We start from the raw sequence: 55,753 nt of genomic DNA, 5'->3' as shown, positions 1-55,753 counted from the left end.
GCACATTATATTTTCAATGACAATTTCCGCTTCTTCTTTTGTTTTACAGATTATTACCCCTTTTCCCGCGGCCAGCCCGTCTGCCTTAATAACACAAGGGAGTTCAATTTTATTAAAAAACTTCTTTGCTTCTATGGGGTTTGTAAATGCTAGGAAGTCGGCGGTAGGGATTTTGTATTTTTTCATAAGGTTTTTAGAAAAGACTTTACTCCCTTCTAGCTGGGCTGCGGATTTGGAGGGTCCAAATATTTTTAATCCTGATTTTTTAAATTCATCAGTTATTCCAAGTACCAGCGGGACTTCAGGGCCTACTATTGTAAAGTCTATTTTATTTTTTAGTGCGAAGTTTTTTAGTCCTTCTATATTATTTGCGCTTATATCTATGTTTGTTGCTATTTGAGCTGTGCCTGCGTTTCCCGGCGCGCAGAAAATTTCTGTGACTTTTGAACTTTGGGCGATTTTCCATGCCAGCGCATGCTCTCTCCCACCCGAACCTATTATTAAAATTTTCATGGTTATATGAATATTACTATAATATTTGTTGGTTTTGAAGAGACAATTCTAACAATTCTTTTTTGTCAGAAGAATAATCGGGGGACTGTTGCGTAATGACAGTTTTTGCGATTTGTCATCCCCGCGAAAGCGGAGATCCATCTTGTTTTCTGAAAAATAGATTCCCGTTTTCACGGGAATGACCATTTCGCAACAGTCCCATCGGGGTAAATTTAGTGATTAGGTTGATTGTTGCGCTAATATCTTCCGTTCTAAATTATATAATTCTTGGTTTTGTGAATATCTTTCTCTCAATGCGGCAATTAATTCTATTAATTTGCACTCTTTGATAGCTCCTTTAACAATATTTGATGTGATAGTTTCTCCGCTACCGGAATAAACATTTATTGATGCTATATTTATACCTACTCCCGCTGCTTCCAGTCTTAAATCTTCCACAGAAAACATTCCAGATATAATGGCTACTGTTTCTCTTTGAAGTTGAGGAGAAAGGCTAATTGGTCTTCTTCTATTAACATCATTTGAGCTTCTATCTGTTGAGTTTAATTCTGATTCAATGACAGGGGCTCTTTCTATTGCATTGGCTAAAAGAGCCTCAAGTCTTTCTTCTTTTATTGCGGCCTTTATTATGTTTAATGCATATAGTTCTTCATTTCCGCTTTGGGCAATTCCTGGTGTGTATAGACCGGCATCAGAGGCTATTAATTCAAGATCTGATGGAGATAAATATTTAGCTAAAAGATTTGCCATTGTTGGTATTGGTGAGGTTCTCGTATTTTCTTCCCTTTGCGGCGGTGGCTGAACAATTTGTGGGGCTGGGATAAGTTCTTTTGCAAGCTTTGTTATTTTGGCACGATCATCTTTATCTGCTAGGCTGACAAGTATGGCCATAAATTGATCTGTTTTCATGATCGCCTTTAATCGAGTAAGGGGAACAGGAAATCCAAATGCCTGTAGCTTTTTTGCTGTTTCGTCATCGTTTGCCCCCCGATTTTCTAGGCAAGCAAGTAGTAATTGAGCGGCGGTATAAGGCCTATTAACTACAGTTGTTAAATTAAAAGATATTACTTTACTATTAATCATTCTCACTATTTATTTTTCGAAGATAAAATTGAATAATTTCAGGTTGTTTGACCAATCGAAAAAGATGGATATCATCTCCCCTGAAATTTCAATAACCTTTATTCGAACATCTTATGAAATGATATATAAAAAGGTAGTATCTTTTGATTTGGATAAGACAATAGAAAGAAGACCGATAAAAGAGTTATATCTAAGCTTTGAAAAGATAAAATCTTCCGGAGATACGACGTTAACAGAGGAATTTATCGTAGATGTTATAGCCTATGGATTTCCTTTTACAAAGAATATGCTGCACAGAGCAATGGTTGATCCTGGTAAGCTTGCCGCTTTTGGTTGTTTTTTGAAAGATTTATCGAGTTTAGCAAAACAAATTGGAATTAAAATGGTTAGATTGGCGCCTGGAAAATTTATTTATCAGCGATTAAATGATACTGACTTTGCAGGATGCGAGTTAGCTGAAACGCCGTTTACTAATGGACAATTTAAAAAATTGCTTGAATTAGAGCCTGAAAAAGTAGCAAAAATTATTAATAATCCTCAAGATCGATTGGCCAAATCGCTTGCAATTTCTATTGAAAAGACTGATGAGGGCAAGGCCAATTCTCCTATGGTATTTCTTAGTCATACAGAGGCAACAGCATTAGCTTCCCTGTTAGGATTAAGACTTCCAACAGAGAAAGAGTGGGAGAGAGCTGCTGCTGGTACGGATGGGAAAAAATATCCAGATAATATAATGCCCATTGATGATAACGACAACAGAATTGTCGCGGTCATAGGTTCGGGCGGTGGAACAAGCGATGTGACTAAATTACGAAAGACAGGAGAAGGATTCTTAGGGTTAATAGGAACTGTTTGGCAATGGATGAGCGACTATCATAGCCAAACATATCAACTATTTAAATTTTATCAGCGAGGCGGTTCATGGCACGACGACAATGAAGGTTACTTGCGGAGTAATTATCATTGCTTCGATAATGCCGATGGTCGGAGCAATAGTGTCGGCGTTCGCTTTGCCAAGGACTTGCCCACTTAAACCTTGCATTTTTTACCCTTTTACCCTTTTACCCTTTTGTCAAATTACCCCTTGACAAAATTTTATGATGTTGTAAAATTATTACACGTATTAAGTTTGATTAAGGTCCAAGCTTATTCGTAGTTTGTAACATTAAAAATCTCTACGCCAAATTTTTGTAGCAGATGATTTTGGTGAGGGGGTTTTTTCGTGCTTTTTGACCTTGAAAAATTTTTAAAAAATGAGAGAAATAATTACTTTAGAGTGCAAAGAGTGTAAAAATAGAAATTATACGACGACTAAAAATAAGCGTAATGATAGTGGTCGTATAGAAATGATGAAGTTTTGTAAATTTTGCCGTAAACATACGGACCATAAAGAGACTAAATAATATTTATTCTCTTTTTGGAGGCGAGTAGCTCAATTGGTAGAGCACCGGTCTCCAAAACCGGCGGTTGCAGGTTCAAGTCCTGTCTCGCCTGTGTAGCTGATGGCTGATAGCTTGTAGCTTATGGCTGGTGGTAATGGTAAAAGATTTGTAAAAATGAGTGAGAATAATAAAAAAAAGAATGTTGTTGATGTTGTTAAGTCTTATATAAAAGAGACTCAGGCGGAGGCAAAAAAGGTTTCTTGGCCCAGTAGGCAGTATGTGTTTACTGCTACATTAATAATAATAGTAATGGTTTTAGTTTTGTCTTTTGTGCTTTCTTTTTTGGATTATGGGTTGACGAATGCTATTTTATTTTTAACGAGGATACGTTTATAAAGATGGAATTTGATAACTTAGAGAATAAAGAGATGAAAGATCAGATGGCTGAGAGTACTTCAGAAAATGATATAAGTGGGGAGCACAAGGAAGTTGTTGGAGAGGAGCTTACGGCTGAGTCTATGACTGATGAAGGTGAGGGGGTTAAGGATGTTATTGTTGGGGAGGAAGCGGCTGCCAATAAAAGGTGGTATGTTGTTCAAACTTATTCAGGGCAAGAAGACAAGGTAAAGCAAGCTATTGAAAAAAATATAGATCGTTTGGGATTAAGAGAGAGAGTTTTTCAGATTTTGATTCCGGAAGAAGATATTGTCGAGTTAAGAGGAAAGAAGAGGATAGAAAAGAAGAAAAAGATGTTTCCCGGTTATATTTTCCTCGAGATGATTTTAACTGACGAAACCTGGCATGAGATAAGGCAGACCCCCGGAGTTGCTAGATTCATTGGGACCAAAATAAAGCCCACGCCTGTTATAGACAGGGAGATGCAAAGAGTTTTAAAGCAGATTGGGGTTAAGGCAGAAAGACTTGAGGTTGCTTTTGAGAAGGGTGAGGTTATAAGAATTGTTAGCGGACCGTTTAGAGGATATACCGGATCTATCGACGAGATAAATGTTGACCGTGAAAAATTGAAAGTTTTAATTAATATTTTTGGTAGAGACACACCTGTTGAGGTTAATTTTGAACATGCGGAAAAGGTTGTATGACAAAAATATTAATTAAAAGAATAGAAAAAAGTATATATATAATAAAGAAGGGTTTAAAAGTAAATGGCTGAGCAGTCTAAAAAAGGTAAAAAGAAAAAAGAGGTATTAACGAAAATAAAATTACAGATACCTGCAGGAAAAGCCAATCCCGCCCCTCCTATTGGTCCTGCTCTTGGACAACATGGTATTAACATTATGGAGTTTTGTAAGGCTTATAATGCCAAGACCTCTGATAAGGGCGATACTGTTATTCCTGTAGAGATAACAGTATATAAAGATCGTTCTTTTGATTTTATTTTAAAGACTCCACCAGCAGCAACTCTTATTAAAAAGGCTGCCGGCATTGACAAAGCTTCTGCCGAGCCTAATAGAAATAAAATCGGGAAAATATCTAAAGAAGATCTTAAGAAAATTGCGGAAATTAAAATGGAAGACTTAAATGCCAGTAAACTTGATGCTGCTATGAAGATAATTGAGGGGACAGCGCGTTCCATGGGAGTAACAGTTGAGTAAAAAGTATAACGAAAAAAAGAAAATAATAGACCCGTTAAAAAAATATGAGATAGATGAAGGGCTCAGCTTGGTCAAAGAGACAGCTTGGGCTAAATTTCCTGAATCTGTTGATTTGGCTGTTAAGTTAAATCTATCTTCGAAGAAGCCTGAGTCAGTGAGAGGGTTGGTCTCCTTGCCTCACGGAAGTGGAAAAACTAAGCGAATTGCTGTTATTACTTCTTCAGACAGAGTGGAAGAAGCTAAAAACAACGGAGCAGATGTTGCTGGTTCTCAAGACTTGGTAGATCAAATACAAAAAGGTTTTCTTGATTTTGATGTTTTATTGGCAACTCCAGATATGATGCCATCAGTTGGAAAACTGGGTAAAATTCTTGGGACAAAGGGTTTAATGCCTAATCCAAAATCCGGCACTGTCAGTCAAGATCTAAAGGCAATAAAAGCTTTTAAAACTGGCAATATGGAGTTTAGAATGGATAAAACCGGAGTAATTCATTTGTCTATAGGTAAGGTTGATTTTAGCGCGGAAAAAATAAAAGATAATTTATTGGTTGCTATTGAGGCCATAAAAAAAAGCAAGCCTTCTTCAGTGAAAGGTGAATATTTTGGTTCTGTTTCTATTTCTTCAACAATGGGGCCAGGAATAAAGCTTAATATTAGAGCTATGGAGACAACGTAATGACAGTTAGGACAAAACATTTAAAACAACAAAAAGTTGAAAAAGTTAGTGATATAAAAGAAAGAATAGCGTCTTCAAATGTAATTATCTTGACTGACTATCAGGGGATGACAGTTAAACAGCTTACAGAACTCAGAAAAAAATTGTATCAGAACGACGCAGAATTTACAGTGGTAAAGAACCGTTATTTTATAAAAGCTTTGCCTGAAAAATTAAGTTCTTTGGAGGCGAAACTTAAAGGGACTATTGCCACTTTGTTTGGCTCAAAAGATCTTATTTCTCCGGTAAAGACCTTAATGGATTTTATAGGTGAAAACGAAAAGCCTAAAATTATTGCTGGTGTTGTTGAGGATGAAATTTGCGATGACAATAAAATCAAAACCCTTTCAAAATTACCTGGGAAAAAGGAACTTCTATCAAAAGTTGTTGGAGGCTTAAAATCCCCGCTTTATAATGTTGTTTCTGTTATGCAAGGCCCGATTCGCAAACTAGTTTATGCTATGGATGATTTAAGAAAGAAAAAATCTGAAGGAGGTGAGAAATAATGTCAAAGGTAGAGGAAGTTATAAGCCTGGTGGAAGGTTTGACTGTTTTGGAATTGTCGGATTTAGTTAAGCAGATGGAAGATAAATTTGGGGTTACTGCTGCTGCTCCTGTTGCTGTTGCTGCCGCTCAGGGCGCTGGCGCAGCTTACGAAGCTGAGGTAAAAGATGAATTCGATGTGATTTTAACTTCAGCTGGAGATAAAAAAATTCAAGTTTTAAAGGTTGTCCGTGAGGTTACAGGACTTGGATTAAAAGAAGCGAAGGAATTGGTTGATTCTGCGCCAAAGCCCGTAAAGGAAGCTCTTAAAAAGGAAGAAGCCGAGGAAATTAAGAAAAAGCTCGAAGCAGAAGGAGCAAAGGTAGAGATTAAGTGAAAAGGGAAAGCTTATTTAAAGATATAAAAGTAAAAATTCCACAGCCTCCAGATCTTTTGGAAGTGCAAAAGAATTCTTTTGCATGGTTTATGAATGAAGGATTGAGTGATGAATTGCGTACCATATCACCGATTAAAAGTTATGATGGGACTTTGGAATTATACTTTACGGGTAAAGTAATTGTTGAAAAGCCAAAATATACTGAGCAGGAATGTTTAGTCCGTGAAGTTACTTTTTGTGCTCCTTTAAAGGTGGAGGTAAAGCTTGTAAATCGCCAGACCAAAGAGGTAAAAGTTCAAGAAGTTTTTATTGGCGACCTTCCGCTGATGACCGAAAGAGCTACTTTTATCATTAATGGCGCTGAGCGAGTTATAATTTCTCAGCTTACCAGATCTCCAGGAGTTTATTTTAAATCAAGCAAACGGATTGAGAAAGTGGGTCGTCATTTGTATTACGCTACAATCATTCCGGATAGAGGATCTTGGCTTGAAATTGAAACCGATGCACACCTTGCTGTTTTTGCTAGAATAAATAAAACGAGAAAAATAGGAGTTATTACGCTTCTTTGTGCTATCGGCGCTTCTGAAAAAGAAATTTTAACTGCTTTGGCTGAAGGTGAATTTAGAAATCGAACTTTAAAAGAGAGTCCGATTATTTCCGAAGAAGAAGCGCTCATAGAAATTTATAAAAAACTTCGTCCAGGCGACCCTGTTACATTTGATGGCGCTAAAAATTACTTGCACAATCTTTTCTTTAATCCTAAACGTTATGATTTGAGTGTTGTTGGAAGGCATAAGATGAACATAAAACTTGATCTTAACGTAGAAGAGGAAATAACAGTATTAACTAAAAAAGATATTCTTGGAATAATAAAATATCTTGTTCAGCTTCATATGGGCGAGGGTTTGACTGATGATATCGATCACCTTGGAAATCGTCGTGTTCGTAGCGTAGGAGAGTTATTGCAGAGACAGTTTAGGATAGGTTTTACTAGGGTAGAGCGTTTAATTAAAGAGCAAATGACTATAAAAGGACCGTCTGCGACTCCTCAAGCGTTGATAAATGTAAGACCTTTATCTGCAGTAATAAAAGAATTTTTTGGTTCTTCTCAGTTATCACAATTTATGGATCAAACAAATCCATTGGCAGAACTTACGCATAAAAGAAGGTTGTCGGCATTGGGTCCAGGAGGATTAACTCGTGAACGAGCTGGTTTTGAAGTTCGTGATATTCATCCTAGCCATTATGGCAGGGTTTGTCCTATAGAAACACCTGAAGGACCAAATGCAGGTCTTATTGGTTCTCTTTCTACTCATGCGAAAGTGAACAAATATGGCTTTATAGAAACACCTTACTTTAAAGTTACAGATGGCGTTGTTTCCGGTAGGATAGAATATTTAACCGCAGATGTCGAAGATTTATATCATATTGCTTCGTGTGATGTTAGACTTGATTCTTCTAAAAAGATAAAAGAGAGTCAGGTCCCTGTAAGATATAAAAGAGAATTTATTTTTGCTGCTTCGAAAGAGGTTGATTATGTTGGGGTTGCTCCTTCGCAAATAGTTGGCGTATCAACCGCAATGATCCCTTTTGTTGAGCATGATGATGCAAACCGAGCTATGATGGGTGCTAACATGCAACGTCAATCAGTCCCTTTGCTTTGTCCCGAATCTCCGGTTGTGGGGACTGGGCTTGAAAAGAAAGTTGCAGATGACTCTTGTTCTGTTGTTAAGGCCAAGCATGCCGGCCGTGTAACAAGTGTTACGGCGGAAAAAATTGTATTAACTACCACTACTGACAAAAAAGAGGTTTACGACCTTATTAAATTTGCCAGAAGCAACCAAAATACTTTAATTCATCAAAGGCCGACTGTAAAACTTGGAGACATTGTATCGGTAGGGGACTTACTTGCTGACGGTTCAGCAACCCAGGGAGGGGAATTAGCTTTAGGTAAAAATATCTTAGTGGCGTTTATGCCTTGGGAAGGCTATAACTACGAAGATGCTATTTTGATTTCTGAAAAACTTGTTCGTGAGGATGTTTTTACTACTATTCATATTGAGAGATTGGAAGTTGAAGTTCGTTCTACTAAGCTTGGAATGGAGGAAGTAACCAGAGAAATTCCAAACGTTGGGGAAGAAGCGCTTAAAAATCTTGACGATAGAGGGATTATTAAAGTTGGCACAGAAGTTTTGTCGGGTCATATCTTGGTAGGAAAAGTGACGCCTAAGGGTGAAACCGAGCTTCCAGCCGAAGAAAAATTATTAAGGGCTATTTTTGGAGATAAGGCTCGTGATATGAGAGATACTTCTCTTCGAGTTCCTCCTGGCGAAGGCGGAAAAGTTATTAATGTACGCGTGTTTTCGAGAGAAAGTGGGGATGAGTTAAGCCCAGGGGTTCATGAATTAATAAGAGTATATGTTGCTCAAATAAGAAAGGTTTCTATTGGAGACAAACTGGCCGGAAGGCATGGGAATAAAGGTGTTGTGGCAAAGATTCTTAAAGAAGAAGATATGCCATATTTGCCGAATGGGCTTCCTGTGGATATAGTATTAAATCCTTTAGGGGTTCCTTCTCGTATGAATATTGGTCAGATTTTTGAACTTTTGTTGGGCTTTGCTGCTGATCATTTTAAAAAGAAATATGAAGTTACACCTTTTGATGAAATATATGAGGAATCAGCATCAAAAAAGAAGATAGAAGAACTTTTGCAGGAAGTTAAAAATGATCTTCCTTGGTATGATACTACCGGAAAAGTGGAATTAAGAGATGGCAGGAGTGGAGAGCCTTTCGAAAGAAAAGTTGCAGTTGGAAAGATGTATCTTATGAAACTTATACATCTTGTGGATGACAAAATGCATGCAAGGTCTACGGGTCCTTATTCTTTGATTACACAACAGCCATTGGGAGGAAAAGCCCAATTTGGAGGACAAAGATTTGGAGAGATGGAGGTTTGGGCGTTAGAAGCATATGGGGCAGCTCATACCCTTCAAGAACTTTTGACTGTTAAATCAGATGATGTTGTCGGGCGTTCCAGAATTTATGAATCTATAATTAAGGGGAAACCTATGGGGAAACCTGGAACTCCAGAATCTTTTAAAGTTTTAATAAAGGAATTAAGAAGTCTTGGTTTGGATGTAAAGACTTTGGATAAAGATTTAAAAGAGGTAAACATTGAAGAGGATAGCAAAGCTAAAAAGCAAGTTCCTCGAAGGAAAAAAAGGTGATTTAATGGCGCTTTTGTCAAATAACACTAAAGAAGGGGTTGAATTTGAGGCTATTCAAATAGGTTTGGCATCGCCTGAACGTATTCTTGAATGGTCTTTTGGTGAAGTAGAAAAACCAGAGACAATTAACTACCGTACTTTTAAACCTGAACGTAAAGGATTGTTCTGTGAAATGATTTTTGGTCCTGTTAAAGACTGGGAATGTCATTGCGGAAAATATAAAAGAGTTCGTTATCGTGGTATATTTTGTGAACGTTGTGGCGTTGAAGTTACAACGTCTCGAGTTCGTCGTGAGCGAATGGGGCATATTAAACTTGCTGTTCCCGTTGCCCATATTTGGTTTTTGAGATCTGTTCCAGGGTATATGGGGCTTCTTTTGGATATAACAGGAAGAGAGTTGGAAGAAGTTATTTATTATGATTCCTATATAGTTATAGAAGTTTCAGGAAGTTGTAAGTTTAAAGTTGGAAAAATTTTGCGCGAAGCTGAATACATCGAAGCATGCGAAAAACATGAAGATGATTTTAAGGCGGAGACCGGAGCAAAAGCAATACGTGAACTGTTATCTAGAATAGATCTTAGCGCATTGGCGTCTAGGTTAAATAAAGAATTTAAAAATTCAGAAGGTCAGAGGAGATTAAAAGCAATAAAAAGATTGAGGGTGGTTGAGGCTTTTTTAAATTCAAAAAATCGCCCTGAGTGGATGATAATGGAGTATTTGCCTGTTATTCCTCCTGATTTAAGGCCGATGGTTCAACTTGAAGGGGGAAGATTTGCAACTTCTGATCTTAATGATCTTTATCGTAGGGTTTTAAATCGTAATAATCGTTTAAAGAAAATGATTAACATGGGCGCTCCGGATATGATCATTCGTAATGAAAAAAGAATGTTGCAGGAGGCTGTCGATGTTTTAATTGATAACGGGAGAAGGAAACGTTCTGTTGTTGGTTCTACTGGCAGACCGCTTCGTTCTTTGACTGATATTATTGAAGGAAAGCAAGGAAGATTTCGTCAAAATCTTTTAGGAAAAAGGGCCGATTATTCAGGCCGGTCTGTTATTGTTGTTGGGCCGCATCTTAAAATACATCAATGTGGTCTTCCAAAAAGAATGGCTTTGGAATTGTTTAAACCTTTTGTTATTCGTAAGCTTGTGGAAAGAAGTTTTGCTCAAAATGTTAAATCTGCGAAACGAATGATAGAAAAAGAAGATGTTATAGTGTGGGATATTCTTGAAGAGGTAATTAAGGGACATCCTGTTTTATTGAATCGCGCCCCAACTCTTCACCGTTTAGGCATTCAAGCTTTTGAGCCGATTTTGGTTGAAGGAAAAGCCATTCAGCTCCATCCTTTAGTATGTCCTGCATTTAATGCGGATTTTGACGGAGACCAGATGGCTGTTCACGTCCCTCTTCTTACTGAGGCTCAGGTTGAGTCTAGGTTGCTTATGCTTTCTTCTAACAATGTTTTATCTCCTGCTTCAGGCAGACCAATAATTACTCCTACCCAGGATATGGTGCTAGGAACTTATTATATGACCTATTTGGATGAAAAACAAAAGTTTGGAGCTGGGCGTATTTTCTCTAATGAATGGGAAGCTATGATTGCGCATGATCTTGATCAGCTACACCTTCACAGCAAAGTTAAGGTTCGCCTTGAAGGACAAATTATTGAAACTACAGTCGGCCGTATTAAGTTTAATTTCACAATTAAAAAGGCTATAACCCAAAGAGTTTCTCCTGATGAAAAGATAAAATATCTCAATTTTGTAGTAAATAAAAAAGAGCTGGAAAAACTTATATTGGAGTGTTATACCCGGTTTGGAGCTGTGGTTGCATCTCATGTTGCAGATGAAATAAAGCGTTTAGGGTTTAAATATGCAACAATTGCCGGAGTTTCTATTTCCATTGCGGATCTTAAAGTTCCGGAAGAGAAAAAGAAGATAATAGAAAAAGCTAAAGCTGAGGTGGCGGAGCTTGAGCGTTTAGTTAAAGAAGAGACATTATCTCAAAATGAAAAATTTATTCGTTCTCTTGACATATGGAGCAATGTTACGGAAGAAGTGACAAATGCAATGTTAAAAGGTTTGGATGAGTTGAATTCTGTTTATATGATGGCTTTTTCTGGCGCTCGTGGAAACGTCCAACAGGTAAGGCAGCTTGCAGGAATACGCGGTCTTATGGCAGATCCTTCAGGAAATATTATTCCCATACCTATTCTTACAAACTTTGAAGAGGGTTTGAGTGTTACAGAATATTTTATCTCTTCTTACGGTGCAAGAAAAGGTATAGTGGATACAGCTCTACGTACAGCTGATTCTGGTTATCTTACTCGCAGGCTTGTTGATGTAAGCCAAGATGTAATGATTACAGAGGAGGATTGTGGCACTGATGAAGGGCTTGTTTTGTCTTCTGTCCGTGAAGGGTTTGAGGAAATACTACCTTTATCTCAACGTCTTATTGGGCGTTATCCTATCAAAAATGTTGTTGATCCTATAAGTGGTAAAGTTTTGGTTAAGGCTGGCGTTGAAATTGGTGAAGATCTGGCTGACGTTTTGCGGGAAGCTGGAATTGAAAAAGTTGCGGTGAGATCTTCATTGACATGTAAGGCAAGCAGGGGCTTGTGTCGTGTCTGTTATGGTAAAGATCTTTCAACCGGTAATGTTGTAAATATTGGGGAAGCTGTAGGCACTATAGCGGCTCAAAGTATTGGAGAGCCTGGAACTCAGCTTACCATGAGAACCTTTCATATTGGTGGAGTTGCTTTGCATAAAGCCAGTAAAACTTTAATAAAATGTAAGCATGGAGGGATTGTTACTTTTGGTGAAGGGATTGAAATGAAGGAAGTTGAAGATGATCTGGGGAATAGGGTGAAGATGATTACGCGTAGCGGTCATATTATCCTTAAAATAGGAGACAAGAAAGAATCCTACTTACTGCCGGGTGGAGCATATTTAAAAGTTAAACTAAAAGATCATGTTAGTGCGGGCGAAGTCTTGGCTGAATATGATCCTACTTATGAATTTGTTATCTCTTCTGCGCCGGGCAAAGTTAAATATATAGGAATAGATGTTTTATCGAGAAAAAAACGGGTTGGCGCCAGAGTAATCTCTGAAATAATTTCAAAAAAAGATGGAGAAATTTTTGTTTATAATCCTAAAATTGAAAAAGATTATAGTGTTCCTTCTGATTCAAAAATCTTGGTTAAAGTTGGGGACAATGTTATGGCAGGGGATGAAATAGCATCCTCTATTACTTCTAAAACTTCCGGAAAAGTTATTAAAGTAGATGCGAAAACAATTTCTGTAGCATCAGGAGAGAGTTATATTCTTATTGCTTCTTCAAAACTTATGGTAGAAGATGGCGCTTCTGTCGAAGCTTATGACGTTTTAGCAAAAATTGAAGCTATTCGTAGGGATCCTTCTAAAACTAAAGATATTATTCAAGGACTTCCAAAAGTCGAAGAGTTGTTTGAATCTCGTAGGCCTAAAGATGCTGCATTGCTTTCTGAAATTGATGGCACGGTTTTAATTTCTGAAAAAGAAGGTTTACGCTTATTGACTGTTTCTGGTAAGGATGAAGGGAAAGAATACTCTGTCCCTTATGAGGTTCGCTTGAAAGTTACCCAGGGAGATAGAGTCCATAAGGGTGCTCAAATGACAGAAGGGACAGTTAATCCTCATGACCTTCTTAGGATTTTGGGAGTTACAGCTGTACAGAGGCATTTGGTGGATGAGGTTCAGAAAATTTATAGAGCTCAGGGCGTGACTATAAATGATAAGCATATTGAGGTTATCGTAAGGCAAATGACTAGACGCATGAGAATTTTGAAACCTGGAGATTCGACTCTTTTGCCTGGAGAACTTATTGACAAACTTACGCTTGATGCTGTTAATAAAGAAATTACAAAAGAAAAAGCTGAAGGAGAGGAAGTTCTTTTAGGAATAACAAAAGCTTCCTTGACCACTGAAAGTTTTATTTCGGCAGCCTCATTCCAAGAGACGGCAAGAGTTTTGACCGATGCGGCAATTCGTGGAAAAATAGATAAAATGTATGGTTTAAAAGAGAATGTAATCATCGGCAGATTAATACCTGCTGGAACGGGATTTGAAAAATATAGAGACTTAGATTTAACGCCAGTAACAGGAGATATACTTTAATGCCAACGATAAATCAGTTATTAAGAAGAGACAGAAAAAATAAAAAATGGAAAACAAAATCACCTGCTTTGAAAGGAAATCCATTAAAACGAGGAGTATGCACGCGTGTTTATACCACTACTCCCAAAAAACCCAACTCTGCATTGAGGAAGGTTGCAAAAGTTCGTTTAGCGGGTGGGATGGAGATAATAGCATATATCCCGGGAGTGGGTCATAATTTACAGGAACACTCAGTCGTTTTAGTTAGAGGTGGGAGAGTTAAGGATTTGCCAGGAGTCCGTTATCATATAGTAAGAGGGTCATTAGATACTTTGGGGGTTCAAAATCGTCATAAGAGTCGCTCAAAATATGGAGCGAAACGCCCAAAGGGAGGAGCTAAGGTTTAGTATGCCAAGAAGTGGAAAAATATCAAAAAGAAAATTTGTTGGGGATGCAGTGTATGGAAACGTTGACATTCAGAGGTTTATAAACAAAGTGATGTATGATGGAAAGAAGAGTTTGGCCGAAAAGTTAGTTTATTCTTCGCTTAAGGCTGTGGAAGATAAGCTTAAGAAAGACGGCATTGAAATTTTTAAAACTGTTTTACATAATTTGTCTCCTTTGATGGAAGTGAAATCTCGTCGTGTAGGAGGGGCAACATATCAAGTCCCGATTGAGGTAACTTCTGAAAGAGGCAAAGCCTTGGCGATGCAATGGTTAAGAGATGCCGCTCGTGAGAGGGCAGGAAAAGGGATGGTTGAAAAGTTGACTTTAGAATTATTAGATTCTTTTAATGGGGTGGGGGTTGCAATGAAGAAAAAAGAAGATATGCATAAGACTGCTGAATCTAATAAAGCTTTTGCACATTTTAGATGGTAGGAGAGAAAAATGGCGGAGAGAGAAAAAAACTTATCTAAATATAGAAACATAGGATTTGCGGCACATATTGACGCAGGAAAGACAACTACTACCGAAAGAGTGTTATTTTATTCAGGTAAAATACATAAAATAGGAAACGTTGATGAGGGGAATACTACGACTGACTGGATGGAACAAGAAAAAGAGCGTGGTATAACAATTACATCTGCGGCTATTACTACTTTTTGGAAAGATTATAGAATAAATATTATTGATACTCCCGGTCACGTTGATTTTACCGTTGAGGTTGAACGGTCAATGAGAGTTTTGGATGGAGTTGTTGTTGTTTTTTGTGCTGTTGGAGGTGTTCAGCCTCAATCTGAGACAGTTTGGAGGCAGGCGACTAAATATAAAGTTCCTAGGATCGCTTTTATAAACAAGATGGATCGTACGGGTGCCGATTTTTATAGGGTTTATCAACAAATTAATGATCGTTTGTTAGTTAAAGGAGTACCTATTCAAATTCCTATTGGCGCAGAAGATAACTTTCAGGGAGTGATAGACTTAGTAACGATGAAGGCTATTATTTATGAAGATGATATAGGAATTAAATTTAGAGAGACGGATATCCCTACAGATCTTGCTGATAAGGCAAAGAAATTTAGGGAGAAAATGCTTGAAAGTGTTGCAGAGACAGATGATTCTCTTCTTGAAAAATATCTGAATGGAACTGAATTATCTGTAGAGGAAATTAAGTCAGCTTTAAGAAAAGCTACAATTTCAGCTTCAATCGTTCCAATAACTTGTGGAAGTGCTTTTAAAAATAGAGGAGTTCAACCTTTATTGGATGTTATAATTGATTGTCTTCCGGCTCCTTCGGATGTTCTTCCAGTTAAGGGGATAAATCCTAAAACAGGGGAAGAAGAAGAACGTGCTCCTAATGATGAAGAGCCGTTTGCTGGACTTGCTTTTAAAATTATGGCTGATCCTTTTGTAGGAAGACTTACTTTTTTCCGTGTTTATTCTGGAGTTTTAAAGTCCGGATCATATATTTTAAATGCATCTAAAGGGAGAAGAGAAAGAATTGGACGTATACTTCAGATGCATTCAAATAAAAGAGAAGACATAGAGGAAGTGGGGGCTGGAGATATTGCTGCTGCGGTTGGGTTAAAAGATACAGGGACAGGCGATACTCTTTGCGATGAGGATAAGCAGATAATTTTAGAATCTATAGTATTCCCGGAACCGGTTATATTTGTTGCAATTGAGCCTAAAACAAAAGCTGATCAAGAAAAACTTAGTCTTTCTCTTGCAAGGTTGGCAGAAGAAGATCCAACTTTTAGGATTAGAACAGACCAGGAGACTGGACAAACTATTATTTCTGGTATGGGAGAATTGCATTTAGAAATTATTGTTGACAGACTTCTTAGGGAATTTAAAGTTGAGGCAAATGTTGGAAAACCTCAAGTTGCTTACAAAGAGACAATAAGAGGTAATGCAGAAGTGGAAGGCAAATTTATTCGTCAGACTGGTGGACGTGGTCAATATGGACACGTTTGGATAAAAGTTGAGCCTATGGAGGCTGGAAAAGGGTTTGAATTTGTTAATGATATTGTGGGTGGATCTATTCCCAGAGAGTATGTTCCTGCGGTAGAGAATGGGATAAGAGAGGCCATGACTACTGGGGTTATTGCGGGATATCCCGTAATTGATCTTAGAGCTATTCTTTTTGATGGATCATATCATGATGTAGATTCTTCGGAAATTGCATTTAAAATAGCAGGATCAATGGCTTTAAAAGATGCGGTGAGAAAGAGTAAGCCTGTTATTTTGGAACCAACGATGAAAATTGAAGTGACTGTTCCAGAACAGTATATGGGAGATGTTATTGGCGATTTAAGTAGTAGGAGAGGAAAAGTTGAAGGGATGGAAATGAATGCTGGGCTGCAAATTATTAAGGCAAAAGCTCCTCTGGCAAACATGTTTGGTTATGCAACTGATTTGCGAAGTCGTACGCAAGGCAGGGGTACTTATAGTATGGAATTCTCTCATTACGAGGAAGTTCCTAAAAATATAGCAGAGGGGATAATTGCTCAAGTTTCTGGAGCAACAAAGGCATAGGGAAGGTAAATTTATGGCAAAAAGACAAAGAATTAGAATAAAATTAAAGAGTTATGATCACAGGCTACTGGATGAATCGGCCAAAAAGATTGTTGAAACTGCTAAGAGGGCAAAAGCTGCTGTATCAGGCCCTATACCTTTGCCGACAAAAAAGGAAATCTATTGTGTGTTAAGGTCTCCTCACGTAGATAAAAAATCTCGTGAGCATTTTGAAATCCGCACTCATAAAAGATTAATAGATATTTTAGACCCTCCAAAAGATACAGTTGATGCTTTAATGCAACTTGATCTTCCTTCGGGGGTAGATGTGGAGATAAAATTGAAATGAGTACAAAAGGACTATTGGCTAAAAAAATAGGAATGACACAAATTTTTAATGACAGAGGTGATGTTGTTGGTGTTACTGTCCTTGAAGCTGCGAATTGTCGTGTTGTTGGTATTAGAACAAAAGTCAAAGATGGGTATAATGCAATTCAATTAGGTTTTATGCTTGCTAAAAAGCTTAATAAGCCGCTTACTGGATTTTTAAAAGAAAATAAGCTTAAACATATAGTGGAATTTTCTATTGAAAATGTTGATGAATATAAGATAGGGCAAGAGATAAAAGTAGATGTTTTTAATATTGGAGATATGGTTAACATAGCTGGAATTGGTATAGGGAAGGGTTTTGCTGGAACGACAAAAAGATGGCATCATCATCGAGGGCCTATGACCCATGGCAGTAAATCTCACAGGCTGACAGGGTCTATTGGCGCAGGGACTACACCTGGCAGAGTGTATAAAGGACTTAATATGCCTGGACATATGGGAGCAAAAAGAGTTACGAACAGAAAAGTTAAAATAGTTAGCGTTGATACGGAGAAGAATCTTTTATTGGTTAAAGGGTCTGTTCCTGGTCCCAAAGGAAATATTGTGGAGATTGTAAAAATATGAAATTAAAGATTTTTGATTTAAAAGGAAAAAGTCTCGGAGATATGGAAGCTGATTCTAATCTTTTTGGCGTTAAAGAAAATGTAGAGGTTGTCCATTCTACTTTAAGATGGCTTCTAAACTCAAAACGTTCAGGAACACATTCTACTTTAACAAGGGCTGAAGTTCGAGGTGGAGGGGTTAAACCTTGGAAACAAAAAGGGACAGGTAGAGCAAGGGCAGGATCAATTAGATCTCCTCTTTGGCGGCATGGTGGGGTAATTTTTGGGCCAAAGCCTAGAGATTATAGTTTTCATCTTCCTAGAAAGATTAGAAAACTTGCTTTAAGAGTTGTTCTTTCTGATAAGGCCAGAGGAGATAAGCTTAAAATTGTTAAAGATTTTAACATAGATCAGCCAAAGACAAAATTAGTTAAAGATATTTTGGATAGTTTTAATTTGTCAGAAAAGAAAGTTGTTGTTGTTGTTGATAAAATTTCAAAAGAATTAAGCTTAGGATCGAGGAATTTAAGAAATATTAAAGTTTTAAGTTGTGAAAATTTAAATGTTTTTGATTTATTAAATGCGGATATTTTGCTTATGACAGAATCTGCAGTTAATAAACTTAGGGAGATGTTTTAGATGAATCCACATCAAATAATACTTGAGCCGATTATAACGGAAAAAGCTTTGAATGCTAGAACGAACAATGTTTATGTTTTTAAAATTCATCCTAAAGCAACCAAGGTTGATGTGAAATCTGCAATTAGTAAGTTGTTCAGAGTGTTGCCGTTATCTGTTAAGACTGTTAAGATTGGAGGAAAAAGAAGGATTGTAGGTTCTAAGGTGGGCCGTACTGCATCTTATAAAAAGGCTTATGTTCTTCTTCCTGAAGGCAAAAAAATAGAGGAGCTTGAAGTGGCATGACATTACAACAGAAAAGACCAACATCTCCAGGCACAAGATTTCAAATAGTTGATAACTATGATGATATTACAAAGTTTTCGCCGGAAAAATCGCTTTGTGTAAAATTAGCAAAGAAATCAGGAAGGGGTTTTAAAGGACGAATTTCATCTCGCCATCGTGGGGGTGGAGCAAAGAGGATTTATCGTTTAATAGATTTTAAGCGCAATAAAGAGAATATTTCGGCTGTTGTTATGGGGATAGAATATGATCCAAACAGAAATGTGAGAATAGCGTTGGTAGAATACAAAGACAAAGAAAAAAGATATATTCTTGCACCCTTAGGCTTAAAAGTTGGAGACAATGTTGAATCGGGAAGTGAAGCTGAGGTTAAAGTTGGGAACTCTTTGCCTCTTAAAAATATTCCTGTTGGTTCAGTTATACATAATGTTGAGTTAAAACCTGGCAGAGGTGGGCAATTTGCTCGCTCGGCTGGGGCTCAAATTAACCTTCTTGCAAAAGAGGGCGATTATGCAATTTTAAGATTGCCATCTGGGGAACAACGGATGGTGCATATTACTTGCAAAGCGACTATAGGCCAGCTTGGTAATATTGATCATAAAAATATATCTAGGGGTAAAGCAGGGAAAACCAGACATATGGGTCGCCGTCCTTATGTTAGAGGCGCAGCCATGAATCCCTGTGACCATCCTCACGGAGGAGGAGAGGGTCGGGCTGGTATCGGACGTAGTGGGCCACTTAGTAAATGGGGTAAAAAGACTTTAGGTTATAAGACTAGACGTGGAAAAAGAGTTTCCGATAGGTTTATTTTACGAAGGAGGAAAGGATGAGTCGTTCACGTAAAAAAGGGCCTTTTGTAGATGATCATTTAATGAGAAAGGTTCAAAAATCGATTGATTCTGGAGATAAAAAAGTTATAAAGACTTGGTCCAGGCGTTCTACGGTTATTCCTGAAATGATAGGGCTTACTATTGCCGTGCATAATGGAATTAAACACATACCGGTTTATATAACTGAGTCTATGATCGGGCATAAATTAGGCGAATTTGCTCATACAAGGGTGTTTAGGGGACATACAGCGCCTACTAAACAGACGGCGGCATTAACATGATGGCTAAAGCACAATTTAAATGGATTAGGGTTTCACCTTTAAAATTCAGGCGTATTATGAAACTTTTGCGCGGAAAAAATATTACTGAAGCTCTTGCCGCCTTGAAATTTATGCCTCATAAGTCTGCAAAGATTATTTATAAGCTTATTGAGTCTGCAGCTGCAAATGCTGTTAATAATTATAAAATGCAGAAAGATAATCTTATTATAGAAAAAATAGTTGCTGATGGTGCGGGGATGTTAAAAAGATTTCGTCCTCGTGCGAGAGGCAGGGCGTTTCCTATTAAGAAGCGTCTTAGTCATATTACAGTTTATGTGTCCAATAAGGAGGAAGAATAGTGGGACAGAAGACACATCCAAAAGGTTTTAGATTAGGTGTTATTGAAGAATGGGATTCTATCTGGTATGCAAACAAGGCAGACTATGCTAAGTTGTTTACAGAAGATAGGGTCATAAGAAAGTTTTTGAAAAACCATCTTTATAAGGCTGGGATATCAAAAATAAAAATATCTCGCAGGGCAAACCAGGTTGGGATTGATGTATATTCTGCGAAACCGGGACTTATTATTGGAAGAGGGGGAAAAGGTGTTTCCCTTATAAGAGATGAAGTTGTAAAATTGATAGGAAAGCCCGTGCAACTTAATATTCATGAAGATCCAAATCCGGAGACATCATCTCAACTTGTTTCTGAAAATATAGCTGCTCAACTTGAGAAACGCGTTGCTTATAGACGTGCTATGAAACAAGCTGTGACTCGTGTACTTAGGGCAAAAGCTAAAGGAATTAAAGTTAAATTGGGTGGGCGTTTGGGGGGATCTGAAATTGCCAGAAAGGAATGGTATAGGGTGGGAAGAGTTCCTCTACATACTTTAAGGGCAAGAATTGATTATGGGTTTTGTGAAGCTATGACAATATACGGGAAAATAGGGGTAAAAGTCTGGATTTATAAGGGAGATGTTTTACCTCAAAAGAAAGAAGTAAAAGAGGAGTTAAAAGCAAACGATGTTACAGCCAGGGAAAACTAAATTTAGAAAAAGTCAGAGAGGAAGATTGCGGGGAGAGGCTGCAAAAGGAAATACTTTGAAATTTGGAGAGTTTGGAATACAGGCTTCAGAGACAGGGTATTTGACTGTTAATCAGATTGAATCTGCAAGAAAAGCTTTATCGCATTTTTTGCAAAGAAATGGAAAAATATGGGTCAGAGTATTGGCTGATAAGCCTTTTTGTTCCAGGCCTGCTGAGACTCGTATGGGGGGAGGAAAAGGCGCGCCTGAAAAATTTATTGCGGGAATAAAGAAAGGTCATGTTTTATTTGAAATGGCTGGAATTGGAGAGGTTGATGCAATGGAGGGAGTTAGACTTGCCGCGTTTAAACTTCCTTTAAAAGTTAGGATGGTGAAGGTCAGATGAATATAGCCGAACTCAGAGAAAAAACAAAAGAAGAATTAATAAAAGAGTATCAGACTTTGGCGATTGAATTTAAAAACTTTCGTTTTGCTAAAGCCAAAGGAGAGGATAAAAATCCTCTTCAGCGCAGATTTGTTAGAAGGGATATAGCAAGGGTTTTAACTATTATGAGAGAAAAAGGTTGGAAATAATATATGGATAGAAAAATGCGTAAGATAAAAGAGGGAGTAGTTATAAAAGAGGGGGCAGAGAAGACTGTTGTTGTGCAGGTTGAGAGTGTTTTTTCCCACAAAAAATATGGGAAAGTCGTAAAAACATATAAAAAATTTCTTGTTCATGATGATAAAAAAGAGGCGACTATTGGTGATTTGGTTGAAATTATGGAGACTAGGCCGATATCAAAACGTAAATTTTATAGAATTGTGAGAATTTTGGGAAAAGTAAAATTAAAGATTAGAGAATTGCCAAAGAAAAAAGAAAAAACGAAGGAAAAGGAAGAGAAAGAAAATGATTCAATCAGGGACTAGATTAAAAGTTGCTGACAATAGTGGGGCCCGTAAAATCTTGTGTATTAGGGTTGTTGGATCTAGTGGACGCAGATATGCCGGATTGGGAGATATTATTGTTGGTGTTGTTAAAGATGCCACTCCCAATATGCAGGTTAAGGATGCGCAGATTGTTTATGCCGTTATTATTAGACTGAGGAAAAAGGTTAGACGTAAGGATGGCTCTTGGATCTCTTTTGATGATAATGCTGTTGTTATAATTAACAAGGCGGACAGTAATCCTATAGGCTCACGTGTCTTTGGCCCTGTTTCTAGAGAATTAAGAGAAAAGAATTTTATGAAAATAATTTCTTTAGCTCCGGAGGTTGTTTAATAATGTATCGAGTAAAAGTTAAAAATAAAAAATTAAAAATCAAGAAAGATGACAAAGTGTTGATTCTTGCCGGCAAAGATAAAGGAAAAAAAGGAAAAGTTTTAAGGCTACTTACAAAATCAAACAGGGCTATTGTTGAAGGTATAAATATTGTTAAGAAACACCAAAAGCCTACACGTAATTTTCAGGGAGGAATTATAGAAAAACCTGGTTCGATTGATATGAGTAATCTTATGGTTGTATGTTCAAAGTGTAATGAACCATCTCGTCTTGGAAAAGACAAAGAGGGCTTACGAATCTGTAAAAAATGTGAAGCAATAATTGATAAAAGTTAAGGAATAATAAATATATGAAGAATTTAAAAGAAAAATATTCAACTGAAGTAGTAAAGAAATTGAAAGATGAGTTTGGCTATAAAAATATATTAGAAATTCCCCATGTGGTGAAGGTTGTTTTGTCTGAGGGAGTGAAAGAAGGGCCACAAAATCCAAAGTCTGTTGACATTGCTGCTGCTGAAATGTCGGAAATTGGGGGACAGCACGCGGTTATTAAAAAAGCAAAAAAAAGCATTGCCAATTTTAAGCTTAAGGCTCGTGATCCTATAGGATGTATGTTGACCCTTCGCGGAGAGAAGATGTATCTGTTTTTGAATAAACTCATAAATATAAGTTTGCCAAAGGTTAGAGATTTTAAAGGATTGCCTGAAGATTCTTTTGACGGGAGAGGGAATTATTCTTTTGGTATTAGAGAGCAATTGATTTTTCCGGAAGTGGATTATGATAAGGTTGATAAAGTTCGAGGAATGAATATAGTTATTGTAACTTCTGCCAAGACCGATAAAGAGGCTAAATCTTTATTAAAAGGGCTTGGTATTCCTTTTAAGGAGAAATAATATGGCGAAAAAATGTTGGCTGGAAAGAGCAAAGCGGGGGCCTAAATTTGCTGTGCGTATTCGCAACCGATGTTCTGTTTGCGGTAGAGCGAGAGCCTATATACGTAAATTTGGAATTTGTAGGATTTGTTTTAGAGCTGCGGCACATAAGGGTGAGTTACCGGGTGTAGTAAAATCAAGTTGGTGAGGAGAAAAAAATGAGAGAACCTGTTTCTGAATTTATAACAAGTGTAAAGAATGCTATCTTAAGAAAGAAGAATATAATTGATATTCCTTTTTCAAAATTTAAAGATAAGATTTGTAAGGTGTTGATTGATGAGGGGTTTTTGGGCGGAAGTGAAGTATTAAGCCGGGGAGGGAAAAAAATACTTCGTGTAACATTGAAATATGCTTCTAATAAATATGGAAAAATGTCTAAGTCTGTGATTTCTGAGATTAAACAGGTTAGTAGGCCGGGAAGAAGGTATTATGTTGGAGTTGGTAAAATACCGAGGGTTCAGTCGGGATTTGGTATTTCTCTTGTTTCTACTTCTCACGGAGTTATGGCTGGTGAGGAGGCAAGAAAAAAGAGACTTGGCGGAGAGGTTTTGCTTTTTGTATATTAGTCTTTTATAGGAGGAGAAATGTCTAGAGTAGGAAAAGCGCCTGTAAAAATTATTAAAGGTGTTAATATTGAGATAAAAGAAAATGAAGTAATCGTTAGTGGAACTAAAGGGACTTTGAAGGTTCAAATTCCGGATACTCTTGAAGTAAAAATTGAAGGAGATGTTTTGACTGTATCTAAGAAAAAAGAGACTAAAAGAATCAGATCGTTGAATGGATTTTTAAGGGCATATATTGCTAATATGGTAAAGGGTGTTTCAGAAGGGTTTGAAAAGGATTTAGAGATAAGCGGCGTTGGATATCGTGCTTCGTTGCAAGGAAAGAAACTTGTTCTTTCGATGGGATATTCTCATCCGGTTGAGATGGATCCTCCCGATGGAATATCTTTTAAGGTGGAAGGGCAGAACAAGGTAAAAGTCTTAGGATTTGACAAGCATCTTGTCGGTCAGATTGCTGCAAATATAAGGGCTGTGAGAGAAGTCGAACCTTATAAAGCAAAAGGGATTAAATATGAAGGTGAAATTGTTAGGCGTAAGGTTGGTAAAGCTGCAAAAGTTGGAGCTGGAGCATAATTATGAAAAGTATTAATAAGAGAAAAAAAATTTTTGGCAATGTTGAACGTCCGCGATTGAATGTATATAAAAGTTTAAAGCATATACATGCGCAAATAATCGATGATGATTCTCAAAAAACAATAGTTGGTTTATCAACACAAATTGTGAAAAAGGGAAACAAAATGGAAAGATCGGTTGTATTGGGAAAAGAAATTGCAAAAAGAGCAAAAGAAGAAGGCGTGACAAAAGTAGTTTTTGATAGAGGAAAGTTTAAATATCATGGGCGTATAAAAGCTTTTGCAGATGCTGCTCGTGAGGGGGGGCTGAATTTTTAATGGTTAGAGAAAGAAATTTTAATGAACCAAAGGAATTTGAGGAAAGAGTTGTTCAAGTTAGAAGGGTTACTAAGGTCGTAAAAGGCGGAAAAAGGATGGGTTTTCGTGTTTTGGCTATAGTTGGAGATAAAAAAGGAAGAGTTGGCGTAGGATTAGGCAAAGCATCTGAAGTCTCCTCTGCTATTCGCAAAGCTGTGGAAGCGGCAAAAAAATCTTTAGTGACGATTGAATTGATTGGTGGAACTATTGCTCATGAGATTTCTGGAAAACTTGGAGCAAGTTTTGTTCTTTTAAAACCAGCTCCTTCAGGGAAAGGAGTTATTGCTGGTGGATCCGTCAGGGTTATTTTAGAATTAGCTGGGGTGCGTGATGTTGTAGGTAAATCTATAGGTTCTAGTAATGCTGTTAATACTGCCAGGGCTACTATTGATGCTTTGTCAAATTTAAAAATACAGTCGGAATTTGAGATTCTTAGAGGCAAAAAGATAGATGTGAGGTATGTTCAAAATGTTTGATTTAAAATCGTTAAAACCTAAACCCAAAAAGAAGGCAAAAAGAGTTGGAAGGGGAACTAGTTCTGGGCATGGAAAGACTTCTGGCCGAGGACATAAGGGACAAAAGAGCAGATCGGGAGGAACAAAAGGGGTCTATTTTGAAGGAGGCCAAACTCCTTTTTATAGAAGGTTGCCTAAGAAGAGAGGATTTAAAAATTATCCTTTTCGAACTGTTTATGCGCCTGTAAATATTGTTGCTCTTAACAGATTTAATTCCGATGTTGGTATTAGCCAATTTGAAGCAGCCTCTTTAATTAAAAATGGGGATAAAGTGAAAATTCTTGGAGTTGGTACTTTGGATAAGCCTCTTAATGTTACTGCTCATGCTTTTAGTAAAAAAGCTAAAGAGATTATAGAAAAAGCAGGTGGAAAAGCAATTAAATGTTAGATACTTTAAAATCACTTTTTAATATTGTTGATTTAAGAAAGAAGTTTATATTTACTGCTTTTATGGTATTGGTTTTTAGGCTAGGGTCTCATATTCCTGTTGCGGGCGTTGATTCTGAAAAATTAACTGCTCTTTTTGGGCAAGGGAATCTTTTAGGGTTTTTGGATCTTTTTACTGGTGGAGCTTTGATGAGGTTTTCTGTTTTTGCTATGGGAATTGTTCCTTATATTAATGCTTCAATCATAATGCAACTTCTGACTATTGTTATTCCTCAACTGGAAGAGCTTTCAAAAGAAGGAGAAGCAGGCAGAAAGCAGATATCTCAATATACTCGTTATCTGACAGTAATCTTAGCTGTACTTCAATCAACAGGGATGGCTTTTTGGTTGAGAGGCGTTTTGCATGAAGGGGTTAATTTCCCTTTATTTCTTTTAGGGACGGTAGTCTCTTTAACTGCCGGAGCTATAATTGTTATGTGGCTTGGAGAACTTATTACTGAACGTGGGATTGGGAACGGGGCGTCGATGATTATTTTTGTTGGAATTGTGGCCAGGATCCCTTCTTATATTGCTCAGACAGTAACGCTTGTAAAAGGTGGCGCCAGTTTAATAGGCGTTGCTATTTTGATCTCTTTTTTGATTTTTATGGTTATGGCTATTGTTTTTATTCAAGAGGGGCAGCGTAAAATTCCTGTCCAGTATGCAAAAAGGGTTGTAGGACGAAAAATGTATGGAGGGGGAAATACTTTTATTCCGATGAAGGTGAATCAGGGAGGAGTTATTCCAATCATTTTTGCTTCATCGGTATTGCTTTTTCCAGCGACTCTAGCTCAGTTTATGCCATTTCCTTTTATGCAGAAAATATCTAGTTGGTTGTCTCCAAGTGGAAATTTATATCTTTGGCTTTATTTTATTTTGATTTTTTTCTTTACTTATTTTTATACTGCAATAAGTTTTAATCCTAAGGATTTGGCTGAGAACATGAAGAAATATGGCGGGTTTGTGCCTGGAATTAGACCTGGGCAGCCTACCGCTCAGTATCTTGAGTATGTTGTTTCTCGCTTAACCCTTATAGGCGCATTATTCTTGGGATTGGTTGCAATAATTCCAAATTCAGTCGAAAGTTTGACTCGTATAACAAGTTTTCAAGGTTTAGGTTCTACGGCTCTCCTTATAGTTGTTGGGGTTGCCATGGATCTTGTTCGCCAGATAGAGACACATCTTGTAACTAGGCAATATGAAGGGTTGATAGCGTGATTTATATATTTTTAGGTCCACCGGGCAGCGGTAAAGGGACTCAAGCTAAAAAATTAGCTGAAAAATTAGGAATTCCTCATGTTGCAGTTGGGGATATGTTAAGAGAAGCTGTTCGCAATGAGACTGAGATTGGAAAAGAGATAAAATCTTTTATGGAATCAGGAAAACTTGTTCCTGACAACATAACAATAAAGCTTACTCAAGAGAGGCTGCAAAAAGATGACTCGAAGAGTGGTTTGATATTGGATGGATTTCCTCGATCTTTGAAACAGGCCGAAGCCTTGGAGGATATTTTAAAAGAAAGGGATTTTAAAGTTATATATTTTTCTGCTCCAATTGAATCTATTATTGAAAGAAATTCAGGAAGATTAAGCTGTAAATGTGGAGCTGTTTTTCATATAAAGTACAATCCTCCTAAAAATGATGGGATATGTGACAAATGTGGATCTCAGCTTTATCAGAGAGAAGATGATAGAGCTGAGATTATAAAAAAGAGATATAATGTTTATGAAGAATCTACAAAACCTTTGGTTGAGCTTTATGAAAATAAGAAAAAAATAATAAAGATCGATGCTAGAGGCGCTATTGACGATATCTTTTCTGGTTTGGTTGAGGCGTTAGGTGCATGATATTCATAAAGACTCCTGAAGACATAGAGAAAATTCGGGAGGCTTGTAAGATAGTTGAAAAAATTTTATTGAACATTGAAAAAGAAATAAAAACAGGAATTACAACTAAAAAATTAGATACTATAGCTGAAGAGCTGATAGTTAGTTTAGGAGGTTCTCCTGCTTTTAAGGGATATAGAGGTTTTAGGCACGCAACTTGTATATCAATTAACTCTGAAGTTGTTCATGGATTGCCTTCAGATGTGGAATTAATGGATGGGGATATTGTTAGCTTTGATGTAGGAGCGATTTATAAAGGTTTTTATGGGGATGCAGCGAGGACGTTTCCTGTCGGTAAAATTTCTGCTCATGCGAAAAAGCTTCTAGCTGCTGCGAAAGAGGCCTTAAAAAAGGCTATTCTCCAGGCTAGGGCCGGTAATAATTTAGGGGATATTTCTTACGCAATAGAAAAGGTTGCAACAGATGCTGGTTTTTCTGTTGTAAAAGATTTATTTGGACATGGGATTGGACGTAGTTTACATGAAGATCCCTTAATACCTAATTTTGGTGTGAGGGGGACTGGAGTAAAGCTTAAGAAAGGTATGGTTTTGGCTATTGAGCCGATGTTAAATATTGGCGCTAGCCAAGTGGAGACGTTAGATGACGGATGGACTGTAGTTACGGCTGATAGAACTTTATCAGCTCATTTTGAGGATACAATCTTAATAACTGAAAATGAGCCAGAGATTTTAACTAGAGGTAAATATAATGGGAAATAAGGATGTTATTGAATTGGAGGGTGAAGTTGTTGAAGCTTTACCCAATGCTTTGTTTAGAGTAAAAGTTGAGACAGGGCAAATAGTATTAGCGCATGTTTCTGGTAAGATAAGAAAAAATTTTATTCGTATTTTACCCGGGGATAAAGTTAAAATCGAGCTTTCTCCCTATGATTTAACAAGAGGTAGAATTACATATAGAGCGAGGTAAGAAATATGAAGGTTAGGGCATCAGTAAAAAAAATGTGTGTGAAATGTAAAATTATTCGTCGCAAAGGCGTGGTACGGGTTATTTGTGAAAATCCAAAACACAAACAAAGACAGGGATGAGGATTGATTAATAGTATTTTGTAATTTGTAAAATATAAGGTTTACAAGATAATTAGGAGGGCAAATAAATGGCGAGAATATCAGGGGTGGATATTCCATCTGGAAAACGGATAGAGATAGGGCTTACCTATCTTTATGGAGTAGGAAAAGCGCTATCTGGTAAAATTCTTAGAGATGCGGATATAGACCCTTCAATAAAAGCGAAAGATCTTACAGATGACCAAGTTTTAAGGATAAGAGATGTTTTAAAGGAATATCTTACAGAGGGAGATTTACGAAAGGAGATCTCTCAAAATATTAAGCGATTAAAAGATATAAATAGTTATCGTGGAAATCGTCATCGTAAAAATTTACCATGTCGAGGACAAAGGACACGGACAAATGCTCGTACTAAACGAGGAATGCGAAAGACAGTTGGCGGTAAAAAACAAGAGGAGAAGAGAGGTTAATAATATATGGCAGAAGCTACTAAAAAAAGAGTAAAGATTAAAAAAGGGATTATCAGGGGGATAGCGTATATAAAAGCTACTTTTAACAATACTATTGTTACCATAACAGGTCCAAATGGAGAAGCCATTGTCTCTTCTTCTTCTGGAGCTGTAGGCTTTAAAGGGACTAAAAAGGGGACTCCATTTGCGGCTCAATTAGCAGCTGAAAATGTGGGTCGTAAAGCTTTGGAAGTAGGAGTAAAAGAGGTTGATGTTTTAGTAAAAGGGCCAGGATCTGGAAGAGAGACAGCTATTAGGGCACTGCAGGCATCGGGTTTATCTATTTTATCTATTAAAGATGTTACCCCTATTCCGCATAATGGTTGTAGGCCTAAAAAAAGGAGGAGAGTCTAGTGGGAAGAACACCTTCCACATGTAAGCATTGTCGCAGAGAGAGAGAGAAGCTCTTTTTAAAAGGAGAGCGTTGTTATACTGGCAAATGTTCTGTTGAGAGAAGAAAATATCCACCAGGACAGCATGGAGCAGCCACTGTGCGATTGACAGAATATGCAATTAGGCTTAGAGAAAAACAAAAAGCAAAAAGAATTTATGGATTAGTTGAAAGGCAATTTCGTAAATACTTTGAACTAGCTTCAAAAAAAGCGGGCGTTACGGGAGAAGTTTTGTTGCAACTTTTAGAAGGAAGGTTGGATAATGTTGTTTTTAGATTGGGATTTGCTCCTTCAAGGCAAGCAGCAAGGCAAATTGTAAGGCATGGTCATGTGAATGTAAATAATAGAAGAGTTAATATTCCTTCTTACCAGGCAAAGGTTAACGATTTGATTGTTGTTAAATCAAAGTTTTTAGATGCCAGACGTGAAGCATTAAAAGAATATACTTTACCGTCGTGGCTGAGTTTTGATGAAAATTTTGTTGGTAAGATTGTTAAAATACCTGAAGGTGAAGATTTAGAAAAACTTATTCAGGTCTCGTTGATAGTTGAACATTATTCTAAGTAAAAAGAGAGATTAAAAAAGGTAAGGATGTGAGGGGTTGGGGATGGTTTTTAATCAAATTAAAGGAGGAAAGTTTGTGATAATGTTGGGTGACAAACCTTGGGTTAGATATGAAGAGGAATCAGATACTTATGGTAGATTTGTTGTTGAACCACTGGATCGGGGGTATGGTGCAACTTTAGGGAATGCCATGAGAAGAGTTTTGCTCTCTTCTCTTACTGGCGCGGCTATTACTTCTATGCGAATAGATGGAATTTCTCATGAGTTTGCTACTGTAGAAGGGGTGGTGGAGGATGTTTTACAAATAATACTTAATTTAAAAGAGGTTCGTTTTAGGTCCCATTCTGATACACCAAAAGTAGTAACATTAAAAACAAAAAAGAAGGGGGTTTTAACTGCAGGAGAGATAGAACATGATGCGGAAATTGAAATAATAAATCCTGATAAAGTTATAGCAACTCTTGACAGTAATGTGAATTTTGATATGGAGATGATTGTCGAGCGAGGTAAGGGGTATGTTCCCCAGGAAAGAAATAAAAAAGCTACTCTTCCTGTTGGAGCTATTCCGATAGATTCTATTTTTACTCCAGTCTTAAAAGTTAACATGGTAATTGAAGAGGTACGAGTTGGGCAAGAGATAGATCATGATCGTCTTGTTCTTCACGTTTGGACAGATGGCACGATTAAACCGGACGATGCAGTTCGCGAGAGTGCAAAGATATTAAGTAAGCACATAGATCTTTTCGTTAATTTAGGTGAACCAATGGAGGTTTCTGCTGGGGCCGCAGAAAAAACAGAAGAAGTAGAAACTTCTATCTTGGAGATGTCGCTTGAGGACTTAGAATTGTCTGCCAGATCGCTTAATTGTTTAAAAAGGGCTAACATTAATACCGTTGGAGAGCTTATTTCTTTTAGCGAAGAGGAGCTTATGAAGTTTAAGAATTTTGGAGGTAAATCTTTGCTAGAGGTTAAAGAAAAACTTGCTGAATATAAATTAAGTTTTAAGGGAGCGAGCGATGAGGCACAAATATAAGTTAAAAAAACTTAGTAGGCCAACAGATCAGCGTTTAGCTTTGTTAAGAGGTGGAGTTGCTTCTCTTATACAATATGGAAAAATTAAGACAACGGTTACCCGTGGTAAAGAGATAGGTAAAATGACAGAGAAGCTGATTACACTGGGGAAGAAGAAAACACTTGCTGCACGAAGAAAAATTTATCAAACATTAAAGAATAGGACATTAGTTAAAAAATTGGAAGAGATTTCTTCTGGTTTTTCAGATAAAAATGGAGGGTATACTCGATTGACGAAAATTGGAGTGCGTCGCGGGGATGCAGCTCCTTTGGTATTGATTGAATTTACCTAAACTTCATAAACAACTGTTGGATTAGTTATAGTATGATTTAATAAATAATTGATTAGAGAGGAAAAAAAGATGAATAAAGGCAAAACTTTTTCGATGAAAGGAAAAGATGTAAAAAGAGAGATATATGTTGTGGATGTAAAGAATAAAATCTTAGGAAGAGTAGCTGCGAAAATAGCACATATCTTAAGAGGAAAACATAAACCTTTATATACCCCCCACGTTGATGTTGGTGATAAGGTCATTATTTTGAATGCAAAATACATAAAAGTTTCAGGGAAAAAAGAGGATGAAAAGTTGTATTTTTCTCATTCTGGATACCCTAGAGGGGATAAGTTGTTGTCTTTGCGTGTTGTTCGGCAGCGTGATCCGAGGCGTTTATTGTGGTTTGCAGTAAAAGGGATGTTGCCAAAAGGACCCCTGGGCAGAAAGATGATAAAAAAGCTTACAATTTATCCGGAAATCAAAGAAGTTTCTGGTAAAGTTTTAGATATTTAATTTGGGGAGGAGATATGTCTGAAAAAAAACAAATAAAAAAGAAGACCCCGGTAATTGAGAAAAAAAAGGCAATCAATGTTAAAAAGGAAGAGAAACCTGAAGAACAAAAGGGATCTGAGTTGAAATCTTCTTATGTTAAAGAGCTTCAATCACCTGTTGAAGCTAAAATTGGAGGGGAGACATTTATAGGGACAGGTAGAAGAAAAACAGCTATTGCTTCTGTTAGTATATTAAAAGGATCAGGGAAAATTTATGTTAATTCACTCCCTTATGAAAAATATTTTTGTAATAGAGCTGTGCTGCTTTCTAATATTCTTTCTCCACTTAAAGAGACAAATTTGGTTGAGAGTTTTGATATTTCTGCTAAAGTAAGCGGAGGAGGGGTTTCGGCGCAGGCAGATGCTGTTAGACTTGGTATTGCGAGAGCTTTGGTTGAGTTTAGCTTTGATTTACGTAAAATTCTTCGACCTCTTGATTTATTAAAAAGAGATCCGCGCATGAAAGAACGTAAAAAATATGGACTCAAAAAAGCAAGGAAAGCTTTCCAATATACAAAACGATAAATTTTTGATATAATCGACTTTAAGTTATAAATCAGAGGCGAGAATTAAAATGCTCGCCTCTGATTCTTTAAATAAGTAAAGGAGTATATATTATGTCAAAAAGAAAGCAGATAAAATATAGCCTTATGATTCCTGGTCCAACCCCTATTCCGGAAAGAGTCCTTGCTGCCATGAATAGAGGTATGATTGGCCATCGTGGGCCCCTTTTTTCTGCTGTTATGAAAGATGTGATGGAACTTCTTCGCTGGGCATATGAAACAAAAAATGATATTTTTGTTTATCCTTGTTCGGGAACCGGCGGAATGGAAGTTGCAGTTGTAAATACTTTGTCTCCCGGAGATAAGGTTATTGTCTTAAATATTGGGAATTTTGGGTCTCGCTTTGTTAAAATTTGTAGAGCTTATGGTGTTGATGTAAAAGATGTAAAGTTTGAAAGAGGAAGGGCTGCAGACGCCGAAACTTTAAAAAACGAGCTTAAAAAAGAGCAGGTTAAAGCTGTTTTTATGCAACAAAATGAAACATCTACGGGAGTTATAAATGATGTAGAGCTTTTAGCAAAAACAGTACGCAATGTACAAGGTGATGCTTTGATAATTGTAGATGCTGTATCTGGCATGATGGCTGCCCCTTTACAGACCGATAATTGGGAACTTGATGTTGTTGTTTCCGGGTCTCAAAAAGCTTTTATGGTGCCACCTGGGGTTGCTGCTGTTTCTATTTCTAAGCGGGCATGGAAAGCTTATGAAACATCTAAGTGTTCAAAACATTATTTTGATTTTGGACTTATGAAAGAACAAGCTCCTAAAGGACATACTTATACAACTCCGCCTGAATCATTGATTTTTGGCATGAGAGAAGGCCTTACAATGCTAAGGGAAGAGGGACGCGAAAATGTATTTGCAAGGCATGGAGAAAACCGTGATCTTGTGCGTACAGCATCCAAAGCGCTTGGATTAAAGCTTTTGGCTGATGATTCCTGCGCTTCTCCCGCCGTGACTGCAATTTATCCACCGGATGGGATTGACGGTGAAGAGGTAAGAAAACTTATGCGAGAAGATTTTAATATTGAAGTGGCGCCTGGTCAATCGGAACTTAAAGGTAAAATCTTTAGACTTGGGCATTTAGGGTATGTTGATTCGCTTGATATTATATCAGCTTTTGCGGCGCTTGAGGTTTTATTTAAGCGTCTTGGCGCAAAGACTGATTTTGGAGCTGGTGTTAAAGCAGCTATGGGGCTGTTGTAATTTTATACCACAATGTCCTCTAAGAATGTAGTAATTCTTGGGACTTTTGACGGGGTACACCTTGGGCATCAAAGAATTATAAAAGATGCGGTCTCTTATGCAAAGCGCAATCAACTAAGATGTTTTGCGACAACTTTTGATCCTCATCCACAACAATTTATTTTTGGTAAAAATAAAATTAAACTTTTGACAACACTTGAAGAACGAATAGCTATGATAAAAAAGTTAGGTGTTGACGAAGTTAAGGTTCTTAAATTTAATAAAAGACTTCGAGAGCTTGAATGTGAAGAATTTATAGAAAAACATATTGTTTGTGAGTTGAAAGGCGCTATTGTTTTTGTAGGATATGATTATTCTTTCGGAAAAAACAGGTGCGGAAGAGTAAAAGAGCTGAGAAGATTTGGAGAAAAGTATGGGTTTATCGTAAAAATGGTCAAGCCTTTTAAAACGGACGAAGCTGTTATAAAATCAAGTTTTATCCGTGAACTTTTAGATAATGGTCGTTTTAGAAAAGCGCTTACTTTGTTAGGGCATCCTTATAACTTAAGCGGAAGAGTAGTAAAAGGGAGCGGAAAAGGAAGAAAATTAGGATTCCCGACTGCAAATTTATTGATTGATACAGATAAATTGATTCCTGTGCATGGGGTTTATATCGGTATCGTATGGCACAGACCTTGCCTTGTAAATATTGGTATTTGTCCGACATTTGGAATAAATATTCCCTCTGTTGAAGTTTTTATCCCAAAATTTCATGGGGATTTGTATGGTAAAATCTTAGAAATTCATTTATTTAAGCGTCTTAGAAATGAAATTAAATTTCCAAACAGTAATTTATTAAGAGAACAAGTACTTAAAGACATTGAAGATTGCTTAAATTTTAAATTTTGATTGTTTTTATTGTGAAGTCTTTTCTGATCTTGTTGTTAGAATTGCTGCGGGGATTAAACCTAAGATTGACTCTCCGATCAAAGCTAATATTCCTGATAGCAGCGCGAGCAAGATGTAGCTAAAGTTGTCCATGTGGTTTTTTCTTTTAATAATTGCAAAAGAGATTGTAAGAGATGCAACTATTGCCAATATAGTGCCTAAGTTAAAGGCTGTTTTTGTGTCTATTATTCCTAATAAGCCCATTATAGAGCCTCCTACTATGCTTGCAACAATGATTAGAACAAGATAAGCCAAATAAAATCCTAAGGCTTCAATTGCAGTTCTTTTATATGCAAAATCTGTTAAGTTTTTAAACACTAGTTAATTATATAGCTTTTTAGATTTTAAAGTCAAGCGGCGGAGCTGCCGGGCATTCCATGTGTGAGGGGCAAATGCTAAGCTATTGATTGAATGCCTTTCTAGTAAATGATATAATCATAAAATATTGGGGTTAATACTATTAGGGGTGTGTTTTGTATAATGAAAAGGAGATTAGTATGCGTAAATTTATAGTTTTATTTTTTCTTTGCCTTTTTTCTTTTGCGTTGGTTTCTTGTGATAATTCTAGCAAGAAGGATGATATTGTTACCGTTAAAATGTGGATGATGCCTAATTCTCTTGAGCCAGCAAACGATATAAGAGAAGTTTTAAAATCTTTTGAAGATGCCAATCCAAAAATAAAGGTTAATGTTACAGTTCTTGATTGGGGAGCTGCCTGGACAAAGATAACAACTGCAGCAACTTCTGGCGATACTCCTGATATAGTTCAATTGGGTTCGACTTGGGTCGGTTCTATTTCCGGAATGGGAGCTTTGTGGGAAGTTAGCGATAAAGTTTCTGAGCTTGGGGGCAAAGATGCTTTTGTCCCTGCAGCATGGGCAACTAGTGGAATTCTTGGAAGCGGTAAAACAACTGCAATCCCTTGGATTGTTGATGCGCGAGCTTTATATTATCGTACCGATGTCTTAAAAAAAGTTGGGCTTACGCCTAAAGATTTTGACACATGGAATTCTTTTAAAGAATCATTACAAAAGATAAAGGATGCAAACCTTACTATAGAAGGGCTTGAAATTGCTCCGTTTGGAATGCCAGGAAAAAATGATTGGAATGTTGTGCATAATCTTTCTCCCTGGATTTGGGGTGCAGGTGGTGATTTCTTGGCTAAAGATTTAACAACTTCGATTATTAATACTTCTCAAGCATTGGAAGGGGTAACTTTTTATGTGAATTTATTTAAAACAGGACTGGTTCCTAAAGAATTTCTTGAATTTAATACTGCACAAGTAAGTTCACATTTTAATAATGGTTCTGTTGCTGTATATTTTGACGGCCCATATGAAGTAAAAACATTAACAACTCCTCCGTCCCAGGGAGGCGCTTCTGACTCTGTGACTGCAAGAAATTTTGGAGTACTTCCATATCCTAAAGGAGGAAATGGCAGGTTTACTTTTGTTGGAGGGAGTAATCTTGCAATATTTAAAGCGTCTAAAAATAAAGAGGCGGCATGGAAAGTTGTAAAATATCTAACAAGTGATACCAATGCTCAACTTGCCTATACTAAAGCTTGTGGGTTTCTTCCGGCTTATAAAAAAGTATTTGATCATCCGTATTTTTCTGTTGATCCGGCTCGCAAAATCTTTAAAGAGTCTATTTTGTATGGTAGGGCGTATCCTTGTATACCTGCCTGGGGGATGCTTGAACCGATCCTTACCCGTCGTTTTGGTATTCTTTGGGATTATGTTACAGGTAACGAAAAAGAAATAAATAAAGAAGAAGTTCAGAAACAACTAGACCTTGCAAAAAGTGAAATGGAAGCTGTTTTGAGTCAAGGTCAGTAACCTAGGAGTTTTCATGTGTGGAATTTTTGGATACATAGGGACTAGAGAAGCGATACCCTTTTTAGTTTCAGGACTAAAAAAGCTTGAATATCGCGGTTATGATTCAGCAGGCATTGCAACTATTGATAATGGTCGTCTTTTTTCTACAAAATGTCTTGGTAAAATCGACCAACTTGAAGAAGAGCTCAGAAAGAAACCTATCGGAGGGAAAATAGGGATAGGTCATACACGGTGGGCGACACATGGTAGGCCTTCTGATGAAAATAGCCATCCGCATTCTGATTGTAAGGGGACTCTTGCCGTTGTTCATAATGGAATAGTTGAAAATTATCTTCAAATTAGACGAACCCTTTCCGAAGAAGGACATCATTTTACTTCAACCACCGATACTGAAGTTATAGCCCATTTAATTGAAAAACACTTAAGCAAAAAAGGGATATCGCTTGAAGATGCCATTAGAAAAACTCTTAATGAAATAACAGGCTCCTATGCTATTGCTGTTATATCTCAAAAGGAGCCAAATAAAATAGTTGTTGCAAGAAAAGGAAGTCCTTTGATTATAGGGGTTAAAGAAGGAGAAGCTTTTGTCTCTTCTGATATCCCTGCAATGCTTAAGTATACAGGTCAAATTATATATTTAAATGATCTTGAAATTGCGACTCTTACCGGATATGACATAAAAATTCAATCTTTAAAAGGTGATGAAGTAAAAAAAGAGATCACCCTCGTTTCTTGGGATCCGGAATCCGCGGAAAAGGGTGGATACGCTCACTTTATGCTTAAAGAAATTCATGAGCAACCGAAAGCCATTAGAGATACCGTTTGTGGCCGTGTGAAAATTGAGTCTTCTTTTATTCATTTTGATGAACTAAACTTCACAGAAGAAGAGGCGCGAAAAATAAATAGAGTTGTATTTACTGCTTGCGGAACCTCATGGCATGCCGGATTAATCGGCGAATATTTAATTGAACAGTTTATAAAAATTCCTGCTGAGGTTGAATATGCCGCAGAGTTTAGATACAGGCATCCTATTGTTGATGAAAATACCCTGGTGATAGCAATTTCTCAATCTGGAGAGACCGCAGACACGCTGGGAGCGATTTGGGAAGCAAAGGCTCAAGGGGCAAAAGTTATAAGCATTTGCAATGTTGTTGGTTCAAGTATTGCAAGAGAATCTCATGGAGTAATCTATACGTATGCGGGTCCGGAAATAGGAGTTGCTTCTACAAAGGCTTTTACCACCCAATTAACAATTATTTATTTATTTACGTTATTTCTTGCAAAAAAAAAGAAGACTATTCCTTTAAGTGAAGTTAAAAAAATGATTTCTGATCTTATTGAGATTCCTGATAAACTTGAGAGAGTTCTCCTCAAAGAAAAAGATATAGAGAAAATTGCTGGCAGGTTTTATAAGGCTAATAACGTTTTGTTTTTAGGTCGTGGCAAAGGTTTCCCTGTTGCTTTGGAAGGGGCATTGAAATTAAAAGAGATATCCTATGTTCATGCGGAAGGATATCCTGCAGCAGAAATGAAACATGGCCCTATAGCTTTAATTGATAAAAATATGCCTGTTATTGTTTTGGCTCTTCAGGGCCGGCGATATGAGAAGGTTTTGGGAAATATTGAAGAGGTTAAAGCTCGTGGAGGAAAAGTAATTTCTGTTGTTTCAGAGGGAGATCAGGATGCAACAGAAAAAGCCGATGAGGTTATTCCTGTTCCTGTAACAACTGAAGCTTTATCTTCTATTCTTGCTGTTGTTCCTTTGCAATTACTGGCTTATTATATAGCTGTTAAACGGGGTTGTCATGTTGATCAGCCTAGAAATCTGGCTAAATCTGTTACAGTTGAATAAGATGTTTGGTTTGAGTGTTTTACATCTACCAGATTAAGCTGAGCAGATTCTATTCCGTTCCATTCGTTTGATTCCAGTAAGTAGGCAAAATCATGTGATAAATTAAAGTCTATGGTCTCTTTCATCTTTCCGAAACCAAAGCCTATTGCTTCAAGATTTGTTTTTCCGTTTGAAAGTTTTAGCTTTAAATGATTTTCATTGCTTCCTACAACTTTACCCTCTCTAATTTTGAGGTTGTGGCTTGAAAAAACAGGGATTGGATTTGCCTGACCATGGGGACCCAACAATTTTAGCTCTTCTATTAAACTTAAAGTTATTTGTTCCGGGAGAATTGTTGTTTCAATATTTATTTTTGGATCATATTCTATTTTTAAGTTAAAGACCTCTTTATAAATTTTATCTTTTAATATAGGAATGTTTTCTGGAAGAATTACAAAACCTGCGGCAGCTTCATGTCCACCAAAATCCACAAAAAGCTCTTTACATGATTCTAATAATTTAAATATATTAAAATTGTCGATAGACCTTGCAGATCCTCTTCCTGTCCCTTGGTTTACGCTTATTAATATAACAGGTCTATAATATTTGTCGACAATTTTTGATGCGGTGATTCCAATAACTCCTGGATGCCAACTTTCACCTGAAACAACGATGATTTTTTCTGATTCTAAATTGTTGTTTTTTATTTTTTGAAGAATTTCATTGTTCATTAAATCTCCTATCCCTTGTCTTTTTAGGTTTGCTTTATTTAGCTCTTTTGCTAAAGTTTCTGCTTCTGCTATTGTTTTTGATATTAGTAAATTTACTGCAAGAGAAGCGTGTTTAAGCCTTCCTGCGGCATTTAGCCTTGGGGCCAAACCAAAATTTACATCTCTTATAGAAATTTCCGGCTTCAATCCTGATACATCAGCTAAAATTTTTGTTCCTATTCTTTTTCTTTCTCTTAGTATAGATAATCCTTTTTTTGCGATTATTCTGTTTTCGTTTGTTAGAGGGACAACATCAGCTATTGTTCCTAGCGCGGCTAAATCCAATAACTGTGTTAAAAAATCACTTTTAGTCTCTCCCATAATTCTTAAGAGCGCCCAGGCAAATTTAAAAGCGACTCCCGCACCCGAAAGATCACGACTTGGATGGTTTTTTTCTATCATTTTGGGATTTATAACTGCATAAGCATTTGGTATTTGTTGAGGAACATTATGGTGATCTGTTATGATAATTTCTATTCCTATGGCATTTGCCTCTTTTACTTCTGTGATACTTGAAATTCCGCAGTCTACAGTTATTATAAGGTTTGCTTTTTCATCTTTTAATTTTTTTATTGCATTGATATTTAAAGAATAACCTTCTTCATAACGATGTGGGATATAATATGATGGAGTTATTCCTATATGCTTTAGAGTTTCTATTAATATCGCGGTTCCTGTTACGCCATCAACATCATAGTCTCCATAGACAACGACTTTTTCTCCTCTTGTTTTAGCTAAAACGACTCTTTCCACCCCTTTTTTTATGTTTGGAATATCAAAAGGATCTTTTAGATTCATTAAGGTGGGGGATAAAAACTCCATGGCGTTTTGTGAATCTGTTATTTTTCTGTTTATTAAGATTTGAGCAAGAATTGGGGATACATTCAGCTCTTTTGACAGGATGTAGCTTGTTTCAGCTTCTTGGGGAAAGAAGTTCCACCTTTTCATCCTTTTTTGATTAGCATCAATTTTTGACCGTATTCCACGGGTTTTCCGTTTTCTGTCAGAATTTTGAATACTGTTCCTGAAATCTCAGATTCTATCTCGTTAAAAAGTTTCATGGCTTCAATTATACAGACAACTTTTCCCGTAGATACATGATCTCCGACCTTTACAAAAGGGGGTGAGTCAGGTGATGGAGCGGCGTAAAAAGTACCGACCATTGGAGATGTTATTGCGATTAAATCTTCTTCTGCATTTTTTTCATCTTCTTTTTTGATGGTATCGGATGTAATATTTTTAGCATTTACTGTTGTTTCAGATGCTGTTGCAGTTGGAATGACTAAACCTCCTCGTTCACGCCTTATCTCGTATTTTGTTCCTTTATCTTCTATAGTAATTCCGGAAATATCTTCGTTTTTTACTATTTCGATGAGCTTTTTTAATAATTCGAAATCTACCATTGTTTTTCCTCCTGAAAGAATTATGCTCTTCCTAAATATTTTCCGTCTCTTGTATCAACTTTTATGATATCTCCAACTTTTGTAAAGAATGGAACAGACGGAACGGTATACCCTGTTTCTACTGTTGCGGGTTTTCCGCCTGAGACAGTATTGCCTTTAAATTCCGGAGCCGTGTCTGTTACCTTTAAATCTACAGAGGTTGGAAGGTTTACTTCTAGCGGCTCTGCTTCGTAAAAAGCGATATTTACAATAAAACCTTCTTTTATAAAGTGCGCTGATCCCCCCATCTGTTCTTTTGTAAGTTCTATTTGGTTGAAATTTTCTTGATCCATAAAATTATACTTTTCACCGTCGTTATACAGATATTGCATGGGGCGATATTCAATGTGAACCTTTTCCAGTTTTTCGCCCACATTAAAAGTATCTTCTATTACGGCTCCCGTGCGAAGATTTTTCATCTTAAGGCGAATCCTTGCTTGTTGGGCCCATTTTATGTGGTTATATTCAACACACTTAAAAAGTTCCCCTTTGTATTCAAACGTATTACCGGCCCTTATTTCTGTTATAGATACTGACATAATTTAATGACCAATTTCATCCTTCTGCCGGATGGGCAGGCAATGTCTAATGAAAACATGATTATTTTATAATATTACTATTTATAGAGGGTTTTTGCAATTTGTTTTTCAAATGTTAAATTTCATTGTTTTTTGGTTCAGATTTATTGTAAAATACCTTAATGAAGAAGATCGCAATAATAGGATTGGGATTAATCGGGGGATCGTTGGCTTTAGCTTTTAAAAAAGCTGGTTTTTATGTTATAGGTATCGCAAGGAGAGAAGAGACCCTTCTTGAGGCAAAGGAGAGGGGGGCTATCGATCAGGGGTCTTGCAAGATAAAAGATGTTGCGGCTGCTGATTTTGTCTTTATATGTACCCCCATAAATCTTATTATTCCAATATTAACAGAAGCTATTCCGCATTTAAAAGAGGGGGCTGTCGTTTCTGATGTCGGATCTACAAAGCAGGAAATAGTCTCCTGTGCCGAAAAGATGATGCCTAAGGGGATTTTTTTTGTTGGTGGACATCCTATGGCAGGAAAAGAGAAGGTCAAATTTGAAGAGGCGGAGGCCTCTTTATTTTACAATAAAAGGTGGATATTGACTGAGACTTTAAAGTCTGACAAAAAAGCCACTCTTGCTATAGAAGAGTTAATAAAGGTGACAGGCGCTCAAATTTCAAGGCTCAGTCCCAAAACGCATGATCTTGTAGTTGCGGCAATAAGTCATATGCCCCTTGCCGTTGCTGTTGCTCTTGTAAATGCGGTAGGGGGTGAGGTTGAAAAAGAGCTTATGTTTAAATGTGCAGCTTCGGGATTTTTTGATACCACAAGGATAGCTTCGGGGGATCCTGTTTTGGGGATTGATATGTTTGTAACCAATAAAAAGGCTGTTTTGAAAATGATAAAAGCTTTTAAAGCATCTCTTTTTCTTCTTGAAAAATTTATAAAAAACGGGGACATTGAATTTATAAAAAAAGAAATTGAGAGAGCAAAGATTGTTAGGGATAAAAGTTGTAGTCTTGCCAATTATTCGAAATGAATCCCGATTATTCACCCCTACCGATTAGGAAATCGGGGTTAATAACTAACCAAACCATCAAGCTTTTAAGGCTTATGTTTTAAGTTATGTTTCACGGCCTGTCAAGGCCCTTGACTTTTTGTTGCTATTTCCCTAAGATTACAATACTATGCGGGTTTTGTTTTTTATTGTCATTTTTTTGTTTTTTTTGTTTTCTTCCAGTTTGCTGGCTATCCCTTCCGTGGGAAATTCACCTCCTAAAATTTCTTTAACTAATTTGAACGGTAAAATTATTAATTTTCCTAATTCTGAAAATAATATTACAATTTTAACTTTTTTTGCTTCTTGGAGTAAATCTTGTGATGAAGAAATTAAAGTTTTAAATAGAATATATCATGAGTATAAAAATAGTGGATTGAAGATTTTTGCCATCTCTTTTGACAGGAAATTTGATACACTAGAAAAATTTGTGAAAGATGAAAACATTGAATTTGAAATTCTTATAGATAAAAACTTAGTATCGATAAATAAATATGCAATACTTATTTTGCCTACTACGTTTGTTATTGATAAGGAGGGCAATATTGCAAGTATTTTTGTAGATTTTGACGATAAGCTTGAAATAACACTTAAAAACTTTATAGATTCTCAGCTTGATAAATAGCATGAGGCTTTATTCATATCTTAATGCTTCAACAGGATTCAGATTGCCGGCTCTTATCGCAGGATAGACACCTGAAAAGACACCTATTATTATAGAGACTGTACACGCAAGCACTATAGACCACATTGAAACTGCAAGGGGAAGACTTAGAAAATACATAATTAATAAAGAGACAACAATTCCCAGTATTATTCCTATTAAACCGCCTATAAAACTTATAACTGTGGCTTCAACCACAAACTGTATAAAGATATCATTCTTTTTTGCTCCGATTGCTTTGCGAATCCCAATTTCTCTTGTCCTTTCTGTTACGGATACGAGCATTATGTTCATAATGCCGATACCGCCGACAATAAGTGATATAGCTGCAATTCCTCCGACTACACCTGTTAAAATGCCTAGGATGTTACTTAAAAGATCCATTGATTCTTCCTGTGTATCAACACGGAAATCTTTTTTTCCATGGCGAAGAAGCAATATATCTTCTACTTCTTGCTTTAATTTTTCTATGTCTTTTTCGCTTTTTGCTGCCATCCCAATTTCTATCAAGTTATTGGAATTATATATGTCTTGTGCTGTTGTTATTGGAATGGCAACTATGTCATCATAGTCAAAACCCACCAGTGTTCCTTTGTTTGTAAAAACTCCAATTATAGTAAAAAAATAGCCTTTAAGCTTTATTCTTTCTCCTATAGGAGATAATCCGCCAAACAATTTTTGTGCAACAGTGGGACCTATTACCATTACTTTTCTTTCATCAACTACATCTGCGATTGCAAGAAATCTGCCTTCCTTTACAGGATGGGTGAAAACATATATATAATCCGGAGAGACGCCAAAAACAAAAGGGATTTTTCTTGTTAGTCTTCCGTAACTTACTTCTCCCTTTCTTATGATTCTTGGATCTATGTATTTTAAGTATTTTGATTTTTCTTTAATTGTAACAGCGTCCTTATAGGTGAGGGTTGAATCAAGCATACTCAAAGTTCCAAAAGGCCCTTCACCTTCCTGCCATGCTCTAACTTCAAGATAATTGGTTCCTTCTCCAAAACTTGCAATACTTGCATGTACATAGGCTTTTGCTCCTTCTCCCATGCTCACAAGCACGATAACCGCAAAAACTCCAATAATGACCCCGAGCATGGTAAGAAAGGTTCTTACTTTGTTTGATCCCAAAGCTTTCAAAGCCATTTTTATGTTTTCTATAATTTTCATAAGATGTTTATTTGGTTGAGTTTTTGATCTTCTAAAAGCAAACCATCTTTTAGTACAATTTTTCTTTTTGTATAGGAGGCTATATCCGGTTCATGTGTTACAAGGATGATTGTTGTCCCCTGATTATTTAAGTTTTGAAGTATTTTTATTATTTCCACACTGCTTTTGCTGTCTAGATTTCCAGTTGGTTCATCTGCCAATATTATGGCAGGGTTGTTAATAAGTGCTCTTGCGATGGCGACTCTTTGCATTTGACCTCCAGACATTTCTTTAGGATAATGATTTGCTCTGTCTTTTAGTCCGACATCTTCTAGAATTTTTTTTGAATGTTTTATTCTTTCTTCGTTGTTCTTTCCGGCATAGATCATTGGCAATTCTATGTTTTCTATTGCGGTAAGCCTCGGAAGTAAATTAAACATTTGAAAGACAAATCCTATTTTTTCGTTTCTGACTTTTGCCAATTCATCATCATTAAGATTTTCTGTGTTTATATTGTCTAAGATGATTTTGCCTGATGTCGGTTTGTCCAGGCAGCCTATCATATTCATAAGGGTTGATTTTCCACAGCCTGATGGGCCCATAATTGAAACAAATTCACCCTTGTCTATGTTGATAGATACTCCATTGAGTGCAGGAACGTCTACTTCCCCCAGTGTATAAATTTTTTTTATATTTTCTATTTGAAGGGTATGACCTTTATTCATTATTTATGATTTTTACATTTATTCCGTTTTCTAATTCAAGTACATTGGATATTGCAATTTCGTCTCCTTCTTTGAGCCCTTTTGAAATTTCTACATTTGAAGAATCTTTGACTCCTATTTCAATTGGTATTTGAAAAGCTTTGTTGCCTCTTATTATGTAAGCTACTATTTCACGCCTTTTATTTTGAGCGACGGCAGAGCGGGGAATAATTAAAGCGTTAGGTTTTTCTTCTATAAGCATATCTACATTAACAGACATTCCTGGACGGAATTTGCCTGTCGCATTTTCGGGAAGCGCAACTTTTGCCCGAAAAATTTTATTTTCTTCATCCGGCTTGATAATTCCGGACGTTTTTTTTAATTCAGCCTTGTAATTTATCCAGGTTATCTTTCCTATAAACTCATCATTTGGATAGGCTTCAGAAAATATTTTAACTTCTTGAGCGACCCTTGCGTTGGCTATATCTGCTTCATCTATCTGGATTTCTATCCATTGTTTTGATAAATCTATTACCGATATTACGGGTATGCCTGGAGGGACTATTTCACCTTCATTTATTTTAACGTATGTTACCACTCCATCAATTGGAGTGACTATTCTTTTGTTTTCCATCATTGTTTTTGCATTTTGTAATTGTTGTTCTGACGCAAAACCTTGTTCAAAAAGTTCTTTTGTGCTTTCATAGTCAAGATGTGCTTGTTCATAAGCATCAAGTGTTGCCAGAATTTTCCCTGATTTTACCTGGTCACCCTCTTTTACATATATTCTTATTACTCTTCCCCCAAGGCTTGATCCTAATTCAGCCATATTAGCTGTGATTACGCCTGGAGTTGATATATAAGAAGCAATCTTTCCTATTTTTGCAAAGTCTGTTTGAATTTTTATTTTTTTTCCTTGTTGTGAAAATAAAAAGAAAAATAAGCCCAATATTATTAAAAGACCGAGAATTATGAGAAGCTTTTTATTCTTAAACATTTTTACCCCCTATTTTGTTATTAAATTTATAATTTCAAGATTACTGTTTATTTTAATATTTCAGATTAAAGATCAAATAATTTCTTTTCCAACAAGTTTGTTTAACTTGGCTTTTGCTATTTGTAAATTAACTTGTGCATCTAAGTTGTCAATGCGTGCCTGAGTAAGAGCTACTTCTGCGTCAATAACCTGAAGGTTTATTCCTACTCCTGCCGAGTACCTAATATTTGCTACTTTATAGTTTTCTTCTGCTATTTTTAATGCTTTTTCAGTGCTTTGAATTGTTTCTTTTGTGGATTTAAGCTCTGAAAAGGCATTTCGTGTTTCTAATGCTATACTATTTTTTACGGAATTTTCATTTGCTCTTTGCGCGTCTAAATCTGCCGATGCTTTTTGTATTTTGCCAGGAAGTGTCATATCAAGGATATTCCAGGACGCAGAAATAAGCGCTGACCATGAGTTCACATCTGTGAAATAACTTGGATATTGTGTGTAATCCGAGTTATATGTCCCTATGGCAAAAACTGATGGGAATAAATCTGACTTTGCAATTTCAAGGTTGTCGTGCGCAGTCTTTTTGGTTAATAGGAATTCTTTCCATTCTGGTCTGTTTTCATAAGCAGCTTCCAATATATTTTCATAAGGCGGGATAAGGGAAATTTCGTTTGAAAGGTCTGCATATTCTACTTCCAGTCTATGATCAAACGGATAGCCTAAAGCGCTGTTTAACGAATTCTGGGCAATTATCAGGCTGTTTTTAGCTTTTGATAATGTTATTTCAGCATTAATGTTTTGAACTTCCGCACGCAGGACATCTGATTTCGTGGAAATCCCTGTAGAAAACATGGTTTTGGCTTTTTCTAGATGATTTTTTGCCATATTGTATGCTTGCTCTGATAGTTGGACTAGCTTTACCGCCCTTATTAATCCATAATATGCAACTGTTGTATCAAAACTTACAGAAAGAATTGTTTTGTTAAGTTCTTCAAGAGTAATTTCGTAGTTGTTTTGCGCTAATCTTAGCTGTGAGGTGAGTTTCCCTCCTGTAAAAAAAGGTTGTACAAGCGAAAAACCTAATTTTCTTACAGGTATTTGTTCGTCGACTCCTGCGATAAAAGATTGAGTTGCAGGAATTCCCCCTACGTTGGTTGTAAAAACCATCTGATATGGTTTTGAATAAATTTGACCTGTTGACGCTTCAATTTTTATATTTGGGAAAAAGGCTCCCATAGCTTGAAATGCTTGGCCTGAAGCAGCTTCTAAAACTTTTCTTGCAGTTATAACAGATGGATTTTTATCCGTTGCAATTTTTATACTTTCTTTTAAATTTAAAGCAAACGCGGAGGATGAAAAAAATAAAATTAATATAAAACCTATAAGTTTTTTCATAATTAGTTCTCCAAACTTTTAATTATAATCTTTTTGAATATGATATTATAACATTTAAAAAGCTTTTTTTCTTGATTTTATTCTTGATGAAATGGGATTAAAATCCCCCTTGTATTTTTTTTTATTTATGATATAAGTATTTCTTGTTGTTCTAAATTTGAATGGCAGGCTAAAAGCCCTCAGAGGCATTTCTGTTGAAGTCTTTGAGGGCTTTTATTTTTGCTTGAAATGTTTATGGATAAGGAGTTAATTAGATGTTAGGACCTATATCAAAAGCTTCGGATAATGAGTTTCTTGTTTTAAAAAGTGTGAAAAGAGATGGGGTTTCTTCTAAGAAGGACGATAAAAGCATTGTTGCAGGCGAGAGTTTAAAAAGGAAAAACAATACTGATCGTTTTCACTTTGAATTTGGTTCTTTGCAGGAACTTACCCCTATAATTGCTTGTTTTATAGAAGAAATAAACGATATTGTTTGTTTTTCACGAGTTGAAGATCGAGTCTTTATGCTTTCAGATGTTGCTGCGAAAATGTTAGAAAAAGGAGTTAACAAAAGAATCGTCTTGGCTGTTTTTGAAAGGGCGTTGGAAGAAACAGGAAGGATTGAAAATAAGGATATTGCTAGAAAGTCTATATTGTTAGTTTTAAAGAAGATGTTTTCTGCGGATCTTTTTGAGTCTGCCATGTATTTTTTGAAGGATAAAGGGCTTTTTGCATTATTAGATTCTAACTTATTAGACTCTTTCATGGATTTTTTAAGTAATAAAGAGATTGATGATGAGAGCAAATTTGATGCATTAGCAGGTTTTGCGAAAGAGGCTGCTACATGTTCTTCTCTGGGGAATATAAATGAGGGATTTAAAGAAAAGATTTTAGTTTACATGTTGTCTTTTGGTGAAAGCATGGTTAACAAAGGGATAGATATGACTGATTTTGTTAATAATGGTTTAAACTTAGCAAGAGATCTCAAAAAAAGCGCTAGTAGAATTCTTAGATTTTGTGATTTTGCTAAATTTATGGATAGTATCAGAGCTAGGCAGGAAGATATTGTTGTTGTTTTGGATGAAGCTTTAAATTTAGCAATGAAGGATAAAGAGATAAATAGGGGAGCTGCGGTCAATTTACTTACATTAACAGTATCTGATATGAAGTTAAATATCGAAAATACAAAGAATTTGTTTGATAAGAACTGGAAGTTTGCCGAAAACATTCCTAATCTGGATGATCGATTTGCTTGTATGGTGCTTATTGCTAAAAATATGGTTGTTTATGGGTTTGATATTTCTGAAAAGTATAGAAAATTAGAGCTGACAGGTAAGAAAATATTGAGCTGTTTGATTTTTGATGATAGAGACGATCTGAAAAAGGAGATTGCCGGAATTCTTCAAAGCGTTTCTTCTTTAGGTCTTTTCCCCAGCCTATTAGATTATGCAATAGATTTGGCCAAGAGAAATAGATTGAACCCAGATTATTCACCCCAATTATTAGGAGGAATTTTAAGCCTCGATAATGATAATCGGGGTTGATTCCTGATATCACCGTGAATAATCGGGGTGAATATAGATTCTATTGCAAGTCTGATAAATGAGTCAAATTTCTTACAAAGTGAAAGAGCTTTATAAAAAAATTAGACAAATATGCTATTGAAATTTATTTTTAAAATTTACGAAAATAATATAGAGAACACCTTATAATGATAGGCTTTTATGAAAGGCGGAAATAAGAGATGACAATACCTATAACATCTTTTGCAAGTAGTTCAGGGTGTTTTGTTGCAAAGGGAAAAATGGGAAAGCAGAATCTTCGAGTTAATGCAAATGTAATTTTAAATCTACCAGTGCAGACGTACAAAAGAACAGAAGTTTCCGTTTTTAATGTCCTTTTTTCGTGGCTTGGCAGGGCTTTTTGTTTTTTTGCCGACATTGCCAAAGCTAATATAAAATTTGAAGCAGTAGTTGCAAGTCCTCTTGAGCAGACAAAGATTTTCAAAAGAAATTTTATTAAGAATCCTACTTTGATAGAGGAGAATCTTCAGGCGGGAGTCGGATTTGAAGTTGCTTTTTTATCATCAAGAGGGCATATGACTGTTTCCTCGAAATCGGTTATTCTTAAGCGGGTTAAAGTAAGAAAGACTGATTGTTTTGTAAAAGAGGTTGATTGCGAGAATCTGTCTAATATTAAGCAGATTGCCCGAGAATCGTGGGCATTAAGAAAACTCATGTCCCTGGGGATAAGTGATTTGTTTGTTTCATCAAGCGAAAACAGTATTACTACCCGTTTTGTTGAGGGAGTTAATCTTTCTACTCTTTTAGAAAACGGGCATTTAACAGAGATGCAAAAATGGTTTGTTGTTGCGAGGGTGGCTGAGGAATTGGAAAAAATTCATTCCGCAGGAATTGTACACGCGGATATAAAGGTTGAAAACATAATGGTAACGCCGGAAGGATATGTAAGAATTATTGACTTTGGCGAAGCCCGCAAGGAGGGATCGCTTATTACTCGGGAAGAGCGATTCTCCGAGGATTTTCAGTTTTCTCCCAATTACGCAGCCCCTGAACTTATGATGTCTGACGGAAAAGGGAATGTTGTTATTAAAAAAAGCATGGATGTTTTTGGCTTGGGAATGATTGTCGCTGAAATGTTCGGCAGAGAAAAAGAGGCCCTTTCTTATAGGAACGGGGTCTATTCTGAAGCGCAAAATGATTTTGTGTTGAGTGTTTTGCAGGGTTTATTAAAAAGAGATCCTGATAAACGGATGGGATTGGCGACTTTTTGTAATAATATAGAAGTTTGGCTTAGAAAAAAGCATATAGATAACGGATATTATGTCAGGAAAAGAATGATCATGGAAAGAGAAGCTGCCTAGTGCGCTTTTTCAATAATGTTTTTGGCAAGTTTAACAGCTTGGGCGGCATCTGCTCCATATGAAGCATTTATTCTTTCCGCATAATCGTCTGTAACAACGGCGCCGCCGATTATAACGGGGATATTAAGCCCTTCCGCTTTTAATTTCATGGTAATATTCTTCATTTCAAGCATTGTTGTGGTAAGCAGGGCAGAAAGAGCTATTGCATTTGGCTTTTCTTTTTTTGCTGTCTCTATTATTTTATCTGTTGCGACATCTTTGCCCATATCTATTACAATAAAACCGTGGTTTTCCAGAAGCATTTTTACGATATTTTTGCCTATATCATGGATATCTCCATGGACAGTTGCAATCAGTATTTTTCCTATATTTTTTTTGTTTTCTTTTGGAATTTTTTCTTTGCACAGATTAAATCCGACGGTCATAGTCTCTGCGGAGGATAACACCTGAGGAAGAAAATAAATTTTCCGGCTAAACAGATCTCCCACTTCTTCCATCGCGGAAGTCAAAGCTTCATCTATTATTTTTTGTGGGTCAACTTTCTTTGCTAAAGCATCCTGAACTAGAATTTTCATGAGCTTTAAATCGCCATCCAAAACAGCATCTTTAATATTTTTTAAGTTCTTAAATTTTATATCTTTTGTTTTTTTTATGATATTTTGATGGTTTTTGTGTTTATGGGAATTTTCTATTTCTGATTTTAGTTTTATGATAAGATTTTTTTTCTTTTTTTCTTTGTCTCCTATAAAGGCAAGTTTCCGCTCTGCTGTTTTTCTTATTTCAGGGTCATTTAAGTCTATAATTGCCGCATCTAACCCGTATAAAATTGCCAATTGGAGGAATATGGCATTTATTTTGCTGCGGTTTGGAAGCCCGTGAGATATATTGCTTATTCCTAAAGATGTTTTAACTCCATATTTTTCTTTGATAATAGGGATTGCTTTTAATGTTTCAAGTGAAGCATTTAATCCTACGCCTGCTGTTATCACTAAATTATCAATAAAAATATCTTCTTTTGGTATTCCAATTTTTAGAGCTTTTCTAACTATCTTTCCCGCAATTTCTACTCTTTCTTCATGATTTGAAGGAATTCCTTTTTCATCTAAGGTTAATCCGATAATTGCAGCTCCATATTTTTTCGCTAGGGGCAACATTTTTTCTAGGCTTTCAGTTTTTGCATTAACCGAATTTAACATGGCTTTTCCGCAGAATTCTTTAAGTCCACTTTCTATCCCGCTTGGGCTTGGAGAATCAATTGAAAGTGGGGTTGGAACAGCTTTTTGAACAATACTCACCGCCTCTTTCATGTTGTTAGTGTCGTCTCCTTCTGGAATGCTGATATTTACATCTAGAAGATCTGCGAGATTTTTGGTTTGAGAAACGGCTTCTTCTCTTATAAGAATAAATTCTTTTGATTTTATATCTTCTCTTAATGGTTTTCTTCCTGTTGGGTTTATTCTTTCTCCAATCGTTAAAAGCTTGTTTGGGTTTAATTCGACGACTTTTGACCTACTTGCAAACCTTGTTCGGAAGGGGGCGACTAAAAAAATCTTTTCTTTTTTTAATTTTGTTGCGCGCGGTATTTTTTGTCTTATTGATGAGATATGTTCGGGAGTTGTTCCGCAACATCCGCCGATGATTGCAATTCCCATTTGGAAAAATTTTTTGGAGTATTCTGAAAATTCATCAGGAGTCATTTTATAAATGGTTTTATCGTTTTCTATTACCGGCATTCCCGCGTTTGGCATTACCATTACAGGCTTCTTGCTTTCGCTTAAGATTTTTTGTGCTATGGGGAGTATACCTGCTGGTCCTGATGAACAATTAATTGAAATAACATCTACTCCTAAGGATTCAAGGACTACTACAGCTGCTTCAGGCGGAGTGCCAAATATTGTAGTTCCGTTTTCATCGTATGTCATGCTGGCTATTATTGGCAATTTTGTTTTTTCTTTTATTCCGATTATAGCCGCTCGCATCTCTTGTAGATCAGAAATTGTTTCAATGCAGAGACAATCAGCTCCGGCGTCTTCCATGGCTTTTGCCTGTTCGGAAAAAACTTCTGAAGCTAAATCAAAAGATATTTCCCCCAAAGGCTCTAATAATTTGCCAAGGGGACCTATTGACCCGCAAACAAATACTTCGTTGCCGGCTATTTCTTTCGCGAGCATAACTCCCGCTTTATTTATTTCTAGAACTTTATCTTCTAATTTGTAGTCTTTTAGTTTTAGTCTGTTTGCGCCAAAAGTATTTGTTTCTATTATGTCAGCTCCCGCATCCACATATTTTTTATGAATGGATTTTATTAATTCCGGATTTTTTATGTTTTGGATATCAAAGCCTTCTTCGGGTTTTATCCCTCCCTCCATGAGCAGAGATCCCATTGCCCCATCTATTATCAGTACATTTTTCCCTACTATTTCTGTAAATTTACTCATTGCTATCCCCTGATTTTTGCTGTTTAGTATATTTCATTACTAACGCGTTTTCATTATTGTCTTGATAATAATTCTTACGTTTTGATATTATTTCAAACCCGAATTTTTTATACAAATTTTGGGCTGCTATATTTCCTTCTCTTACCTCTAAAAAGAACAGATCGCATGGTGATTTGAGGATTTCTTCCATCATTTTTTCTCCGAACCCTTTTCCTCTGTATGAAGGACTCACTGCCATATGTAAAATATGGCCTTCATTTTTTACAGCCTCGAAACAGATAAATCCTTTTATGGTATTACTATCTGTCAAAACATAGATATTTTTTAGAGCTGATTCTATCTGAGATTTTGACCATGGCTTTTTAAATGATTTATTTTCAATATCCAAAATTGTTTCAAAGTCTTTTTTTTCTGCTTTTCGTATAATCACAGATTTTTATTATATCATTTTTTCTGTTTTGTGTGATTATGATGAGGTGAAATTTTAGTTGCCGAACATTGTTTTTACAAATAAAGTTACAGTTTTTATATAATGTGCTGAAGGGAAGAGGAGAAGTTGGGAAATAATGAGGGTTCCAATAACTCTGCCCAATATGATATAAAAGACCATTGATCTGACATCTGATTCCGGTCGTTTGCCTCGTGCCGCCTGATCGGTAATTAACGCTGCTGTCGGGTCAACCATTATTGTCAGAAGAATTGTTGCAATGCCGTTTACAATCGCGGAAAGTTGTGTTGCGGTGACGCGATATTCCGGGACCATGGCTCCCGCAAGCATTGACGCTAAAACGCCTATAGCGTAAATCGAGACCATAATAGCGTTAAATATTAAAAATGCTTTAGGGATGTTTTTTAAAGATATTTCCCTGAAAGATCTTTTTGTCGGAAATTTGAATAATTTAATAAAACTCCAGATTTTTCTTGGCCATAAATTTTGAATAATCATCTTTGGGAGAGAACCTGTTTTTTCAAATTTATCGATTGCCCGTGTATATAGGGCAATAAAAAACGGGGACAAGACCGCGCCTATGAGGTTGCCTATAAAAGCGGCAAAGATTATCATTCTGAAGTTGTAAAATAATACATCAGTGTTTTTGTTTAAAATTGCCGTGTCAACCATTCCGCCGAGAAAAGGGGCCTGGAACATGTTTGAGAGACGCGCAATTAGCAACGTGGCATTAACAAAGGATAAAGAAGTTGCAATATGTCGTGTTCTGATTCCTGCAAGCCTCAAACAAGAGGCAGATGTTTCTGCTAAATGTATGATTGCCGTAAAAAAACATATTACTATAAGTGGCGTCATTTATATTATATAATTATACCATAGGCAAAATATATACAAGGAGGAGAAAAAATGAGTGACATTATAAAGCATATAAATGATAGCGAATTTAATGTGGAAGTGGCACAGTCTCAGGTTCCCGTCTTGGTCGATTTTTGGGCTCCATGGTGTGGCCCTTGCCAGATGTTAGGGCCTGTTTTGGAGAAGGCCGCAGCAAAATTAGAAGCCAAGGTGAAGTTTGTAAAAATAAATACAGATGAAAATCAAGAGATGGCGGCTCAGTTGGGAGTTAGCGGAATTCCATCCCTTTTTATTTTTAAAGATGGGAAGATGGTGTCAAATAAAGTTGGTTTTATCCCTCAGGCAACACTTGAAGAATGGCTAAATAAGAATATTTAAAAAGATTGTTTTATTGTCTTTTTTCCTTTATGAAATTTGCAGAGTACTTTACACCGATTAGGAAATCGGGGTTCACGTTAGAATCAATAACCAACAAATTGTCAAACATTACTTACGGTATGAATAATCGGGGTCGTAGATTGCCCATACCTGTTAAGATTCTTACAAAGGTCTTGACAGTTTTAGATATTTTGTATTACAATGTAATACAGGTGAGTATTTGGAGGTGCTTATATGGCTAATCGAAGAATTTTAACTTTATCATTACCCTATGAAACACTGAAAGAGGTTAATGAGATCGCAAAGGAGGAAAAACTTTCAAAAAGCGAGCTTTTTAGGCAGGCTGTTGCAGATTTTATAGGGAAGATAAAATGGGAAAGAGCTTCTCGATACGGAAGAAAAATTGTTATGCAAAATAAAATAAGTGAAAAAGATATAGAGAAAATTGTTCATGACTTTAGAAAAAAATAAACTAACAGTTGTTCTTGATACAAATGTTTTTATCTCCGCATTGATTTTTGGGGGTATCCCATTTGAACTCTTTGATCTTTGCAGGCAAGGCAGGATAAACTTAGTTGTTTCCTCTCATATTCTTTTGGAGTTTGCAAGAATTTTACAGACAAAGTTTAAGTTTTCAAAAAAAATGGCGCTTGATGTTGTTTCAGAGATACGAAGGATTTCTAAAATTGTTTATCCTAATATTAAAATAGATATTGTTAAACAAGATTTATCTGACAACAAAATAATAGAATGCGCGGTAGAGGGTGGGGCAGGATATCTTGTTTCAGGTGATTCACATCTGTTGGATATTAAATATTATAAGACAATTAAAATTGTGTCGCTGTCGGAATTTCTAAAATTTATTTAAGCTTTTTTTAAAATGATAAAACTTACTATCCAATACGATGGCTCTTCTTTTTCAGGGTATGAACTTCAGCCTGGCAAACGTTCTGTTCGTGGAGAAATAAAGACCGCATTATCAAAGATATTTGGTAAAGAAATTGATGTTGAAGCTGTTTCTCGCACCGATGCATGCGTTCACGCGATTTCTCAAATCGTCTCTTTTTCTGTCGACCACAAAATGCCTGTACAAAAAATCGCGCATGTTTTAAACACATTTCTCCCTCCTGATATCAGGGCGATAGATTCAAAAGAGATGAAAAAAGAGGGGAAAATTCGTCATCTGGTTAAATCCAAAGAGTATCAATATCTTATTTTTAACGGAAAAGTGCTTCCTCCGTTTTTCAGGCATTACATTTGGCATCTCCACCAGAAACTTGACCTAAAAGCAATGAAAAATGGGGCTGGATTTTTTAAAGGGCGGCACAACTTTAAATCTTTTTGCGCTTCACGGTCTAATTTATATCTTCGAGGAAAAAAGCTTAAAGAGGCTGATTTTGTAAGGACTATATATAAAGTTTCAATTTCAAACAAAAAGATAAATTTATGGGACGGTTGTTCTATCCCGGTCATCAGCCTGAAATTTAAAGGAGATGGCTTTTTGTACAAAATGATCCGTAATATTGTGGGGACTTTGGTTGAAGTGGGGCTTGGCAAGAGAGACCCGTCAGATATTAAAAAGATAATCGCTAAAAAGAGCAGGAAATACGCAGGGAGATGTGCGCCGGGGGAGGGATTGTGTCTGGTGAAGGTCTCTTTTTGAAATAGGGAAGAAGAGGTAACGTTCTATGTTGTAGCTTCTTTCATTAAAACATGCAATTATGATCCTAGTATTTCGAAGAATTAATTGATAGAATCCTAATTCATAAGGGGTGATTTTTGTGAGACTAAATAGTAACTCGATTTTTGACTTCAAATTTAATTGGTATCCTTATATGCCATGCGCAGAAAATGCGACTGCTGACACTAAGAAAAGCGAGCCGGAAAAAAATAAAAGCACTGGAGATAGTGGCGTGCAACCAACTGAAATTGAATATTCTTGTGATCAAGAACCAACGGGCTTAAAAAGAGCAGAATGTAAAGTTTGGCAGAAAGCAGGAGAGTGGTTGCTTGGGAAGGATTTCAGTAAAAAGCTTGGTGAAGCTTTTGAAGTTGGCTCACATGAGTAAAATAGTTTCTTTCGATTCTACCCCTCCAATTGTTGTCATGACTTTTATCTTGGGCAGTTTTTTAGGCTGGGGATTGGGGAAGCTTAACCCTGATATAGGCTAAGGAAGCTATTTTTCATGAAAAGAGAAAAATTTATGGGATATTTGCTGATTCTAGTTGCTTTATTTGTTTTAATCGGGATGATTGTTTCTAAATTTATTGCTTCATTGCATTTTTGGTTTTTTATTGATGTTGCAGTTATTTT

General features: G+C 36.5%; 70 protein-coding genes and 1 tRNA gene (1 of these 71 cut by a window edge). 58 read left to right on the top strand and 13 right to left on the bottom strand.

The window, feature by feature from the left end; translation table 11 throughout:
• Both A2290_04070 and A2290_04065 read right to left on the bottom strand, forming a co-directional pair.
• Positions 1-513: the beginning of a phosphoribosylamine--glycine ligase gene (locus tag A2290_04070; protein OGC15544.1), read on the bottom strand. 783 nt of this gene lie to the left of the window's left edge; the window shows 513 of its 1,296 coding nt (coding positions 1-513); the start codon lies at positions 511-513; its stop codon lies off the left edge, out of view.
• Positions 514-732: 219 nt separating this feature from the next.
• Entirely contained in the window at positions 733-1,596 is an 864-nt protein-coding gene (locus A2290_04065) for a hypothetical protein (protein OGC15543.1), read from the bottom strand.
• Between the two features lie 64 nt (positions 1,597-1,660).
• Between A2290_04065 and A2290_04060 the strand changes: the two genes are divergently transcribed.
• From A2290_04060 to A2290_03830, 47 genes are all read left to right on the top strand, one after another.
• Entirely contained in the window at positions 1,661-2,629 is a 969-nt protein-coding gene (locus A2290_04060; protein OGC15542.1) for a hypothetical protein, read from the top strand.
• Positions 2,630-3,017: 388 nt separating this feature from the next.
• Positions 3,018-3,090: transfer RNA gene (locus A2290_04055), tRNA-Trp, on the top strand.
• 29 nt (positions 3,091-3,119) lie between these two features.
• The gene (locus tag A2290_04050) at positions 3,120-3,374 is read left to right on the top strand and encodes a preprotein translocase subunit SecE (GenBank protein OGC15541.1); all 255 of its coding nucleotides are present in this window, start codon (positions 3,120-3,122) and stop codon (positions 3,372-3,374) included.
• A gap of 122 nt (positions 3,375-3,496) precedes the next feature.
• Positions 3,497-4,078 (top strand): transcription termination/antitermination factor NusG, encoded by a 582-nt coding sequence (locus tag A2290_04045; GenBank protein OGC15554.1) that lies wholly within the window; start codon positions 3,497-3,499, stop codon positions 4,076-4,078.
• A 63-nt stretch (positions 4,079-4,141) separates the two neighbouring features.
• Positions 4,142-4,591 (top strand): 50S ribosomal protein L11, encoded by a 450-nt coding sequence (locus tag A2290_04040; protein ID OGC15540.1) that lies wholly within the window; start codon positions 4,142-4,144, stop codon positions 4,589-4,591.
• Positions 4,584-5,267, top strand: a complete 684-nt coding sequence (locus A2290_04035) for a 50S ribosomal protein L1 (protein ID OGC15539.1) — start codon at positions 4,584-4,586, stop codon at positions 5,265-5,267. Before A2290_04040 ends, A2290_04035 begins: the two co-directional genes overlap by 8 nt.
• Positions 5,267-5,812 (top strand): 50S ribosomal protein L10, encoded by a 546-nt coding sequence (locus A2290_04030; GenBank protein OGC15538.1) that lies wholly within the window; start codon positions 5,267-5,269, stop codon positions 5,810-5,812. The genes A2290_04035 and A2290_04030 overlap by 1 nt, the downstream gene beginning before the upstream one ends.
• A complete protein-coding gene (locus A2290_04025) occupies positions 5,812-6,186 on the top strand; it encodes a 50S ribosomal protein L7/L12 (GenBank protein OGC15537.1) in 375 nt (124 codons plus the stop codon). Before A2290_04030 ends, A2290_04025 begins: the two co-directional genes overlap by 1 nt.
• Positions 6,187-6,209: 23 nt before the next feature.
• On the top strand, positions 6,210-9,413 hold the full coding sequence (locus A2290_04020; GenBank protein OGC15553.1) for a DNA-directed RNA polymerase subunit beta: 3,204 nt from the start codon (positions 6,210-6,212) through the stop codon (positions 9,411-9,413).
• 4 nt (positions 9,414-9,417) lie between these two features.
• Entirely contained in the window at positions 9,418-13,569 is a 4,152-nt protein-coding gene (locus A2290_04015) for a hypothetical protein (protein ID OGC15552.1), read from the top strand.
• The gene (locus tag A2290_04010) at positions 13,569-13,955 is read left to right on the top strand and encodes a 30S ribosomal protein S12 (GenBank protein ID OGC15536.1); all 387 of its coding nucleotides are present in this window, start codon (positions 13,569-13,571) and stop codon (positions 13,953-13,955) included. The genes A2290_04015 and A2290_04010 overlap by 1 nt, the downstream gene beginning before the upstream one ends.
• Position 13,956: 1 nt before the next feature.
• A complete protein-coding gene (locus A2290_04005) occupies positions 13,957-14,427 on the top strand; it encodes a 30S ribosomal protein S7 (GenBank protein ID OGC15535.1) in 471 nt (156 codons plus the stop codon).
• Between the two features lie 9 nt (positions 14,428-14,436).
• Positions 14,437-16,527, top strand: coding sequence for a translation elongation factor G (locus A2290_04000; GenBank protein OGC15534.1), 2,091 nt, complete (start codon positions 14,437-14,439; stop codon positions 16,525-16,527).
• Between the two features lie 13 nt (positions 16,528-16,540).
• Positions 16,541-16,855 (top strand): 30S ribosomal protein S10, encoded by a 315-nt coding sequence (locus tag A2290_03995; GenBank protein OGC15533.1) that lies wholly within the window; start codon positions 16,541-16,543, stop codon positions 16,853-16,855.
• On the top strand, positions 16,852-17,460 hold the full coding sequence (locus A2290_03990; GenBank protein ID OGC15532.1) for a 50S ribosomal protein L3: 609 nt from the start codon (positions 16,852-16,854) through the stop codon (positions 17,458-17,460). Before A2290_03995 ends, A2290_03990 begins: the two co-directional genes overlap by 4 nt.
• Positions 17,457-18,077: a 50S ribosomal protein L4 gene (locus tag A2290_03985; protein OGC15531.1), complete on the top strand. Its 621-nt coding sequence runs from the start codon at positions 17,457-17,459 to the stop codon at positions 18,075-18,077. Before A2290_03990 ends, A2290_03985 begins: the two co-directional genes overlap by 4 nt.
• Entirely contained in the window at positions 18,078-18,362 is a 285-nt protein-coding gene (locus tag A2290_03980) for a 50S ribosomal protein L23 (protein ID OGC15530.1), read from the top strand.
• On the top strand, positions 18,359-19,189 hold the full coding sequence (locus A2290_03975; protein OGC15529.1) for a 50S ribosomal protein L2: 831 nt from the start codon (positions 18,359-18,361) through the stop codon (positions 19,187-19,189). Before A2290_03980 ends, A2290_03975 begins: the two co-directional genes overlap by 4 nt.
• Entirely contained in the window at positions 19,186-19,470 is a 285-nt protein-coding gene (locus tag A2290_03970) for a 30S ribosomal protein S19 (protein OGC15528.1), read from the top strand. Before A2290_03975 ends, A2290_03970 begins: the two co-directional genes overlap by 4 nt.
• Positions 19,467-19,808: a 50S ribosomal protein L22 gene (locus tag A2290_03965; GenBank protein OGC15527.1), complete on the top strand. Its 342-nt coding sequence runs from the start codon at positions 19,467-19,469 to the stop codon at positions 19,806-19,808. Before A2290_03970 ends, A2290_03965 begins: the two co-directional genes overlap by 4 nt.
• Complete coding sequence (locus tag A2290_03960) at positions 19,808-20,494, top strand: 30S ribosomal protein S3 (protein OGC15526.1); 687 nt, start codon at positions 19,808-19,810, stop codon at positions 20,492-20,494. Before A2290_03965 ends, A2290_03960 begins: the two co-directional genes overlap by 1 nt.
• Positions 20,472-20,879: a 50S ribosomal protein L16 gene (locus A2290_03955; GenBank protein ID OGC15525.1), complete on the top strand. Its 408-nt coding sequence runs from the start codon at positions 20,472-20,474 to the stop codon at positions 20,877-20,879. The genes A2290_03960 and A2290_03955 overlap by 23 nt, the downstream gene beginning before the upstream one ends.
• Positions 20,876-21,067, top strand: coding sequence for a 50S ribosomal protein L29 (locus tag A2290_03950; GenBank protein ID OGC15524.1), 192 nt, complete (start codon positions 20,876-20,878; stop codon positions 21,065-21,067). Before A2290_03955 ends, A2290_03950 begins: the two co-directional genes overlap by 4 nt.
• A 15-nt stretch (positions 21,068-21,082) precedes the next feature.
• Positions 21,083-21,403 carry a 30S ribosomal protein S17 gene (locus A2290_03945; GenBank protein ID OGC15551.1) on the top strand — a complete coding sequence of 107 codons (321 nt, stop codon included), beginning with the start codon at positions 21,083-21,085 and terminating at the stop codon, positions 21,401-21,403.
• On the top strand, positions 21,384-21,755 hold the full coding sequence (locus A2290_03940; GenBank protein ID OGC15523.1) for a 50S ribosomal protein L14: 372 nt from the start codon (positions 21,384-21,386) through the stop codon (positions 21,753-21,755). Before A2290_03945 ends, A2290_03940 begins: the two co-directional genes overlap by 20 nt.
• Before the next feature lie 2 nt (positions 21,756-21,757).
• A complete protein-coding gene (locus tag A2290_03935) occupies positions 21,758-22,090 on the top strand; it encodes a 50S ribosomal protein L24 (GenBank protein OGC15522.1) in 333 nt (110 codons plus the stop codon).
• 14 nt (positions 22,091-22,104) lie between these two features.
• Positions 22,105-22,647, top strand: a complete 543-nt coding sequence (locus A2290_03930) for a 50S ribosomal protein L5 (protein OGC15521.1) — start codon at positions 22,105-22,107, stop codon at positions 22,645-22,647.
• A gap of 1 nt (position 22,648) precedes the next feature.
• On the top strand, positions 22,649-22,834 hold the full coding sequence (locus tag A2290_03925) for a 30S ribosomal protein S14 type Z (protein OGC15520.1): 186 nt from the start codon (positions 22,649-22,651) through the stop codon (positions 22,832-22,834).
• 10 nt (positions 22,835-22,844) lie between these two features.
• On the top strand, positions 22,845-23,252 hold the full coding sequence (locus A2290_03920) for a 30S ribosomal protein S8 (protein OGC15519.1): 408 nt from the start codon (positions 22,845-22,847) through the stop codon (positions 23,250-23,252).
• A gap of 18 nt (positions 23,253-23,270) precedes the next feature.
• Entirely contained in the window at positions 23,271-23,822 is a 552-nt protein-coding gene (locus tag A2290_03915) for a 50S ribosomal protein L6 (GenBank protein OGC15518.1), read from the top strand.
• Positions 23,823-23,824: 2 nt separating this feature from the next.
• On the top strand, positions 23,825-24,139 hold the full coding sequence (locus A2290_03910; protein OGC15517.1) for a 50S ribosomal protein L18: 315 nt from the start codon (positions 23,825-23,827) through the stop codon (positions 24,137-24,139).
• The gene (locus tag A2290_03905) at positions 24,139-24,654 is read left to right on the top strand and encodes a 30S ribosomal protein S5 (protein OGC15516.1); all 516 of its coding nucleotides are present in this window, start codon (positions 24,139-24,141) and stop codon (positions 24,652-24,654) included. The genes A2290_03910 and A2290_03905 overlap by 1 nt, the downstream gene beginning before the upstream one ends.
• Positions 24,647-25,081 carry a 50S ribosomal protein L15 gene (locus A2290_03900; protein ID OGC15515.1) on the top strand — a complete coding sequence of 145 codons (435 nt, stop codon included), beginning with the start codon at positions 24,647-24,649 and terminating at the stop codon, positions 25,079-25,081. Before A2290_03905 ends, A2290_03900 begins: the two co-directional genes overlap by 8 nt.
• Entirely contained in the window at positions 25,075-26,337 is a 1,263-nt protein-coding gene (locus tag A2290_03895; GenBank protein OGC15514.1) for a preprotein translocase subunit SecY, read from the top strand. Before A2290_03900 ends, A2290_03895 begins: the two co-directional genes overlap by 7 nt.
• Positions 26,334-26,966, top strand: coding sequence for an adenylate kinase (locus A2290_03890; GenBank protein OGC15513.1), 633 nt, complete (start codon positions 26,334-26,336; stop codon positions 26,964-26,966). The genes A2290_03895 and A2290_03890 overlap by 4 nt, the downstream gene beginning before the upstream one ends.
• Complete coding sequence (locus A2290_03885; protein ID OGC15512.1) at positions 26,963-27,724, top strand: type I methionyl aminopeptidase; 762 nt, start codon at positions 26,963-26,965, stop codon at positions 27,722-27,724. Before A2290_03890 ends, A2290_03885 begins: the two co-directional genes overlap by 4 nt.
• The gene (locus A2290_03880) at positions 27,714-27,932 is read left to right on the top strand and encodes a translation initiation factor IF-1 (protein OGC15511.1); all 219 of its coding nucleotides are present in this window, start codon (positions 27,714-27,716) and stop codon (positions 27,930-27,932) included. The genes A2290_03885 and A2290_03880 overlap by 11 nt, the downstream gene beginning before the upstream one ends.
• A 5-nt stretch (positions 27,933-27,937) precedes the next feature.
• Entirely contained in the window at positions 27,938-28,051 is a 114-nt protein-coding gene (locus tag A2290_03875) for a 50S ribosomal protein L36 (protein OGC15510.1), read from the top strand.
• A gap of 68 nt (positions 28,052-28,119) precedes the next feature.
• The gene (locus A2290_03870; protein ID OGC15509.1) at positions 28,120-28,500 is read left to right on the top strand and encodes a 30S ribosomal protein S13; all 381 of its coding nucleotides are present in this window, start codon (positions 28,120-28,122) and stop codon (positions 28,498-28,500) included.
• A gap of 6 nt (positions 28,501-28,506) precedes the next feature.
• Positions 28,507-28,893 (top strand): 30S ribosomal protein S11, encoded by a 387-nt coding sequence (locus A2290_03865; GenBank protein OGC15508.1) that lies wholly within the window; start codon positions 28,507-28,509, stop codon positions 28,891-28,893.
• Positions 28,893-29,498, top strand: a complete 606-nt coding sequence (locus A2290_03860) for a 30S ribosomal protein S4 (protein OGC15507.1) — start codon at positions 28,893-28,895, stop codon at positions 29,496-29,498. The genes A2290_03865 and A2290_03860 overlap by 1 nt, the downstream gene beginning before the upstream one ends.
• A 76-nt stretch (positions 29,499-29,574) precedes the next feature.
• On the top strand, positions 29,575-30,528 hold the full coding sequence (locus tag A2290_03855) for a DNA-directed RNA polymerase subunit alpha (protein ID OGC15550.1): 954 nt from the start codon (positions 29,575-29,577) through the stop codon (positions 30,526-30,528).
• Positions 30,512-30,859 (top strand): 50S ribosomal protein L17, encoded by a 348-nt coding sequence (locus A2290_03850; GenBank protein ID OGC15506.1) that lies wholly within the window; start codon positions 30,512-30,514, stop codon positions 30,857-30,859. Before A2290_03855 ends, A2290_03850 begins: the two co-directional genes overlap by 17 nt.
• Positions 30,860-30,928: 69 nt before the next feature.
• A complete protein-coding gene (locus A2290_03845) occupies positions 30,929-31,354 on the top strand; it encodes a 50S ribosomal protein L13 (GenBank protein OGC15505.1) in 426 nt (141 codons plus the stop codon).
• Positions 31,355-31,521: 167 nt separating this feature from the next.
• Complete coding sequence (locus A2290_03840; protein ID OGC15549.1) at positions 31,522-31,917, top strand: 30S ribosomal protein S9; 396 nt, start codon at positions 31,522-31,524, stop codon at positions 31,915-31,917.
• A gap of 92 nt (positions 31,918-32,009) precedes the next feature.
• A complete protein-coding gene (locus A2290_03835; protein ID OGC15504.1) occupies positions 32,010-33,161 on the top strand; it encodes a hypothetical protein in 1,152 nt (383 codons plus the stop codon).
• 12 nt (positions 33,162-33,173) lie between these two features.
• Positions 33,174-34,049, top strand: a complete 876-nt coding sequence (locus A2290_03830) for a riboflavin biosynthesis protein RibF (GenBank protein ID OGC15503.1) — start codon at positions 33,174-33,176, stop codon at positions 34,047-34,049.
• 6 nt (positions 34,050-34,055) lie between these two features.
• Here A2290_03830 and A2290_03825 read toward each other — a convergent pair whose 3' ends face one another.
• Positions 34,056-34,406, bottom strand: a complete 351-nt coding sequence (locus tag A2290_03825) for a hypothetical protein (GenBank protein OGC15502.1) — start codon at positions 34,404-34,406, stop codon at positions 34,056-34,058.
• A 179-nt stretch (positions 34,407-34,585) separates the two neighbouring features.
• On the opposite strand from A2290_03825, the gene A2290_03820 reads away from it, so the two are divergent.
• Positions 34,586-35,926 (top strand): hypothetical protein, encoded by a 1,341-nt coding sequence (locus tag A2290_03820; GenBank protein OGC15501.1) that lies wholly within the window; start codon positions 34,586-34,588, stop codon positions 35,924-35,926.
• A 13-nt stretch (positions 35,927-35,939) separates the two neighbouring features.
• The gene (locus tag A2290_03815) at positions 35,940-37,778 is read left to right on the top strand and encodes a glutamine--fructose-6-phosphate aminotransferase (GenBank protein OGC15500.1); all 1,839 of its coding nucleotides are present in this window, start codon (positions 35,940-35,942) and stop codon (positions 37,776-37,778) included.
• Here the strand turns inward: A2290_03815 and A2290_03810 are convergent.
• From A2290_03810 to A2290_03800, 3 genes are read right to left on the bottom strand one after another with little or no spacing between them, the layout of a single operon-like run.
• Positions 37,739-39,475: a single-stranded-DNA-specific exonuclease RecJ gene (locus A2290_03810; protein OGC15499.1), complete on the bottom strand. Its 1,737-nt coding sequence runs from the start codon at positions 39,473-39,475 to the stop codon at positions 37,739-37,741. The two genes, A2290_03815 and A2290_03810, sit on opposite strands and share 40 nt — an antisense overlap.
• Positions 39,472-39,930 (bottom strand): acetyl-CoA carboxylase, biotin carboxyl carrier protein, encoded by a 459-nt coding sequence (locus A2290_03805; GenBank protein ID OGC15498.1) that lies wholly within the window; start codon positions 39,928-39,930, stop codon positions 39,472-39,474. Before A2290_03805 ends, A2290_03810 begins: the two co-directional genes overlap by 4 nt.
• A gap of 20 nt (positions 39,931-39,950) precedes the next feature.
• A complete protein-coding gene (locus A2290_03800; GenBank protein OGC15497.1) occupies positions 39,951-40,508 on the bottom strand; it encodes an elongation factor P in 558 nt (185 codons plus the stop codon).
• Positions 40,509-40,669: 161 nt separating this feature from the next.
• On the opposite strand from A2290_03800, the gene A2290_03795 reads away from it, so the two are divergent.
• Both A2290_03795 and A2290_03790 read left to right on the top strand, forming a co-directional pair.
• Entirely contained in the window at positions 40,670-41,530 is an 861-nt protein-coding gene (locus A2290_03795; GenBank protein OGC15496.1) for a hypothetical protein, read from the top strand.
• Between the two features lie 148 nt (positions 41,531-41,678).
• The gene (locus tag A2290_03790; protein ID OGC15495.1) at positions 41,679-42,173 is read left to right on the top strand and encodes a hypothetical protein; all 495 of its coding nucleotides are present in this window, start codon (positions 41,679-41,681) and stop codon (positions 42,171-42,173) included.
• 9 nt (positions 42,174-42,182) lie between these two features.
• Here A2290_03790 and A2290_03785 read toward each other — a convergent pair whose 3' ends face one another.
• From A2290_03785 to A2290_03770, 4 genes are all read right to left on the bottom strand, one after another.
• Positions 42,183-43,388, bottom strand: a complete 1,206-nt coding sequence (locus A2290_03785) for a hypothetical protein (protein OGC15494.1) — start codon at positions 43,386-43,388, stop codon at positions 42,183-42,185.
• Entirely contained in the window at positions 43,385-44,092 is a 708-nt protein-coding gene (locus A2290_03780; protein OGC15493.1) for a macrolide ABC transporter ATP-binding protein, read from the bottom strand. The genes A2290_03785 and A2290_03780 overlap by 4 nt, the downstream gene beginning before the upstream one ends.
• Positions 44,085-45,068: a hypothetical protein gene (locus tag A2290_03775; protein OGC15492.1), complete on the bottom strand. Its 984-nt coding sequence runs from the start codon at positions 45,066-45,068 to the stop codon at positions 44,085-44,087. Before A2290_03775 ends, A2290_03780 begins: the two co-directional genes overlap by 8 nt.
• A gap of 72 nt (positions 45,069-45,140) precedes the next feature.
• Entirely contained in the window at positions 45,141-46,457 is a 1,317-nt protein-coding gene (locus A2290_03770; protein ID OGC15491.1) for a hypothetical protein, read from the bottom strand.
• A gap of 254 nt (positions 46,458-46,711) precedes the next feature.
• Between A2290_03770 and A2290_03765 the strand changes: the two genes are divergently transcribed.
• The gene (locus A2290_03765) at positions 46,712-47,980 is read left to right on the top strand and encodes a hypothetical protein (protein OGC15490.1); all 1,269 of its coding nucleotides are present in this window, start codon (positions 46,712-46,714) and stop codon (positions 47,978-47,980) included.
• Between the two features lie 200 nt (positions 47,981-48,180).
• Complete coding sequence (locus tag A2290_03760) at positions 48,181-49,320, top strand: hypothetical protein (GenBank protein OGC15489.1); 1,140 nt, start codon at positions 48,181-48,183, stop codon at positions 49,318-49,320.
• Here the strand turns inward: A2290_03760 and A2290_03755 are convergent.
• From A2290_03755 to A2290_03745, 3 genes are read right to left on the bottom strand one after another with little or no spacing between them, the layout of a single operon-like run.
• Positions 49,317-51,758, bottom strand: coding sequence for a hypothetical protein (locus A2290_03755; protein ID OGC15488.1), 2,442 nt, complete (start codon positions 51,756-51,758; stop codon positions 49,317-49,319). The two genes, A2290_03760 and A2290_03755, sit on opposite strands and share 4 nt — an antisense overlap.
• Positions 51,751-52,188 carry a ribosomal-protein-alanine N-acetyltransferase gene (locus tag A2290_03750; protein OGC15487.1) on the bottom strand — a complete coding sequence of 146 codons (438 nt, stop codon included), beginning with the start codon at positions 52,186-52,188 and terminating at the stop codon, positions 51,751-51,753. The genes A2290_03755 and A2290_03750 overlap by 8 nt, the downstream gene beginning before the upstream one ends.
• A gap of 54 nt (positions 52,189-52,242) precedes the next feature.
• The gene (locus A2290_03745; protein OGC15486.1) at positions 52,243-53,061 is read right to left on the bottom strand and encodes a hypothetical protein; all 819 of its coding nucleotides are present in this window, start codon (positions 53,059-53,061) and stop codon (positions 52,243-52,245) included.
• 51 nt (positions 53,062-53,112) lie between these two features.
• On the opposite strand from A2290_03745, the gene A2290_03740 reads away from it, so the two are divergent.
• The 5 genes from A2290_03740 (at position 53,113) to A2290_03720 (ending at position 55,508) form a co-directional block, all read left to right on the top strand.
• Complete coding sequence (locus tag A2290_03740; protein OGC15485.1) at positions 53,113-53,439, top strand: thioredoxin; 327 nt, start codon at positions 53,113-53,115, stop codon at positions 53,437-53,439.
• 234 nt (positions 53,440-53,673) lie between these two features.
• Entirely contained in the window at positions 53,674-53,910 is a 237-nt protein-coding gene (locus A2290_03735; GenBank protein OGC15484.1) for a hypothetical protein, read from the top strand.
• Entirely contained in the window at positions 53,891-54,307 is a 417-nt protein-coding gene (locus A2290_03730) for a putative toxin-antitoxin system toxin component, PIN family (GenBank protein OGC15483.1), read from the top strand. Before A2290_03735 ends, A2290_03730 begins: the two co-directional genes overlap by 20 nt.
• 12 nt (positions 54,308-54,319) lie before the next feature.
• The gene (locus A2290_03725) at positions 54,320-55,102 is read left to right on the top strand and encodes a tRNA pseudouridine(38-40) synthase TruA (GenBank protein OGC15482.1); all 783 of its coding nucleotides are present in this window, start codon (positions 54,320-54,322) and stop codon (positions 55,100-55,102) included.
• Positions 55,103-55,220: 118 nt separating this feature from the next.
• On the top strand, positions 55,221-55,508 hold the full coding sequence (locus A2290_03720) for a hypothetical protein (GenBank protein ID OGC15481.1): 288 nt from the start codon (positions 55,221-55,223) through the stop codon (positions 55,506-55,508).
• The last annotated feature ends 245 nt before the right edge of the window (positions 55,509-55,753 follow it).

It is taken from the genome of candidate division WOR-1 bacterium RIFOXYB2_FULL_36_35 (assembly GCA_001771505.1).
In the GTDB taxonomy this organism is placed as follows: Bacteria; Margulisbacteria; WOR-1; order XYC2-FULL-46-14; family XYC2-FULL-37-10; genus XYB2-FULL-36-35.
This window is presented reverse-complemented; position numbering and strand designations above follow the sequence as displayed.

What these genes read in the sequence shown, in the direction of transcription:
- A2290_03780 (OGC15493.1), bottom strand. Translation starts at nt 44,092, where the DNA reads ATGAATAAAGGTCATACCCTTCAAATAGAAAATATAAAAAAAATTTAT.
- A2290_03995 (OGC15533.1), top strand. Translation starts at nt 16,541, where the DNA reads ATGGCAAAAAGACAAAGAATTAGAATAAAATTAAAGAGTTATGATCAC.
- A2290_03760 (OGC15489.1), top strand. Translation starts at nt 48,181, where the DNA reads ATGACAATACCTATAACATCTTTTGCAAGTAGTTCAGGGTGTTTTGTT.
- A2290_04030 (OGC15538.1), top strand. Translation starts at nt 5,267, where the DNA reads ATGACAGTTAGGACAAAACATTTAAAACAACAAAAAGTTGAAAAAGTT.
- A2290_03785 (OGC15494.1), bottom strand. Translation starts at nt 43,388, where the DNA reads ATGAAAATTATAGAAAACATAAAAATGGCTTTGAAAGCTTTGGGATCA.
- A2290_03910 (OGC15517.1), top strand. Translation starts at nt 23,825, where the DNA reads ATGAAAAGTATTAATAAGAGAAAAAAAATTTTTGGCAATGTTGAACGT.
- A2290_03775 (OGC15492.1), bottom strand. Translation starts at nt 45,068, where the DNA reads ATGTTTAAGAATAAAAAGCTTCTCATAATTCTCGGTCTTTTAATAATA.
- A2290_03735 (OGC15484.1), top strand. Translation starts at nt 53,674, where the DNA reads ATGGCTAATCGAAGAATTTTAACTTTATCATTACCCTATGAAACACTG.
- A2290_04060 (OGC15542.1), top strand. Translation starts at nt 1,661, where the DNA reads ATGGATATCATCTCCCCTGAAATTTCAATAACCTTTATTCGAACATCT.
- A2290_03795 (OGC15496.1), top strand. Translation starts at nt 40,670, where the DNA reads ATGAAGAAGATCGCAATAATAGGATTGGGATTAATCGGGGGATCGTTG.
- A2290_03820 (OGC15501.1), top strand. Translation starts at nt 34,586, where the DNA reads ATGCGTAAATTTATAGTTTTATTTTTTCTTTGCCTTTTTTCTTTTGCG.
- A2290_03870 (OGC15509.1), top strand. Translation starts at nt 28,120, where the DNA reads ATGGCGAGAATATCAGGGGTGGATATTCCATCTGGAAAACGGATAGAG.
- A2290_03740 (OGC15485.1), top strand. Translation starts at nt 53,113, where the DNA reads ATGAGTGACATTATAAAGCATATAAATGATAGCGAATTTAATGTGGAA.
- A2290_04050 (OGC15541.1), top strand. Translation starts at nt 3,120, where the DNA reads ATGGCTGGTGGTAATGGTAAAAGATTTGTAAAAATGAGTGAGAATAAT.
- A2290_03895 (OGC15514.1), top strand. Translation starts at nt 25,075, where the DNA reads ATGTTAGATACTTTAAAATCACTTTTTAATATTGTTGATTTAAGAAAG.
- A2290_03905 (OGC15516.1), top strand. Translation starts at nt 24,139, where the DNA reads ATGGTTAGAGAAAGAAATTTTAATGAACCAAAGGAATTTGAGGAAAGA.
- A2290_04025 (OGC15537.1), top strand. Translation starts at nt 5,812, where the DNA reads ATGTCAAAGGTAGAGGAAGTTATAAGCCTGGTGGAAGGTTTGACTGTT.
- A2290_03935 (OGC15522.1), top strand. Translation starts at nt 21,758, where the DNA reads ATGTATCGAGTAAAAGTTAAAAATAAAAAATTAAAAATCAAGAAAGAT.
- A2290_03810 (OGC15499.1), bottom strand. Translation starts at nt 39,475, where the DNA reads ATGAAAAGGTGGAACTTCTTTCCCCAAGAAGCTGAAACAAGCTACATC.
- A2290_03745 (OGC15486.1), bottom strand. Translation starts at nt 53,061, where the DNA reads ATGACGCCACTTATAGTAATATGTTTTTTTACGGCAATCATACATTTA.
- A2290_03985 (OGC15531.1), top strand. Translation starts at nt 17,457, where the DNA reads ATGAAATTAAAGATTTTTGATTTAAAAGGAAAAAGTCTCGGAGATATG.
- A2290_04065 (OGC15543.1), bottom strand. Translation starts at nt 1,596, where the DNA reads ATGATTAATAGTAAAGTAATATCTTTTAATTTAACAACTGTAGTTAAT.
- A2290_03755 (OGC15488.1), bottom strand. Translation starts at nt 51,758, where the DNA reads ATGAGTAAATTTACAGAAATAGTAGGGAAAAATGTACTGATAATAGAT.
- A2290_03930 (OGC15521.1), top strand. Translation starts at nt 22,105, where the DNA reads ATGAAGAATTTAAAAGAAAAATATTCAACTGAAGTAGTAAAGAAATTG.
- A2290_03835 (OGC15504.1), top strand. Translation starts at nt 32,010, where the DNA reads ATGTCAAAAAGAAAGCAGATAAAATATAGCCTTATGATTCCTGGTCCA.
- A2290_03900 (OGC15515.1), top strand. Translation starts at nt 24,647, where the DNA reads ATGTTTGATTTAAAATCGTTAAAACCTAAACCCAAAAAGAAGGCAAAA.
- A2290_03875 (OGC15510.1), top strand. Translation starts at nt 27,938, where the DNA reads ATGAAGGTTAGGGCATCAGTAAAAAAAATGTGTGTGAAATGTAAAATT.
- A2290_04045 (OGC15554.1), top strand. Translation starts at nt 3,497, where the DNA reads ATGACTGATGAAGGTGAGGGGGTTAAGGATGTTATTGTTGGGGAGGAA.
- A2290_03955 (OGC15525.1), top strand. Translation starts at nt 20,472, where the DNA reads ATGTTACAGCCAGGGAAAACTAAATTTAGAAAAAGTCAGAGAGGAAGA.
- A2290_03980 (OGC15530.1), top strand. Translation starts at nt 18,078, where the DNA reads ATGAATCCACATCAAATAATACTTGAGCCGATTATAACGGAAAAAGCT.
- A2290_03815 (OGC15500.1), top strand. Translation starts at nt 35,940, where the DNA reads ATGTGTGGAATTTTTGGATACATAGGGACTAGAGAAGCGATACCCTTT.
- A2290_04040 (OGC15540.1), top strand. Translation starts at nt 4,142, where the DNA reads ATGGCTGAGCAGTCTAAAAAAGGTAAAAAGAAAAAAGAGGTATTAACG.
- A2290_03790 (OGC15495.1), top strand. Translation starts at nt 41,679, where the DNA reads ATGCGGGTTTTGTTTTTTATTGTCATTTTTTTGTTTTTTTTGTTTTCT.
- A2290_03850 (OGC15506.1), top strand. Translation starts at nt 30,512, where the DNA reads ATGAGGCACAAATATAAGTTAAAAAAACTTAGTAGGCCAACAGATCAG.
- A2290_03940 (OGC15523.1), top strand. Translation starts at nt 21,384, where the DNA reads ATGATTCAATCAGGGACTAGATTAAAAGTTGCTGACAATAGTGGGGCC.
- A2290_03915 (OGC15518.1), top strand. Translation starts at nt 23,271, where the DNA reads ATGTCTAGAGTAGGAAAAGCGCCTGTAAAAATTATTAAAGGTGTTAAT.
- A2290_03970 (OGC15528.1), top strand. Translation starts at nt 19,186, where the DNA reads ATGAGTCGTTCACGTAAAAAAGGGCCTTTTGTAGATGATCATTTAATG.
- A2290_03765 (OGC15490.1), top strand. Translation starts at nt 46,712, where the DNA reads ATGTTAGGACCTATATCAAAAGCTTCGGATAATGAGTTTCTTGTTTTA.
- A2290_03830 (OGC15503.1), top strand. Translation starts at nt 33,174, where the DNA reads ATGTCCTCTAAGAATGTAGTAATTCTTGGGACTTTTGACGGGGTACAC.
- A2290_03845 (OGC15505.1), top strand. Translation starts at nt 30,929, where the DNA reads ATGAATAAAGGCAAAACTTTTTCGATGAAAGGAAAAGATGTAAAAAGA.
- A2290_03885 (OGC15512.1), top strand. Translation starts at nt 26,963, where the DNA reads ATGATATTCATAAAGACTCCTGAAGACATAGAGAAAATTCGGGAGGCT.
- A2290_03920 (OGC15519.1), top strand. Translation starts at nt 22,845, where the DNA reads ATGAGAGAACCTGTTTCTGAATTTATAACAAGTGTAAAGAATGCTATC.
- A2290_03725 (OGC15482.1), top strand. Translation starts at nt 54,320, where the DNA reads ATGATAAAACTTACTATCCAATACGATGGCTCTTCTTTTTCAGGGTAT.
- A2290_04015 (OGC15552.1), top strand. Translation starts at nt 9,418, where the DNA reads ATGGCGCTTTTGTCAAATAACACTAAAGAAGGGGTTGAATTTGAGGCT.
- A2290_03945 (OGC15551.1), top strand. Translation starts at nt 21,083, where the DNA reads ATGCGTAAGATAAAAGAGGGAGTAGTTATAAAAGAGGGGGCAGAGAAG.
- A2290_03965 (OGC15527.1), top strand. Translation starts at nt 19,467, where the DNA reads ATGATGGCTAAAGCACAATTTAAATGGATTAGGGTTTCACCTTTAAAA.
- A2290_03925 (OGC15520.1), top strand. Translation starts at nt 22,649, where the DNA reads ATGGCGAAAAAATGTTGGCTGGAAAGAGCAAAGCGGGGGCCTAAATTT.
- A2290_03950 (OGC15524.1), top strand. Translation starts at nt 20,876, where the DNA reads ATGAATATAGCCGAACTCAGAGAAAAAACAAAAGAAGAATTAATAAAA.
- A2290_03800 (OGC15497.1), bottom strand. Translation starts at nt 40,508, where the DNA reads ATGTCAGTATCTATAACAGAAATAAGGGCCGGTAATACGTTTGAATAC.
- A2290_03880 (OGC15511.1), top strand. Translation starts at nt 27,714, where the DNA reads ATGGGAAATAAGGATGTTATTGAATTGGAGGGTGAAGTTGTTGAAGCT.
- A2290_03730 (OGC15483.1), top strand. Translation starts at nt 53,891, where the DNA reads ATGACTTTAGAAAAAAATAAACTAACAGTTGTTCTTGATACAAATGTT.
- A2290_04010 (OGC15536.1), top strand. Translation starts at nt 13,569, where the DNA reads ATGCCAACGATAAATCAGTTATTAAGAAGAGACAGAAAAAATAAAAAA.
- A2290_03865 (OGC15508.1), top strand. Translation starts at nt 28,507, where the DNA reads ATGGCAGAAGCTACTAAAAAAAGAGTAAAGATTAAAAAAGGGATTATC.
- A2290_03975 (OGC15529.1), top strand. Translation starts at nt 18,359, where the DNA reads ATGACATTACAACAGAAAAGACCAACATCTCCAGGCACAAGATTTCAA.
- A2290_04005 (OGC15535.1), top strand. Translation starts at nt 13,957, where the DNA reads ATGCCAAGAAGTGGAAAAATATCAAAAAGAAAATTTGTTGGGGATGCA.
- A2290_03990 (OGC15532.1), top strand. Translation starts at nt 16,852, where the DNA reads ATGAGTACAAAAGGACTATTGGCTAAAAAAATAGGAATGACACAAATT.
- A2290_03805 (OGC15498.1), bottom strand. Translation starts at nt 39,930, where the DNA reads ATGGTAGATTTCGAATTATTAAAAAAGCTCATCGAAATAGTAAAAAAC.
- A2290_03770 (OGC15491.1), bottom strand. Translation starts at nt 46,457, where the DNA reads ATGAAAAAACTTATAGGTTTTATATTAATTTTATTTTTTTCATCCTCC.
- A2290_04000 (OGC15534.1), top strand. Translation starts at nt 14,437, where the DNA reads ATGGCGGAGAGAGAAAAAAACTTATCTAAATATAGAAACATAGGATTT.